At 70.1% G+C, this 57,671-nt stretch carries 42 protein-coding genes and 1 riboswitch (2 of these 43 only partly in view); of the genes, 17 read left to right on the top strand and 25 right to left on the bottom strand.

Annotation, left to right across the window (positions count from 1 at the left end; all coding sequences use genetic code 11):
• Positions 1-2,046, top strand: the 3' portion of a protein-coding gene (locus UAA55_RS13200; protein ID WP_322953285.1) for a TonB-dependent receptor. It extends 255 nt beyond the left edge of the window; only the last 2,046 of its 2,301 coding nucleotides appear in the window; the start codon falls outside the window, past its left edge; the stop codon is at positions 2,044-2,046.
• A gap of 76 nt (positions 2,047-2,122) precedes the next feature.
• A complete protein-coding gene (locus UAA55_RS13195; protein WP_322953283.1) occupies positions 2,123-3,250 on the top strand; it encodes a metallophosphoesterase family protein in 1,128 nt (375 codons plus the stop codon).
• Between the two features lie 7 nt (positions 3,251-3,257).
• Here UAA55_RS13195 and UAA55_RS13190 read toward each other — a convergent pair whose 3' ends face one another.
• On the bottom strand, positions 3,258-11,765 hold the full coding sequence (locus tag UAA55_RS13190; RefSeq protein WP_322953282.1) for a tetratricopeptide repeat protein: 8,508 nt from the start codon (positions 11,763-11,765) through the stop codon (positions 3,258-3,260).
• A gap of 246 nt (positions 11,766-12,011) precedes the next feature.
• Between UAA55_RS13190 and pseB the strand changes: the two genes are divergently transcribed.
• Positions 12,012-13,034, top strand: a complete 1,023-nt coding sequence (gene pseB, locus UAA55_RS13185; protein WP_322953281.1) for a UDP-N-acetylglucosamine 4,6-dehydratase (inverting) — start codon at positions 12,012-12,014, stop codon at positions 13,032-13,034.
• Complete coding sequence (gene pseC, locus UAA55_RS13180) at positions 13,034-14,293, top strand: UDP-4-amino-4,6-dideoxy-N-acetyl-beta-L-altrosamine transaminase (protein WP_322953280.1); 1,260 nt, start codon at positions 13,034-13,036, stop codon at positions 14,291-14,293. The genes pseB and pseC overlap by 1 nt, the downstream gene beginning before the upstream one ends.
• 34 nt (positions 14,294-14,327) lie before the next feature.
• On the opposite strand, the gene UAA55_RS13175 is transcribed toward pseC, so the two are convergent.
• The 7 genes from UAA55_RS13175 to UAA55_RS13145 all read right to left on the bottom strand — a co-directional run bounded on the left by UAA55_RS13175 (position 14,328) and on the right by UAA55_RS13145 (position 28,433).
• A complete protein-coding gene (locus UAA55_RS13175) occupies positions 14,328-15,560 on the bottom strand; it encodes a tetratricopeptide repeat protein (protein WP_322953278.1) in 1,233 nt (410 codons plus the stop codon).
• Positions 15,561-15,636: 76 nt separating this feature from the next.
• Complete coding sequence (locus tag UAA55_RS13170; RefSeq protein WP_322953276.1) at positions 15,637-16,023, bottom strand: response regulator; 387 nt, start codon at positions 16,021-16,023, stop codon at positions 15,637-15,639.
• Positions 16,024-16,049: 26 nt separating this feature from the next.
• The gene (locus tag UAA55_RS13165) at positions 16,050-20,315 is read right to left on the bottom strand and encodes a response regulator (protein WP_322953275.1); all 4,266 of its coding nucleotides are present in this window, start codon (positions 20,313-20,315) and stop codon (positions 16,050-16,052) included.
• Between the two features lie 136 nt (positions 20,316-20,451).
• Positions 20,452-22,617 carry a prolyl oligopeptidase family serine peptidase gene (locus UAA55_RS13160; protein ID WP_322953274.1) on the bottom strand — a complete coding sequence of 722 codons (2,166 nt, stop codon included), beginning with the start codon at positions 22,615-22,617 and terminating at the stop codon, positions 20,452-20,454.
• Between the two features lie 117 nt (positions 22,618-22,734).
• Positions 22,735-24,864, bottom strand: a complete 2,130-nt coding sequence (locus tag UAA55_RS13155; protein WP_322953273.1) for a prolyl oligopeptidase family serine peptidase — start codon at positions 24,862-24,864, stop codon at positions 22,735-22,737.
• A 149-nt stretch (positions 24,865-25,013) separates the two neighbouring features.
• Complete coding sequence (locus UAA55_RS13150; protein ID WP_322953271.1) at positions 25,014-25,628, bottom strand: helix-turn-helix domain-containing protein; 615 nt, start codon at positions 25,626-25,628, stop codon at positions 25,014-25,016.
• 276 nt (positions 25,629-25,904) lie between these two features.
• A complete protein-coding gene (locus UAA55_RS13145) occupies positions 25,905-28,433 on the bottom strand; it encodes a methyl-accepting chemotaxis protein (protein WP_322953269.1) in 2,529 nt (842 codons plus the stop codon).
• Positions 28,434-28,661: 228 nt separating this feature from the next.
• On the opposite strand from UAA55_RS13145, the gene UAA55_RS13140 reads away from it, so the two are divergent.
• The gene (locus UAA55_RS13140; protein ID WP_322953268.1) at positions 28,662-29,189 is read left to right on the top strand and encodes a hypothetical protein; all 528 of its coding nucleotides are present in this window, start codon (positions 28,662-28,664) and stop codon (positions 29,187-29,189) included.
• A 151-nt stretch (positions 29,190-29,340) separates the two neighbouring features.
• Positions 29,341-31,089, top strand: a complete 1,749-nt coding sequence (locus UAA55_RS13135) for a sensor histidine kinase (protein WP_322953266.1) — start codon at positions 29,341-29,343, stop codon at positions 31,087-31,089.
• Here UAA55_RS13135 and UAA55_RS13130 read toward each other — a convergent pair.
• From UAA55_RS13130 to UAA55_RS13120, 3 genes are all read right to left on the bottom strand, one after another.
• Complete coding sequence (locus UAA55_RS13130) at positions 31,073-32,275, bottom strand: GGDEF domain-containing protein (RefSeq protein ID WP_322953265.1); 1,203 nt, start codon at positions 32,273-32,275, stop codon at positions 31,073-31,075. The genes UAA55_RS13135 and UAA55_RS13130 overlap by 17 nt on opposite strands.
• Positions 32,276-32,370: 95 nt before the next feature.
• Complete coding sequence (locus UAA55_RS13125) at positions 32,371-32,568, bottom strand: hypothetical protein (protein ID WP_322953263.1); 198 nt, start codon at positions 32,566-32,568, stop codon at positions 32,371-32,373.
• Between the two features lie 48 nt (positions 32,569-32,616).
• A complete protein-coding gene (locus UAA55_RS13120; RefSeq protein ID WP_322953262.1) occupies positions 32,617-33,252 on the bottom strand; it encodes a PadR family transcriptional regulator in 636 nt (211 codons plus the stop codon).
• A 163-nt stretch (positions 33,253-33,415) separates the two neighbouring features.
• On the opposite strand from UAA55_RS13120, the gene UAA55_RS13115 reads away from it, so the two are divergent.
• The 5 genes from UAA55_RS13115 (at position 33,416) to UAA55_RS13095 (ending at position 37,148) form a co-directional block, all read left to right on the top strand.
• The gene (locus UAA55_RS13115; RefSeq protein WP_322953260.1) at positions 33,416-34,192 is read left to right on the top strand and encodes an SDR family NAD(P)-dependent oxidoreductase; all 777 of its coding nucleotides are present in this window, start codon (positions 33,416-33,418) and stop codon (positions 34,190-34,192) included.
• A complete protein-coding gene (locus tag UAA55_RS13110; protein ID WP_322953259.1) occupies positions 34,189-34,584 on the top strand; it encodes a Rieske 2Fe-2S domain-containing protein in 396 nt (131 codons plus the stop codon). The genes UAA55_RS13115 and UAA55_RS13110 overlap by 4 nt, the downstream gene beginning before the upstream one ends.
• Positions 34,584-35,540, top strand: coding sequence for an RHO alpha subunit C-terminal catalytic domain-containing protein (locus tag UAA55_RS13105; RefSeq protein ID WP_322953258.1), 957 nt, complete (start codon positions 34,584-34,586; stop codon positions 35,538-35,540). Before UAA55_RS13110 ends, UAA55_RS13105 begins: the two co-directional genes overlap by 1 nt.
• Positions 35,537-36,097, top strand: a complete 561-nt coding sequence (locus UAA55_RS13100; protein ID WP_322953257.1) for a GNAT family N-acetyltransferase — start codon at positions 35,537-35,539, stop codon at positions 36,095-36,097. Before UAA55_RS13105 ends, UAA55_RS13100 begins: the two co-directional genes overlap by 4 nt.
• Before the next feature lie 82 nt (positions 36,098-36,179).
• Complete coding sequence (locus tag UAA55_RS13095) at positions 36,180-37,148, top strand: rhamnan synthesis F family protein (RefSeq protein WP_322953256.1); 969 nt, start codon at positions 36,180-36,182, stop codon at positions 37,146-37,148.
• A 20-nt stretch (positions 37,149-37,168) separates the two neighbouring features.
• On the opposite strand, the gene UAA55_RS13090 is transcribed toward UAA55_RS13095, so the two are convergent.
• The 4 genes from UAA55_RS13090 to UAA55_RS13075 all read right to left on the bottom strand — a co-directional run bounded on the left by UAA55_RS13090 (position 37,169) and on the right by UAA55_RS13075 (position 40,643).
• A complete protein-coding gene (locus UAA55_RS13090) occupies positions 37,169-37,729 on the bottom strand; it encodes a TetR/AcrR family transcriptional regulator (RefSeq protein WP_322953254.1) in 561 nt (186 codons plus the stop codon).
• A gap of 2 nt (positions 37,730-37,731) precedes the next feature.
• Positions 37,732-38,196 (bottom strand): nuclear transport factor 2 family protein, encoded by a 465-nt coding sequence (locus tag UAA55_RS13085; RefSeq protein ID WP_322953253.1) that lies wholly within the window; start codon positions 38,194-38,196, stop codon positions 37,732-37,734.
• A 121-nt stretch (positions 38,197-38,317) separates the two neighbouring features.
• Positions 38,318-38,995: a 3,4-dihydroxy-2-butanone-4-phosphate synthase gene (ribB, locus tag UAA55_RS13080; protein ID WP_416235190.1), complete on the bottom strand. Its 678-nt coding sequence runs from the start codon at positions 38,993-38,995 to the stop codon at positions 38,318-38,320.
• Positions 38,996-39,150: 155 nt separating this feature from the next.
• A riboswitch (FMN riboswitch) is annotated at positions 39,151-39,307 on the bottom strand.
• Between the two features lie 253 nt (positions 39,308-39,560).
• A complete protein-coding gene (locus UAA55_RS13075) occupies positions 39,561-40,643 on the bottom strand; it encodes a 3-oxoacyl-ACP synthase III family protein (protein WP_322953252.1) in 1,083 nt (360 codons plus the stop codon).
• Between the two features lie 75 nt (positions 40,644-40,718).
• Here UAA55_RS13075 and pseG point away from each other — a divergent pair, with 75 nt between their 5' ends.
• Genes pseG through UAA55_RS13055 form a run of 4 tightly spaced genes read left to right on the top strand, consistent with a single transcriptional unit; the run spans position 40,719 to position 46,372 of the window.
• On the top strand, positions 40,719-41,780 hold the full coding sequence (pseG, locus tag UAA55_RS13070; protein ID WP_322953250.1) for a UDP-2,4-diacetamido-2,4,6-trideoxy-beta-L-altropyranose hydrolase: 1,062 nt from the start codon (positions 40,719-40,721) through the stop codon (positions 41,778-41,780).
• 19 nt (positions 41,781-41,799) lie between these two features.
• A complete protein-coding gene (locus UAA55_RS13065) occupies positions 41,800-45,891 on the top strand; it encodes a DEAD/DEAH box helicase (RefSeq protein WP_322953249.1) in 4,092 nt (1,363 codons plus the stop codon).
• A 27-nt stretch (positions 45,892-45,918) separates the two neighbouring features.
• Positions 45,919-46,122, top strand: coding sequence for a hypothetical protein (locus UAA55_RS13060; protein WP_322953248.1), 204 nt, complete (start codon positions 45,919-45,921; stop codon positions 46,120-46,122).
• Positions 46,097-46,372: a type II toxin-antitoxin system RelE/ParE family toxin gene (locus UAA55_RS13055; protein WP_277908193.1), complete on the top strand. Its 276-nt coding sequence runs from the start codon at positions 46,097-46,099 to the stop codon at positions 46,370-46,372. The genes UAA55_RS13060 and UAA55_RS13055 overlap by 26 nt, the downstream gene beginning before the upstream one ends.
• Positions 46,373-46,377: 5 nt before the next feature.
• Here the strand turns inward: UAA55_RS13055 and UAA55_RS13050 are convergent, their stop codons facing one another.
• From UAA55_RS13050 to pseI, 8 genes are all read right to left on the bottom strand, one after another.
• On the bottom strand, positions 46,378-46,611 hold the full coding sequence (locus UAA55_RS13050) for a hypothetical protein (RefSeq protein ID WP_322953247.1): 234 nt from the start codon (positions 46,609-46,611) through the stop codon (positions 46,378-46,380).
• A 71-nt stretch (positions 46,612-46,682) separates the two neighbouring features.
• Positions 46,683-48,002, bottom strand: a complete 1,320-nt coding sequence (locus tag UAA55_RS13045) for an amidohydrolase family protein (protein WP_322953246.1) — start codon at positions 48,000-48,002, stop codon at positions 46,683-46,685.
• A complete protein-coding gene (locus UAA55_RS13040; RefSeq protein ID WP_322953244.1) occupies positions 47,999-49,528 on the bottom strand; it encodes an amidohydrolase in 1,530 nt (509 codons plus the stop codon). Before UAA55_RS13040 ends, UAA55_RS13045 begins: the two co-directional genes overlap by 4 nt.
• Before the next feature lie 274 nt (positions 49,529-49,802).
• Entirely contained in the window at positions 49,803-50,069 is a 267-nt protein-coding gene (locus UAA55_RS13035; protein ID WP_322953243.1) for an acyl carrier protein, read from the bottom strand.
• A complete protein-coding gene (locus UAA55_RS13030) occupies positions 50,066-50,902 on the bottom strand; it encodes an alpha/beta fold hydrolase (protein WP_322953241.1) in 837 nt (278 codons plus the stop codon). The genes UAA55_RS13035 and UAA55_RS13030 overlap by 4 nt, the downstream gene beginning before the upstream one ends.
• A gap of 4 nt (positions 50,903-50,906) precedes the next feature.
• Positions 50,907-51,140 carry an acyl carrier protein gene (locus UAA55_RS13025; RefSeq protein ID WP_322953239.1) on the bottom strand — a complete coding sequence of 78 codons (234 nt, stop codon included), beginning with the start codon at positions 51,138-51,140 and terminating at the stop codon, positions 50,907-50,909.
• Positions 51,141-51,154: 14 nt separating this feature from the next.
• Positions 51,155-51,913: a glycosyltransferase family protein gene (locus UAA55_RS13020; RefSeq protein WP_322953237.1), complete on the bottom strand. Its 759-nt coding sequence runs from the start codon at positions 51,911-51,913 to the stop codon at positions 51,155-51,157.
• On the bottom strand, positions 51,910-52,962 hold the full coding sequence (pseI, locus tag UAA55_RS13015) for a pseudaminic acid synthase (protein WP_322953235.1): 1,053 nt from the start codon (positions 52,960-52,962) through the stop codon (positions 51,910-51,912). The genes UAA55_RS13020 and pseI overlap by 4 nt, the downstream gene beginning before the upstream one ends.
• Before the next feature lie 218 nt (positions 52,963-53,180).
• On the opposite strand from pseI, the gene UAA55_RS13010 reads away from it, so the two are divergent.
• Positions 53,181-53,810 (top strand): hypothetical protein, encoded by a 630-nt coding sequence (locus UAA55_RS13010; RefSeq protein ID WP_322953234.1) that lies wholly within the window; start codon positions 53,181-53,183, stop codon positions 53,808-53,810.
• Between the two features lie 101 nt (positions 53,811-53,911).
• Complete coding sequence (locus tag UAA55_RS13005) at positions 53,912-54,721, top strand: HEAT repeat domain-containing protein (RefSeq protein WP_322953232.1); 810 nt, start codon at positions 53,912-53,914, stop codon at positions 54,719-54,721.
• Here UAA55_RS13005 and UAA55_RS13000 read toward each other — a convergent pair.
• Positions 54,718-55,713, bottom strand: coding sequence for a KpsF/GutQ family sugar-phosphate isomerase (locus tag UAA55_RS13000; protein WP_088873952.1), 996 nt, complete (start codon positions 55,711-55,713; stop codon positions 54,718-54,720). The two genes, UAA55_RS13005 and UAA55_RS13000, sit on opposite strands and share 4 nt — an antisense overlap.
• A gap of 157 nt (positions 55,714-55,870) precedes the next feature.
• Positions 55,871-57,671, bottom strand: partial view of an O-linked N-acetylglucosamine transferase, SPINDLY family protein gene (locus UAA55_RS12995; RefSeq protein WP_322953229.1) — the 3' portion only. Its footprint extends 281 nt past the window's final position; 1,801 of the gene's 2,082 nt are visible here — the last part of the coding sequence; its start codon lies off the right edge, out of view; its stop codon occupies positions 55,871-55,873.

Genomic DNA, 57,671 nt, shown 5'->3' with positions numbered 1-57,671 from the left:
GATCAGAACCAGCCGAAATCCTTCATCAGCCGCCGCTATATCGAGCAGGCGACGCCCGAGACCGGCGATTTCACCACCACCGTCCTGATCGCCCCCAGCATCGGCGGCATCGCCGCGAACGGCGGCGGCGTGGGCGAGACCAACAAGGTCACCCTGCGCGGCTTCGCCGATGGCCAGTTCAACATCACCTATGACGGCATGGCCTTCGGCGACACCAACGACCCGACGCACCACCCGGCCTCGTACTTCCCCGCGTCCACCATCGGGTCGGCCGTGGTGGATCGCGGCCCGGGCGCCGCGGGCGACCTGGGCCAGGCCAACTTCGGCGGCGCCATCCACTATTTCTCGCCCACCGTGGACGACAAGTTCGGCCTGTCGCAGAAGATCACCTTCGGCTCGTTCAACACCCAGAACTTCGTTTCCACCATCCAGACCGGCAAGCTGGATGAGCTGGGCGGCGCCAAGATCCTGCTGAACTTCGATGAGCGGCAGTCGGACGGCGAACTGAGCTTTTCCGGCGGCGAGGCGCAAAACCAGCTGATCAAGATCCAGGTGCCGATCAGCGAGACGTGGCAAGCGACGCTGTTCGCCACCCACAACCGCACCCACTTCTACCAGTCCGACGCCGGCCCCGGCGAAACCTGGGCCCAGGTCGTGGCCTACGGCAAGGACTTCGCCCTGAACGACAACCCAAAGGACGAGCATTACTACAAATACAACCAGCAGCGTAAATCCAGCGACTTCGACTACATCAACGTCAAGGGCGACCTGGGCGACGGCTTCAGTGTCGACAATGACGCCTACACCAATTTCTATTCCAACCAGACGGAGTCGGTGAACGACGTCACGGGCCTGGTGGGCGCCGCCAACACCTCCACCCCCGGCAACAAGACCCTGCCCAAGACCGACATCGGCGGCTACAGCAAGGGCAATCGCTACCGCGTCTTCGGTGACATCCTGCGCGGCAACAAGGACTGGTCCTTCGGCACCCTGAAGGTGGGCGGCCTGGTGGAAACCTCCAGCACCGACCGGCATAACCTGCTGCAGGACCTAACCCGGGGCATCGACGACCTGAAGTATTCCAGCCTGACCAAGCCGGTGGTGTCCAACGTTTCCAACGTCAAGACGCTGGAGGACAGTTCCTGGTTCCAATACCAGCTGTTCGCCGATTTCGAGCTGCACCCCATCGACCGCCTGACCATCACGCCGGGCGTCAAGTACGTGAACTTCGACCGCACCGTGGACGCCGCCATGGAGAACAGCGGCGTCGCCAACTTCACCCGAGGGCCGCTGCACGGCGACAACGTCTATGACAAGACGCTGAAGTTCCTGACGGCCAACTACAAGATCACGCCCGAGGTGGCGGTGTACGCCCAGTACGCCACCGGCTTCCTGATCCCGTCCCTGTCCACGCTGTACGTCAACGACCTGGACCTGAACGCCCTGAAGCCGCAGGAGACCACCAACTACCAGCTGGGCGCGGTGTGGAGCCGCGACAACGTCACGGTCGACGCCGACATCTACCGCATCGATGTCAGCAACCTGTCGGTGGCCGACCCCACGGGCCAGTTCTACGTCAACGCCGGCAACGCCCGGTACAGCGGCGTCGAAGGCCAAGCGGCCTACAGCTTCGACAACGGCGTGACCTTCTTCGTCAACGGCTCGATCAACGCCGCCAAGGATCTGACGGCGCGCCAGGGTCTGACCAAGGTGCCGAAGTGGACGGACGCCATCGGCGTGCTGTTCAACCAAGGCCCCTGGCAGATGACGCTGAGCCGCAAGCAGGTGGGCCGCCAGGTGGTGGCCTATAACGGCAACACCGCCGCCACCACCGCCGACGGCACCTTCCTGGCGCCGGGCCAGGCGCGGGAGATTCCCGAGTACACCACCACCGATGCCTCGATCTCCTACGATTTCGGCATGGTGCGGCTGAAGCTGGCGGCCTTCAACCTGGCCAACGACCGGGCCATCACCACCTACGGCGGCGGCCTCTACACCTTCCAGGCCGGGCGCCAGATCCAGGGCACCATCCAGGTCAAGTACTGAGCCGGGCGCCGCCCAAGCCATCCCGTTCGGGGGCGGTCATCGACGCCGCCCCTTCCCCTTTCCAGGATATCCGCCCATGACCCGCCCCGTCCGCCTGCTGGCGTTCGCCGGTGCCTGCCTGTGCGCCACCCCCACCGTCGCGGCCCCGGCCGACGACCCGGTGGTCTTCCATTTCGCCACCGTGGGTGACAGCCGCCAGGACGCGGAGGACCCGCGCCTGACGGCGCACGACGCCCCCTTCCTGCAGGCGACGCGGCAGTTGGCCCGCATCAGCCGCGAGGTGCAGGCGGCCCACGCCCAGGCCCTCGTCTTCCTGGGCGACATGGTCATGGGCTATACCCCGGACCGGCCGCTGCTGGACCGCGAATACGCCTATTGGCGCGGCATGATGGCGCCCCTGATGGAAACCGGGACCTACGTCCTGCCCGTGGCCGGCAACCATGAGACGGAAAGCAAGGTCAAGCAGCCCAACGGCAAGACACTGAAGCTGGCCAATACCGCCAACGAGGACGCGTGGCGGGCCAACATGGGCGACCTGGTGCTGGACGCACCCCTGTGGCAGCGCCTGACGGGCATACCCGTCACCCACTGGTCGGTGGACAACACGCCGGCCATCGGCACCGACCGCATCACCAGCGACCAGCGCCAGCTGACCTACAGCTTCGACACCGGTTCGGTGCACATCGCCGTCATCAACACCGACCCCAGCGGCGCCGACGGCACGGCGCCCGTCGCTTGGCTGGAGGCCGACCTGACGGCGGCCGAGGCGCGCGGCACCACCCACATCTACGTCTTCGGCCACAAGATGGCCTACACTTACGACTTCCCCGTTCCGAAGGAAAAGGTGGGCAAGGTCGAGAAGGAAACCGGCCTGGAGACGGGCGGCGAGACCCTGCGCGACGCTTTCTGGCGGATCGTGGAGCGCCACCACGCCACGTATTTCTGCGGGCATGAGCACATCTTCCACGCCTGGCAGCCGACCAAGGACCAGGGCGGGCGGGCCTGGCAGGTCATCATAGGGTCCGGCGGGTCGCCCCTGGCGGCGGTCAAGGCCGGCGGCACGCAGGAGGTGGACCGCCTGTACGCCTGGGCGGAGGTCTGGGCCTATCGCAGCGGCCGCACCCATGTCGCCATCCACGGCTTCGACGACGGCGACGCCCCCAGCCGCACCCTGCAGGAATGGGACATTCCGGCCGGGCGCTGAACCCTTCCTACGCCAACAACCGCTGGAGCTGGATGGCCATGGCCTCCAGCGCCAGCTCGGGTTCCAACCGGTATTTTTCCAGCGCGAACAGCCGGTGCGACGGGAACCAGGGCCGCACGGGCGTGCCCAGCGTCGTCCAATCGCGTGACGCGAAGCGCCAGCACGGGGTGCCCACCGCCCCGGCCATCTCCCCCACCGCGGTGGCGGCGCCGATCACCAGGTCGCAGGCCGCCGTCATGGCCGCCGCCGTTTCCAGGTCGTCGCGCAGGTCGGCGTCGGCGAAGCGGTGAACCGCCAGGCCATGGTCGCGCTTCAGCGCCGCGATCTCCTCCACCGCCGGCTGGTAGTGCAGGCTGACCGCCGTCACGCCCGGCAGCGACAGGATGGGTCGCCACTGGGCCAGCGTGGAATAGGCCCGCGAGCGTTCGGTGCTGAGCTGGCCGGAGCGCCAGGCGATGCCCACCACCAAGGCCGGCCCCGGCGCCAGGGCGGTCAGCCGGCCCCGCCAGCGGGACACCCGCTCGGGATCGGGGACAAGATAGCCCGCCGCCCCATCCCGGGCGAAATCCGCCAGCGTCGGCGTCAGATGAGCCGCCAGGTCGCCCGCGGCCACCACGAAGTCAGCGCCCGCCGGCTCCAGCGCGTCCGCCTCCCGCCGGCGCGGCCGGGGCAGGAAACGCAGGGTGGGAAAGCTGCGGGCCAGCAGCCCGGCCAGCCGCGGGTCGCACTCCACCAACACGGCCGTAGCCCCTTGGATCCCCGCCCGGGCGGCCAAGGCGGGATAGAGGCTGGCGAACAGCAGCTCGTCCCCCAGACCCTGTTCATGCCACACCCGCAAGCTGCGGCCGACCAGGCTTTCGCCACGCCAGGCCGGGCGGTCGAAACGGGGCGCCGTGCCCTTGTCCTCGGCCGCGAAGCGCCAGGCATAGCCCTGCCAGCCCCGGTCCAAAGCGCCCAGTTGCAGGTCGACCAGACCCCGGTTGAAGCGCGCCGTGGCCAGGGTGGGGTCCAGTTCGATGGCGTGGGCGTAGCTGTCGCCGGCGGCGGCGTAACGGCCGGCGTCGTTCAGGCAGCGGCCCCGGTTGTTCCAGGCCGTCGCCTGGTTCGGCGCCAGGGCCACGGCACGCTCCAGCCAGGGCGGCCCGGCGAAGATGTTACCGTCGCGCCGCAGCGCCTCGCCCAGGCCACAGAGGGCATCGATGACCACGGGATCCTGGGTGTCCGGCACCTCCTGCGGCAACAAGGCCCCGCCCAGCGCCCGGCGGAAGGCGTCGATGGCCGCCGCCGGCCGGTCCAGGGCCAGCAGGGCCGTGCCCAGGTTGGACGCGGCCGCCGCCAGGTCCGGAGCCTGGACCAGGGCCCGTTCCTGGCAGGCCACCGCCTCCGCCGCGCGCCCCTGGGCTAGCAGGGCGTTGCCCAGGTTGGTCAGCACGTCCGGTCGATCCGGTTCGGCGACCAGCGCCTGGCGATAGTGGTCCTCGGCCTCCGCGGGACGCCCCAGGGACTGCAGCACGTTGCCCAGGTTGGACTGGGCGGCGGCGTAGCCGGGCGCCAGTTCCACCGCCCGGCGCAGGAAGGGCAGGCCCGCCTCCGCCCGGCCCAGTTGCGCCAGGGCCAGCCCCATGAGATGCAGGGCCACCGGCTGGTCCGGCTGACGGTCCAGCACCGCGCGATACAGGGGCAGGGCGCCGGCCGCGTCGCCCGCCTGGTGGAGTGCCGCCGCCTCAGCCAGGGGATCCCCGCCCGCCGGCGCGGGCGGCGGATCCAACAGGGGCGCTTGGCGCAGGCGGTCCACCGCGGCCACCACCGGCGCCACCACGTCGGCGGCGCGGCCATCGGCCGGGGCAGGCACCACCGTCATGGCGGCGAACCAGGGCCGCACGGCGGTGCCGAGCATGGACCAGTCCATGCGCGTCCCCACCCGCCACACCGGCACGCCCAGGGCGCCCGCCAGTTCCCCGACGGAGGTGGGGGCGGTGATCACCAGATCCAGGCAGGCGGTCAGGGCGCCCGCCGCCTCCAGATCCAGGCGCAGGTCGGTGTCGGCCCAGCGGTGCAGGGTGACACCCAGGGCGGCCTCAACCGCGCTCACCTCCTCCTCGACCTCACCATATTGCAGCATCACCGGGACGACGTCCGGCAGACGCAGCAGAGGGGCCCAGTCGGCCAGGCGGGTGTAGGCGCTGTCGCGGTCCAGGTCACGCACCATGCTTTGCCAGCACAGGCCCACGCGCAGGCCCGGCCCCAGGGCCGCCACCCGCGTCCGCCAGGCTGTCAGGAGCGCCGGATCGGGGGCCAGGTAGGCTTGGCCGGTGAAGGCGGCCAAGTCGCCACGCAGCAATTGCGGCAGACCGCCGGCGGGGATATGCAGGTCGGCGCCGGCGGCATCGGCGGTGATAAGGTCCGCCGCCACCGTGACCCTGTCCTGCCCCGGGGTCGCGAACGCGCGGGTGAAATAGCCGGCCAGCCGGGCATCGCATTCCACGACGAAGCTGGCCTCGGGATGGGCGGCGATGAGGTCGCGGTACAGGCTGGCGAACAGCAGCTCATCTCCCAGGCCCTGTTCCCGCCAGACCAGCAGGCGGCGGCGGCCCAGAGCGTCGCCCCGCCAGCGGGGCCGGGGAAAGCGGCGGTCCGGCAGGGCCTGGCCGGCGTCAAAGCGGGCCTGGTAGCCGGCCCAGCCGTCCGCCAGGCGCCCCTCCGCCAAGTCCAGGACAGCCAGGTTGTAGCGCGCGGGTGGGAAATCCGGCCGCAGGGCCAGCGCCCGCCGGAACCCCGCCCGGGCGTGGGCCTGGGTCTGGCGGACGGCGTCCCGCGTGGGCCCCCGCTCGCCCAGCCAGGTCAGGGCCAGGTTGTTGGCGGCCTCGACATAGGTGGGGTCCAGGGCCAGGGCCTGGTCATGGCAACCCCGCGCCAGGCCCCACATCTCCTCCGAGCCCAGGGCCAGGCCCAGATTGGTCAGGGTGTAGGGCGTCTCCTCCGCCGCCACGGCGGCCCGGGCGGCGGCCAGGCCCTGGGCGGTGCGCCGCAGGCCAGCCAGGGCGCGCGCCTGCTCCACCAGCGCCTTGGCATAGTCCGGGCGCAGCGCCAAGGCGCGGCCCGCGGCCGCCAGCGCCGCGTCCCAGGCGCGCAGCTCGACATGGACCCCGGCCAGGTTGCCCCAGGCCTCGGCATAGTCCGGCGCCAAGTCGGTGGCGCGGGTGAAGGCCGCCAGGGCGCCAGGCAGATCGCCGGTGGCGCGCAGGGCGCCGCCCAGACTGTTGTGCGCCTGGGCGAAGGCCGGGTCCGCAGCCACCGCGCGGCGCAGCAGGCCGGCACCCTCTTCCGCGCGGCCATCCTGCATCAGCACCACGCCCAGCAGGTGCAGCGCGTCGACATCCCCCGGTGATCGCGCCAGCACCGACCGGTAGGCCACCTCCGCCCCCGTGAGGTCGCCGGCGCGGTGGGCGGCCATGCCAGCCTCCACCGTGGCCACGGCCTGTGCGGAAGGAAGCGGCGCCTCGGCCCTCATGCGCAGCAGCGCTTCGCGCATGGCCGGCACCACCACGTCCGGCGCCCCCCAGCCGGAAAACCACTGACGCTGCGCCGGGAACCAGGGCCGCACGGCTGTGCCCAGGTCCGCCCAGGCCGGCATGTGCTGGAACCGCCAGGTGGGCACCCCCAGGGCCGCCGACAGCTCCCCCACCGCCGTGCCGGCGGACACCACCAGATCCAGTCCCGCCATCAGCGCCGCGACCCCTTCCTGGTCCTCGCGCAGGTCCAGGTCGTCCCATAGATGCAGGGTCACACCGGTGGCGGCGGCGACCTCGGCCATCTCCGCCCCGGCGTCGCCGGCGCGGGCGTCGTATTGCAGCACCACAAAATGGACGTCCGGCACGGTCAGCAGCGGCACCATCTGCATCAGGGTCAGGTACAGGTTTTGCCGCTCCAGGCTGCGCAGGCCGCTGCGCCAGCACAAGCCGACCTTGAGGCCGGGCCCCAGGGCGGCCAGGCGCCCGCGCCACAGGGCCGCCCGGGCCGGATCGGGCCGTACCCAGGGCGCAGGATCCGCCGGGAAATCCCCGTGTGAGCGGCGCAACAGGGCCGGCAACCCGCCCAGGGGCACATGCATGTCTGCATCGCGCGGCGTGTCGGTGCGGCCGCGCACCGACAGGTCCAAGCCCGGCGGCACCTGCGGATCCAACGCGCGGGACAACAAGCCGGCCAACCGGGCATCCACCTCCACCACCAGACGGCGGCAGCCCCGGGCGCCCAGCCAGCGCAGCAGATCGGGCAGGCAGCTGGCGAACAGGATTTCGTCGCCCAGGCCCTGTTCGCCCCATACCAGCAGGGCACGGCCCCGCACATCGCCCCCGGTCCAGGCCGGCAGCACCAGATCACCGCGGGCCGTGCTGTCCGGCACCGCGAAACGGGCGGGATAATCGCGCCAGCCGTCCTCCAGATCACCCAGCTCCAGCGCCAGCATGGACAGGTTCACCCGGGCCTTCGCCCAGCCGGGCCGCAGCGCCAGCGCGCGGCGGTAGTGATCGCGGGCCTCGTCCACCAGGCGGAGATCGAACAGGGCGCGGCCCAGGTTGAGATGGACGTCGGCATTGTCGGGCTGCTGCGCCAGCACGGCGCGCAGATGGGCGACGGCGGTCCCCGGATGGCCCAGCAGCAGGCGCAGGTTGGCCAGGCCGCTCAGCGCCGCCGCCGATTCCGGCTCGATCCCCAACGCCTGGTGGAAGGCCTCGAGCGCCGCGTCCGCCTGGTTCAGCTTGGTCAGGGCGACGCCGAGGTTGACCCAGCCGCCCACCCAGCCCGGGTCGGCCTCTGTCGCCCGGCGCTGGGCCTCGGCCGCCCCCTCGTCATCGCCCAGCGCGGTCAGCGTCAGGCCGCGGTTGGCGTGCAGGGCGGCCCGGTCCGGCGCCAGCTGCACGGCCCGGTCGTGGCAGCGCAGGGCGTCGGCCCCCCGGCCCAAGCCCTGCAGGGCCAGGCCCAGGCCGGACAGGGCCTCAGGATTGTCGGCGCGCAGGCCCAGCAGCTGGCGATAACGATCCGCCGCCGCCGCCCAGCGTTCCTCCCGTCGCAGCAGGCCGGCCAGCGCCGCCAGGGCGCCGGCGTGGCCCCCGTCCGCCGCCCGGCCCAGCCGGTCCACGGCCACGTCCACCTGGCCGGCGTCGCGCGCCGCCAAGCCGTCGGCATACAGCGTGTCCGGCGACGGCGCCGGGGGTACCGGCGCCGGAACATCGGCCGTGGCTGGCTGCGTCAGGCTGGCCAGCCGCCAGGCCAGGTGCGGCAGCACCACGCCGATGACCTCCCCTTCCGGCGGGAAGAAGGACTGTTGCGCCGGGAACCAGGGGCGCGCGCCAGTACCCAGCCGGGACCATTCAAAGGTGGCGCCCAAGCGCCAGCAAGGAACGCCCAAGGCACCGGCCAGTTCCGACACGGCGGTGCCGGCCGTCACCACCAGATCCAGGCCGCTGATCAGGGCCGCGACGCCATCCAGGTCATCGCGCAAATCCAGGTCGGGCCAGCGGTGGATGCGGATGCCCAAGCGCGCCTCCGCCGCCGCCATCTCAGGTTCGGCCGCCGTCCCGTCATACTGCAGGGTGACGAAGCGCACGCCCGGCAGCCGCAGCAGCGGATCCCACTCGTCCAGCTGCGGGTACAGCAGCCGGCCGCGTTCCTCCGTCCGCAGGCCGCTGCGCCAGCACAGGCCCACCTTGAGACCCGGGCCCAGCGCCGCCAGGCGGTCCGCCCATAAGGCCGCGAGGGCTGGATCGGCCGTCAGGTAGGCCGACGGGCCGGTGGCGAAACGGGCGAGGTCCGGCCGCAGCAGGGCCGGCAGATCACCCGCCGACAGGGCGGCGTCGACCGCCGGCGCCTCCTGGCCTTCCAGGGTGCGGCCAGCCGGTGCGATCACGGCGCTGGGGAAGGCGCGGGCGAACAGCGCGCCCAGCCGCGGATCGCAATCGATGACCAGCTGGCCCACCTTTTCCGCCAAGCCGGGGTAAAGGCTGGCGAACAGCAGCTCATCCCCCAGCCCCTGCTCGCGCCGCACCAACAGGGTGCGCCCCGCGAAATCCTGCCCCCGCCAGGGTGGGGCCGGCAGGGGGGCCGCCGTGGCCCCCCCCAGATCGCGGTGGGCATAGCCGCGCCAGCCCGCCGCCAGGTCCCCTTGGGCCAGGCGGGCCAGGCCCAGGTTGAACTGGATCAGCGGCTGGCCGGGGTCCAGCGCCTCGGCCGCGGCCAGATGGCGCGCCCCGTCCGCCAGGCGACCCTGCGCCACCAGGGCCGTGCCCAGGTTGCCGTGCGCGTGGGCCATCTCCGGCGCCAGGGCCACCGCCCGGCGGGCCAGGCTCTCCGCTTGCCAGGGGACGCCCAGGGCGGTCATCGTGCCCGCCAGGTTGACCAGCGTCTCCGCCCGGTCGGGCGCCAATCGCAGGGCGTGGAGCAACGCCGCCTCGGCCCCCGCCAGATCGCCCCGGTCACGCAGCAGCGCGCCCAGGTTGGAAGCCGCCGCCGCCAGGGCCGGATCCTGGGCCAGGGCGCGGCGGTAGGCGGCCTCCGCCTCCGCCAGACGGCCCAGCTGGCGCAGGATGTTGCCCAAATTGTTGGCCGGCATGGCCGTCTGGTCCGGCGGCAGCAGCGCCAGGGCCTGGTCGATGGCGGGGACCGCCCCGGCGGCGTCCCCCACCTGGAAGCGCGCCAGGCCCAGCAGGTGCAGCGCCTGCCCCCGGGCGGCCGGCGCCAGCTTGCCCCATTCTATCAGCGCGTCCAGGGCGGACACCGCCTCCACCGCGCGGCCGCCGGTCAGCAGGTCGTAAGCCTGGGCCAGGGTCGTCAAGGCGGGCGGGCGGGGCGCGCCCGGCACGTTCCTATTTATTTCGATGTCGAAACTAGATAGCGCGGTCAGGGCGTCGCACACTTGGTCCAAGGCGTCCGCCACGGTCGCGGCCGGAAAGACGCGCATGGCCGGATACCAGGGCCGCACCCTGGTCCCCAGCATGGACCAGTCGCCCGGCAGTTCCATGCGCCAGACGGGTGCGCCCAAGGCTCCCGCCAGTTCACCCACCGAGGTGGGGGCGGTGATGACCATGTCCAAGGCGGAGATGAGGGCGGCGACGCCCTCGATATCATTGCGCTGGTCCAGATCGGCGAAACGGTGCGGCAGGGGAAGCCCCTCCGCCGCCGCCGCCCGCCGTTCCGCCGTGACGTCGCTGTATTGCAGATCCACCCAGGTGATGCCGGGCAGTGTCAGCAGCGGCGCCCACCGCGTCAGTCCCAGATAGTTGGGGTCGCGATGCGGCGCCTTGATGCCGGAGGTCCAGCACATGCCGATCTTCAGCCCCGGCCCCAGGGCGGCCAGGCGCTGACGCCAGTGCGCCACGGCTTGCGGATCGGCCGCCAGCCAGCCGCCTTCCCGTCCGGCGTAGGCCCGCAGGCTGGCGCCGAACAGGGCCGGCAGGCTGCCGGCGGGCAGGTGCACGTCGAAATCGTCGCCCGCCAGCGGTTCGGGCCGCAGTTCCACCCGGCCGGCCAGGTCAGGCACCTCCCGGCGCAGATGGCGGGACATGAGGTCGACCAGCCGGGGCTCGGTCAGAATGACGACGCTGCCTCCCGAGGCGCCTGCGGAAGCCCCCAGGGCGGCGCGAAGGGCCGGGACGTAGAAGGGGGAGAACAAGAACTCGTCACCCAGCCCCTGTTCCCGCCACAGCATGAGGCGGCGCCCGCCCAACGGATCACCTGTCCAGAAGGGACGGTCAGGATAACGCCAAGGCTTGATATTTCCGACAGCGAAACGACTGGCGTAGTCAGCCCAGCCCTCCGGCAGGCGACCTAGGGCCAACCGCACGTAGGACCGGTTGTAGCGTGGCGCCGGATCGTCGGGATCGAAGGCCAGCGCCCGGGTGAAGGCGGCGTCCGCCCCAGGAAGGTCGCCCAGCACCTGAAGCGCGTTGGCCAAGGCCATGTGGCCCGCGGCGTTCGCCGGCTCCAGCGCCAGCAGGCGCCGGGCCATGATCTCCGCCCCCTCGCCATCATAGAGCTGGCGCATCAGGTCGCTCAGGTTCAGCAGGGCGGAGACATGGGTGGGGGCGACGTCCAGCAGGCTGTGGTAGGCGGCCATGGCGGCCGGATAATCCTTCTGCTGGACATAGGCCAGGCCCAGCGACATCCAGGCGGAGACGGAGCGGGGGAACAGCCGCAGGGTCCGCAGCAGCAGGGGCACGGCCGCCGCGTCCCCCTGTTCCACCATCATCAGCGCCAGGTTTTCCAGCGTGCCCTGGTCATCGGGCCGTACGGCCAGGGCGCGTTCCGCGAGGGCCCGCCCCTCGTCCGACCGCCCCTGTTGGTGGCAGGCCACGCCGCACAGGTTCAGCGCGTCGGGCTGCGCCGGATCCAGCGCCAGGACACGGCGGTACAGCGCCTCGGCCCCCACCAGGTCGCCCGCGCGGTGCCGGTCCATGGCCTGGGCCAGCAGGCCCGTGGCCTGACCGCCCTTCGCACCCCTGCCGGCGCCGCCATGGACCATTCATCACCTGTCTGGAACATTGTTCGGAGGTTGAACCACCGCCCCGCCGACACCAAAACGGGGCCCTGTGTGTAACCACCCCCTTAGGATAGCAGTTGTGTGGCGATTACATAAACCACACAGATTGTTGATACTTGCGACGGTGTTGGCGCTATACTCCCCGGACCATCCGGCGACCGTCCTCTCCGGGCGATCTCCGTGATCTTTGAGGCCGGGGGGACGGTTCCACCGGCGGCGGGGGCAGACATGACGTCGAAGTTCCTTAAATCGGCCCTGGCCGATTTCAACGGCGCATCCATCCTGATCACCGGCGGCACCGGGTCCTTCGGCCGCCAGTTCGTGCGCTATCTGCTGGAACACGCCAAGCCGCGCCGGATCATCATCTTCTCCCGCGATGAGTTCAAACAGTATGAGATGCAGCAGCAGCTGGGCGTGGCCCATGAGGGTGTGCTGCGATTCTTCATCGGCGACGTGCGCGACAGGTCCCGTCTGGAAATGGCCATGAGGGAGGTCGAGTACTGCATCCACGCCGCCGCCCTGAAGCACGTGCCGACGGCGGAATACAACCCCATCGAATGCATCCGCACCAACGTCTATGGGGCGGAGAACGTGGTGCACGCGGCCCTGGCCGCCGGGGTGCGCAAGGTCATCGCGCTGTCCACCGACAAGGCCGCCAGCCCCATCAACCTGTATGGCGCCAGCAAGCTGGCCTCCGACAAGATCTTCGTCGCGTCCAACAACCTGTCGGGGTCGGTGGGCACCCGCTTCGCCGTGGTGCGCTATGGCAACGTCGTCGGGTCGCGCGGCAGCGTCATCCCCCTGTTCCGCCGGCTGATCGCCGAGGGCGCCGCGGAACTGCCCATCACGGATGAGCGCATGACGCGCTTCTGGATCACCCTGCAGCATGGGGTGGAGTTCGTGGCGTCCTGCTTCGGCCTGATGCAGGGCGGTGAGATCTACGTGCCCAAAATCCCCAGCATGCGGGTGGGGGACCTGGCCCGCTGCATGGCGCCGGACCTGCCGCACAAGGTCATCGGCATCCGCCCTGGCGAGAAGCTGCACGAGGTGATGATCACCGAGGACGACAGCCGCCAGACCTTCGAGATGGAGGACCGCTACGTCATCGAGCCGGCCTTCAACTGGTGGACGCGGCAGGCCTATGTCAAGCTGGGGGCCAAGGCGGTGCCCGACGGCTTCAGCTACCGCAGCGACAGCAATACCGACTGGCTGACCCCTGAACGCCTGGCCGTGCTGCTGCAGAGGCCGTGATGGCTGGTGACCCTCCGCATTCCGCGCCCTATCTGCCTTACGGCCGGCAGGCCATCGATGAGGATGACATCGCCGCCGTCACGGCCGTGCTGCGTGGCGACTGGCTGACGCAGGGGCCCACCGTCACCCGTTTCGAGCGGGCCTTCGCCGAAACCGTCGGCGCCCGCCACGCCATCGCCTGCGCCAACGGCACCGCCGCGTTGCACCTGGCCTGCATGGCGCTGAACCTGGGACCCGGCGACGCCGTGGTGGTGCCCAGCGTCACCTTCCTGGCCACCGCCAACGCCGCCCGCTATTGCGGGGCGGAGGTGGCCTTCGCCGACGTCGATCCCGAAACCGGCCTGATGGGCCGGGCGGCGGCCGAGGCCGCCATCGCCCGGGCCGAGGCCGCCGGCTGGCGGGTACGCGCCCTGGCGCCGGTGCACTTCGCGGGCCAGGCGGCGGACATGGACGCCCTGGCCGACCTGGCCGAGGCGCGCGGCCTGGCGATCATCGAGGACGCCTGCCACGCCGTGGGCAGCCGCCGCGCCGGCCGGGCCAGGGTCAACGGGGGTGGGGCCAACGGGGATGGGGACACCGTGGCCATCGGCGCCTGCGACCGGTCGGCCATGGCCTGCTTCTCCTTCCATCCGGTGAAGACCATCGCCGCCGGCGAGGGCGGCATGATCACCACCAATGACGACGCCCTGGCGCGCAGCCTGCGACGCGACGTCAGCCACGGCATGGTGCGCGATGCGGCGGCCTTCCAGGACAAGGAGGCGGCCTTCGGCGCCGCCGGCGGCGCCAACCCGTGGTATTACGAGATGCCGGCCCCCGGGTATAACTACCGCCTGACCGACATCCACGCCGCCCTGGGCCTGAGCCAGTTGGGCAAACTGGACCGCTTCGCGCGCCGCCGGGCGGAGATGGTGGCGCGCTATGACGAGCGCCTGGCGGGCCTGGCCCCCCTCGTCCGGCATGCCGGACGTAGCGGAGGCGCGCCCGCCTGGCATCTTTACGTGGTGCTGATCGACTTCGCCACCCTGGGCAAGGACCGCGCCGCCGTCATGGCGGAACTGCGGGTCCAGGGGGTGGGCAGCCAGGTGCATTACATCCCGGTGCACCACCAGCCCTATTACCGCGCCCGCTATGGCCGTCTGGACCTGCCGGGTGCCGACGGCTGGTACGGGGCCTGCCTGTCCCTGCCCCTGTTCCCCGCCATGACGGACGGCGATGTCGACCGCGTGGTGGCCGCGCTGGAACGGGTGGCCGGGGCGTGAGCCCCACACCGCCTCCACCCACGGTCCCCGTTCTTCAGACCGCCTTTTGCGCCAGCTTGGCCAAGCGGTCCTGGTAGGCTGGCGGATAGAGGGCCAGCTGGCGGTACATCAGCGGCCCCCCTTCCGCGTCGGCCTCGCGGTAGGCGCCCAAAGCCTCGGTCCCCTGCCCCGCCCCATCCAGCACCATGGCCAGCAGCAGCTTGGCCAGCGGCTGGTTGGGCGCCTGGGCGCTGGCCTGCTTCAGGCTGGCGACGGCTTGGGTCAGAGCTCCCGTCTCGAACTCGACCAGGCCGCGGCACTGATTGGCGAAATAGTTGCGTGGTTCGCGCGCGCAGCCCGCCTGGGCGTGCGCCGCCGCCTGGGTCGTGTCGCCCCGGCGCAACGCCACCAGGGCGCGATGGCTTTCCGGCAAGGCCCAGCCGGTGTCGACCTGGGCGCAGCGGCTGAAATGCCCTTCCGCCGCCGCCAAGTCGCCGGCCTCCAGGTCGCGCATGCCCCACTGCAGCAGCAGGTTCTTGTCGTCCGCAGCCCCCGCGCCCACCAGGGCGACATAGCCCTCGATCTCGGGCGCCGCCTCCTGCGGACGCACCAGCCGCACCAGGCAGCGGATGATCTGGAAGCGCAAGTCCTGGCGGGTCGGCACCAGCCGGCTGGCGACGCGCGCCGCCGCCAGCGCCAGTTCCGTCCGCCGCACCTGATCGTCCTGCCACTGGGCGAAGAGGGTGTTGGATATGTCGGCCAGGGCGCTTGCCAGTTCGTCGGCCGAACTGGCCGGGATGTCGTTGGTCACCGTCAGGGTATGCGCCCAGGCGGCCAGCGCGTCGGCGACGCGCCCCTCGACATGGGCGGCCAGGCCGGCCAGGGCCGGCACGCGGATGTCGGTGGCCGGCGCCAGATCCACGAAGCGGCGGGCCCAGTCCACACCGTCCGCCTTGCCGTCCTTCAGCAGGCGGGCGGACAGGTTGGCGCAGCCGTCCAGCCATAGGGCCGGGGCGCGGGCTTGCAGATCGGCCTGCCGCTGCCGCGCGGCCTCGGCCTGGCCCAGGCGTTCCTCCGCCAGCACCAGCAAGGGGTAGAGGATGGCCAGATCCGGCTGGATTTCCGCGGCCCGCTGCAGGGCGCCGTGGGCCGCCTGGGCGTCGCCGCCCATCAGCAGGGCGATGCCCATCTCGAAATGATAGTTGGCGAAGGTGGTCTGGCGTATGCGGTCCCGCCAGCGGCCGATCGCCGCCTCATCCAACGCGGTTGTCGCCTGTGCCCCTGCCATCACGCTCATCTCCTGCCTTCATCCATCGCCGACGCATCGGCGACACTGTACCAATCCACGGCCCCCAAGCCACAGCCTATCGCCGCCCGCGCGCCTGGGCGATGCAGCGTTCCATGCGGGGGATGAATTCCTCGGCCTTGAAGGGTTTCAGGATGACGCCGGCGGCCCCGTTGCGCAGCGCCTCCTGCAGCACCTCGGCCTCGGCGTGGCTGGTGACCATGATGACGGGCACCATGGACAGGGCGTGGCTGCCCCGCACGGCTTTCAGCGTCTGCAAACCGTCCAGCGTGGGCATGGTGATGTCCAGCAGCAGGGCGCGCGGTTGCACCTGGCTCAACATCCGCAGGCATTGGGCCCCGTCGGACACGGGCACCGGCGTGTAGCCGCCGGCCTTCAGCAGGGCTCCGATCAGGGCCCGCAGCCCGGGTTCATCCTCCGCGAACACGATCGCGCCCTTGCTCATGCTTCTTCCGCCGACATCCTGCCGGGCTAGTCGCCGGCCGCCTCCACCGCCCTATCGATAAACCGTTCGCCCAGCGCCGTCCAGGCACCGGGGCCGACACGGCCGATACGGGCGGCCAGGGCGCGCACGGTGTCCATGTCCCCGTCGGCGCAGGCATCGTGCATCTGGCGTCCCAGCGCCTGCAAGCCCACCAGGCCGACATTGCCGGCGGTGGAGATCAGGTCGTGCGCCTCCGCCCGCAAGGGCGCCAGGTCCGACGCCTCCACCAAGGACTGGATGCGCCGCACCCGGGCCAGGCCGTGCTCAACGAAATTTCCCACCAGGACGTGGAAGTCGGCCGGCGGCACGATGGCCTGCAATCCGGCCAGCACGGCGGGGTCCAGCCGCCCCAGGCTGGCGTCGTCGTCCACCACCGGGTCCGCCGGCGACGTCCCTTCCGGATCGGTGACCGGATCCGCGGCATGGTCGGCGCCGCTGGCCACCCAGCGTGCCACCGTGTCCAGGAATTGCTGCTGGTCGAAGGGCTTGGAGACGTAGTCGTCCATGCCGGCGGCCAGGTACTCCTCACGCATGCCCACCATGGCGTTGGCGGTCATGGCCAGGATGGGCAGGTGGCGCAGGCCCAGCTCACGCCGCAAGACCTGCGTGGCGGCCACCCCGTCCATCACCGGCATCTGGACGTCCATCAGCACCAAGTCGTAGGCCGTGGCGCGGCAGGCGGCCACGGCCGCCTGCCCATCTTCCGCCATGTCGACGGTGTAGCCGTCGCGTTCCAGCATGATGCGCGCGACGGAGCGGTTGACCATGTTATCGTCCACCAGCAGCAGGCGGCGGCCCAGCCCGCGCGCGCCCAGGTCGCCGGTCAGCGGGCCATCAGCCTCCGATCCGCCCGCCTCCTCGCCGCCGAACAGGCGCAGCAGCAGGGTGCGCAGGGCGGGGGCCCGCACCGGCCGAACCAGCACGCCATCCACCGCCGCGTCGGCCTCCACCACCTGCGGCCGGTCGGTCGACACCACCATCTTGGCAGCCGCGGCGCGGGTCAGCGTCCGCAGCCGGGCGGCGAGGGCGGGCCCATCCGTGCCTGGCGGGGCGTCGGCGATGACCACGATGTCGAAGGCCCAGGCCTCGTCCGCCGCCACCTCGGCCACGGCGGCGTCCGCGTCCGGCACGACGGTCACCATGAGATCCAGACGCTCCAGCGCCTTGAGCGAGCCACCCGTCCCCACCGCCAGGACGCGCAGGCCGCTCAGCGCCGCAACGGCGGCGGCGCGGCGGGCCACACGGACGCTGGATGGCTTCATCGGGATGGTGAAGGTGAAGGTGGACCCGGCACCCGGCGTGCTGTCCAGCGTGATGCCGCCGCCCATCAGGCGCACCAGCTCACGCGAGATGACCAGGCCCAGGCCTGTGCCGCCGTAGCGCCGGTTGATGGAATTGTCGGCCTGTGTGAACTTCTGGAACAGGCGGCCCTGCTGGTCCGCGTCCATACCCACGCCCGTGTCGCTGACGACGAAGCGCAGACGGCGGCGGCCGTCGGCCGCGTCTTCGCCTTTCCCGGAAGCGGCCGTGACCGCCAGGTTGACGCGGCCCTCGGCCGTGAACTTCACGGCGTTGCCCATCAGGTTCAGCAGCACCTGGCGCAGGCGGGTGGGGTCGCCGCGATAGGCGCCGACCACCTCCGGCGCCACGGTGGCGGCCAAATCCAGGCCCTTTTCCCGCGCCTGCGGCGACAGCAGGGCCACCACGCCCTCCACCACCTCATCCAGGACGAAGTCCACCATCTCCAGTTCGACCTTGCCGGCCTCCAGCTTGGAGATGTCCAGGATGTTGTTGATGATGTTCAGCAAGGCCTGGGCGCTGTCGTGGATGGCCTCGGCGTAGGCGCGCTGCTCGGTCGCCAGCGTGGTGCCCAGCAGGATCTGGGTCATGCCCATGATGCCGTTCATGGGCGTGCGGATTTCGTGGCTCATATTGGCCAGGAAGTCGGATTTGGCGCGGTTGGCCGCCTCCGCCGCCTGCTTGGCGCCAGCCAGATCATCGGCCAGGGCCGCCAGGTCGCCCTCGCGCTTCTTTTCCCGCGTCACGTCCGACAGCGTGACCACCAGGCCGCGTCCCCACGGCACGGCGGTGATGCGGAACCAGCGGTCATCCGCGTCCCGATGATATTCGAAGGTGGCGGCGCGGCCGGTGTCCACCACCTCGACATAGCGGTCGAACAGCCCGTCGGCCGCGAGGTCAGGGAACAGCTCCCTCAGGCCGCGGCCCACCAGGTCGTGAGCGAAGCGGCCGGCCATCTTCTCGGCGGTGACGTTGACCAGCTCGAAGCGGAAGTCGCTGACGTCGAAGTTTTCGTCCCGGATGGTTTCATAGGCGAAGACGCCGTCCAGCGAGGCGTTCAGCACGTTGTCCAGCAGGGTGCGCTGCGCCTGCAGGGTGGCGCGCGCGGCCTCCAGCTCCGTCACCTGGGCGTTCAGGTGCAGGGTCGCCGCCACCTGGTCCGACACGTCCCGCAGCAGGGCGACATAATGGGTGACCCGGCTGCCCACGCGGGCCGGGAAGATGGCCAGATCCACCCAGAAGGGCCGGCGATCGCGGGTGTAGTTCAACAGGCGCTGGCGCACGGGTTCCCCCGCCGCCAGCGCCTGGCGGATACGATCCAGCGCCGTCCTGTCGGTCAGCGGCCCCTGCAGGAAACGGGGGGAACGGCCCACGGCCTCATCCCACGGATAACCGGTGACGGTGGTGAAGGCCTCGTTCACGAAGATGATACGGGGGCCGGGCTCGTCCAGGGCGTCGGCCTCGGTGATCAGGATGCCGTCGGTGGCATGCACCGCCACCGATTGCAGCAGGCGCAAGCGTTCCTCCGCCGCCACCTGGTGGGTGCGGTCGCGCCCCGAGCCACGGAAGCCCCGGAACACCCCGGCCTCATCGAAGATGGGCTTGCCGCTGACCACCACATGGCGCAGCACCCCATCCTCGCCATACAGGCTGTAGGTCATGTTGCGGAAGGGTTGCCGCGCCGCCAGCAGTTCCTCATAGGCCTGGAATTCCGGGCTGTCGGGGTTGACGGCGAAATCGCGGTGGGTGCGGCCCAGGAAATGACCCGCGGGAATGCCCAGGCTGCCCACGCCCTTGGACATCTGGGTGAAGCGCCCCTCCGGATCGGTTTCCCAGAACCAGTCGCTGGACACCTCCGTCAGGTCGCGGAACTGGGCCTCGCGCTGGGCGATCTCACGCTCGTGCCGGTCCAGCGCCGCCGCCATGTCGTTGAAGGAGCGGGCCAGTTCCGCGAACTCCGCCGTGCCGGGGGCGATGGCGGCGCGCACCCCCCGGTCGCCCGCCGCCAGGCGCGCGACGGCGTGGCGCAGGGACAACACACCACGCAGCACCGTCGCCTCCACCCCCACCCAGCCCAGAAGCAGGGCGCAAAGGGCCGCCACCCCGCCGAAGACCAGGGTGCGCCGCTGGTCGGCCAGGATGGGCGCCAGGACGATGGCGCGATCCACCCCCACCACCACGTGTGCGCCGCTGCCGGGCAGTGCCGCCATGCCCACCAGCCGGTCCACCCCGTCCAGGGTGATGAATTCGCCCCGATCCGCCGTCCCGTTCAGCACCGCCTGGATGAAGGGATGGTCCTTGAAATTGCGGCCCACCAGGTCCCGCTGTTCCGGCAGGCGGGCCAGTACCGTGCCGGTACGGTCCAGCAACAGGAACAGGGACCCGTCATGGCTGAACCGGGCGCCCGTCTTCTCGATCCAATCCATGCTGAGGCCGGCCAGCACCAAGGCGTCCGGTTTGCCCGCGCCCGCCGGCGCGCCCGGCCGGTACACCGGCTGGGCGGTGCCCAGGATCACACGGTTGCTGGGCCGCCCGAACACATAGTCGCTGATACTGGCCTGGCCTGTCTCGAACGCCTGTCGCACGTACTCGCGGTCACTGTAGTTGGACCAAGGCTGATCCGCCGACGAGCAGATGACCGAGCCGTCGGGCAGAACCACATGGATGTTGGAAACCCAGGGCTGGGACGCCTTCAGGATGCGGGCGTCATCGACGCATTGGTCCGTCGGCAACAGGGCGGAATGCTGGGCGAACCCCCGGCTGAGACGCCGCACCTGGTCCAACAGGCGTTCCTGGTCGTCCGCCGCCATGCGGGCCAGTTCCACGGCCTGGGCCTGGACGGCGGCGACGGCCTCGTTCCGCCGGGCCCGGCTTTCGCCCAGCAGCAACAGAAAGAAAGGCACGGTCGTGCCGATCAGCAGCAGCAACAGGCGCCGCCGCAAGCCCAAGGCCATCCCAAACCCCCCGCCGGGCCGGGGCATGGGGGCCCCGGCCGATGACATGCCAGGGCACCTTTGTCGCATCCGGATGGCGCGTCCGTCCAGGACGCGGACGGAGAAGCCACGCAGATGGCGTTATTGGATGTGATTCTTAATTGGCGGCCCCCGCCACCACCTGGCCGCCGACGGGACGATCGGCGCGCCGCGGCATGAGGCGCGAGGCGAAATAGGCCAATTCCAGGGCGGGACCCCGGGCGCGGGCGGCATCGTCCAGGCCGCGCGTGCCGTGCCCGCCCTCGTCACTCTCGTAGAACAGCACGGGCTTGCCCAACGCCTCCATCCGGGCGGCGAACTTGCGGGCGTGGCCGGGGCCCACGCGGTCGTCGTGGGTGGCCGTCATGATCAGGGTTTCCGGGTAGGTGCGCGTGGGGTCCAGCCGCTGGTAGGGGGAGATGCTGGCCAGGAACGCCCTTTCTTCCGGCACCGAGACGCTGCCGTATTCCGCCACCCAGGAGGATCCGGCGGCGATGGCCTCATAGCGCAGCATGTCCAGGAGCGGCACCTTGATGGCGACGGCCCCCCACAGGTCGGGATGCTGGGTCAGCGCCACACCCATCAGCAGGCCGCCGTTGGACCCGCCGCTGATGCCCAGCCGCGCCGGTCGGGTCACCTGGCGGTGGATCAGGTCCCGCGCCACGGCGGTGAAGTCGTCGAAGGACTTCTGCCGGTGGGTCTTCAACGCCGCCTCATGCCAAGCGGGACCGAACTCGCCGCCGCCCCGGATGTTGGCGACGACATAGACGCCGCCGCGATCCAGCCACAGCTTGCCGATGGTGGCGGAATATGTGGGCAGGCGGGACAGGTTGAAACCGCCGTAAGCCGTCAGCAGGGTGGGGTTGTCGCCGCTGAGAGCCATGTCCTTGCGGTGGACGATGAAGTAGGGGATGGCGGTGCCGTCGGTGGAGAGGGCCTCCCATTGGTCCACGGTGTAGGGGCTGGCGTCGAAACCAGGGGTGCCGGCCTTGACCAGGCTGGCGGCGCCACTGTCCAGGTCCACGCTCCATACCGCCTGCGGCGTCAGGAAACCGGCCACGGTCACGGTGACCTTGTCCTTGTCCTCGCTGCTGGACTTGATGCTGACGGCCGACATGTCGGGCAGGTCGACACGGGCCGTCTTCCAGGCGCCATCCGCCCGGGTCAGCACGGTCAGGCGGCCGCGCACGTTCTCGTCACTGGTGACCACCAGATGCGACTTGGCCTTCACCAGGTTGGTCACGGCCTCGCGCGGGCCGGGCAGGTAGACGGGGGACGCCTTCAGCTTGGCCGGATCATGGCGGGCGGCGTCCAGATCCACCGAGACGTAGGACCCGGCGGGGTAGGTGCGGCCGCTGACCGTCTGCCAATCCTGACCCAGCTTGACCACCAGCTGACCGTTGGCCAGCACGGCCAGTTCGGCCAGCGGCGGCAGGCCCAGCTTCAGGGTGTGGCGGCCTTCGACCAGATAGTGTTCGGTGGTGAAATAGCTGGGACGGCGCACCAGCACGATGGCGCGGTGGCCCTGGCGGTCGCGGAAAACGGCGGGACTGACGGACGTGTCGGTGACGCGGCCCCGGAAAATCTCATGCGCCTGGTCCAGTGGTTGGCCGCGCCGTACCACCTTGACCACGTAGGGGTAGCCGGACCGGGTCAGCGCCGTGTCCCCCAAGTCCCAGCCCCGGGCGACCAGCAGGGTGTCGTGGTCCAGCCAGACCACGGTCTGTTTGGCGTAAGGCAGGTGGAAGCCGCCGGGCACATAGGCCTTGGCCACGGGATCGTACTCGCGCACCTCCACCGCGTCCTCGCCCGTGCGCGACAACGACACCAGGCAGGTGCGGCCCAAGACCACTGGATCGGCGTCCGCGGCAGGGGGAGGCGCATCGGGGTCGACCGTGCCATAACAGTTGGAGCCGGCATAGACATGGCGCACGCCGTCGATGGTGGTGACGGCCGGATCCTTGCCGTCGACCGCACCGCCCGACGGCAGCGCGCCGCCGCCGCCCTCTTCCGACGCCTCATGCGCCAGCAGGGTGGCCGTGGTGATGAAGTCGGACAGGGGCGCGTCCCGCGTCAGTTCCGCCAGTGTGCGCTGGTCCTGCCGCGCCACCCAGGCCAACGCCTCGGGCGAGTCCGGGCTTTCCAGCCAGGCGTAGGGGTCGGTGTAGGTGGAGGACAGGCCCGACAGCGGGGGCGCCTGCTCGATAGAAGGGTTCTGGGCGCACGCCGCCAGCGACAGCGCCAAGAGCAGAGCCGGAAGGACACGGAAAGAAAGGGACGGCATGGGGACGCGACAGCCTCGGCGGATCGGGACCCATCCCCGGGCGGCGGCGGCGGCCGGCGTCGAGGAGGGCGGCGGAACGGAGGCAGGAAACATCCGCCCCCGTTCCAGGATTGACCCCTAATCCTTGAGTTTCCGTAAAAGGTAGGTGAACTCCAGCGCTTGCCGGCGGGCGGTTTCCTTCAGGTTGGCGCTGGCGGCGTGGCCGCCCTCGGTGTTCTCGTAATAGAGATAGGGGAGGCCCATCTCCTTCATTTTGGCCGCCATTTTGCGGGCGTGGCCGGGATTGACCCGGTCGTCCTTGGCCGAGGTGACGAACAAGGGTTCCGGATAGGTCACCCCTGCCTTGAGGTTATGGTAGGGCGAGATGCCGGCCAGGAAGGCCCGCTCCTCCGGCACCGCCGGGTCGCCATATTCCCCCATCCATGAGGCGCCGGCGCCAATCACGGGAAAGCGCAGCATGTCCAGCAGCGGCACCTGGATGACGACGGCGCGCCACAATTCCGGATGCTGGGTGAACTGCACGCCCATCAGCAGGCCGCCGTTGGACCCGCCCTCGATGCCCAGCCGGCGGGTGCTGGTCAGCTTGGTAGCGATCAGGTCGCGGGCCACGGCCACGAAGTCGTCATAGATGGCCTGGCGCTTGGTCTTCAGGCCAGCCTCATGCCAGGCGGGGCCGAATTCGCCGCCGCCCCGGATGTTGGCCAGCACATAGGCGCCGCCGCGTTCCAGCCACAGCTTGCCGGTGGCGCCCAGATAGCGGGGCAGCATCGGCACCTCGAACCCGCCATAGGCGTACAGCATGGTCGGGGTGGACCCGTCGAAGGGCACGTCGCGGGGCCGCACGACAAAGTAGGGCACGCGGGTGCCGTCGCTGGACACGGCCTCGCGTTGCTCCACCACCGCCTTGGACGCGTCGAACTGCGGCGGCGTGGACTTCAGCCTTTCCACCGCCCCGGTGTTGGTGTCGACCAGCGACAGGGTCAGCGGTTCCAGGAAGCCGGCCACGGTGACGAAGGCGCGGTCATGCTCGCGGTCCGCGCCCGTGACGGTGATGTTGGCGTTGTCCGGCAACTGCAACCGCGCGCGCCGCCAGCTGCCGTCCGCGTTGCGGTCGGCCACGTAGACGCGGCCCTTCACGTTGTCGGTCAGGCTGATCAACAGGTGGTGTCTGGTGAAGTCCAGGCCATTCAGGCCTTCGCGCGAGGTCGGCGTGTAGACCGGCACGGGATGCAAATGGTCCGGATCGGCCGTGGCCGCCGTCAGATCCAGCGCCACGACGGAGCCCTGGGAAACGGCGACGCCACCCGCGTTCCAGTCCTGTTTCACCTCCACGATCAGCTGGCCGTCGTGGATGCCATGCACACGGGCCTTCAGCGGCAGGGCCAGGCGCTTCGGCTGGCCACCCACCAGCAGGTAGGTCTCCACTTCGAAGAAGCTGAGGTTGCGGATGATGAGGGTGGCCTGGTGGCCCTGGGCATCCCGCATGGTTTCCGGCCCAACCGACATGTCGCCAGCCTGGCCCCGGAACACCTCCTGCGCCTGGTCCAGCGGCTGCCCGCGCTTCAGCGTCTTGACGACCAGGGGATAACCCGCGCCGCTCATGGTGCCGGCCCCCCAGTCGCGCGCCACCAGCAGGGTCCCGGTATCGGCCCAGGCGACATTCTGCTTACCACGCGGCAGGGCGAAGCCGTCGGGCACGAAGGCCCGCGTCTTCATGTCGAACTCCCGGATCGTGACCGCGTCCTCACCGCCGTTGGACAGGTGGACGACGCAGTGGTGGCGGGTTTCCTCGTCGCAGTCGGTGCCCTTGAACACCCACTTCACGCCCTCGGCCTTGGCCAGGGCGTCGACGTCCAGCACGGGCTGCCAGTCGGGCTTGGCCTTGGCGAAGCTGGCCAGGGTGGTGGTGCGCCACAGGCCCTGGACGTGGTCTGCGTCCTGCCAGAAATTATAGACGGCGTCGCCGCGGAAGCTGACGCCCGGCACGCGGTCCTTGCTTTCGGCGATCGCCGTCGCCTCCGCCAGCAGGGCGGGATAGCGCGGGTCGGCCTGCAGCACCGCCGTCGAGCGGTCCGTCTCCGCCTTGGCCCAGGCCAGGGCGTCGGCGTTGTTCATATCCTCCATCCACGCCCGGCTATCCTCCGGAATGCCGGTGGCCTGTGTCGCAGGCGTGGAATCGGCGAAGGCGGCCGTCGCGCCCAGCATCAGGCCGAGCGACAGCAGAAGCGTGCTGATCGTGTTTTTCATGAACCCCATCCATGAGGACGGTCGTCCGCTGCCACGGATCGCCCCCGCCCGTCTCTGTTGCCCTTAGTAGTGGGTCAGGACGGGGCCGGATGCAATATGCTGCTTAGGACAAATGGAGGCGGCCAGACGAGGTGATCCCGATGGGAACCTCAAACATCCGCCTCGCCGACCTCAATGACGCCTTCGGTCGATTTGCGAAAGATCGAGGGGGTGCCGACGTACAGCAGCACCACGTCCTGGTCGGAGGCGTTGCGGGCGCTGTGCGGCTGCAGGCTATCGAAATGCAGGCTGTCGCCGGCGCCCAGCTTGGCCTTGGTTTTGCCCACCGTGCCCGTCATCTCCCCCTCCACGACATAGAGGAAGTCCTCACCGTTGCGCTGGTCGGTGGGGAAGGCATGGCCCGGCGGCACCCGCATCAGGATGATGTCCAGCTTGCGGTCCGCCAGGTCGCTGGCCAAGTCGACGTAGTCCACCGGGCTGTCGACCTCGATGCGCCGGGGCTTGGCCGCGCGGTGGACGATGGCGCCGCCGTCCGGCACCTCCATGAAATAGCTCAAGTCCACCGTCAGGGCGTCGGCCAGGGCCAGCAGCGACACCAGCGAGGGCACGCTCAAATCCCGTTCCGCCTGGCTGATGAAGGGGGCGGACAGGCCGGAGCGCTCGGCCACCTGCTGCAGGGTCAGGCCCAGCGCCTTGCGCCGCGCGCGGATGCGGTCGCCCATGGGCATTTGCCGCCGGCGGTCGGTGGCGCTGACGATCTGCATGGCTGTACGCCCCCTCTAATCCTGGCCCATCCCGGCGCCCCCGGCACCGGCCCGTCTTCACCCCGGTTGGTTCCGGGATACGCGATGGCGGCTTAACGTTTGTCCCTCCCTGGTAATGCGCCCTCGCGCGCAGGTAAAGCCGGCAACCCCCGACGCCGCCGCATAGCGGCGACGCCCGGGGCGGGACGGTTCAAATTTGTGGAAGCGTCAAAATTTTTACCAAAATGTTTGCATAGCGCGACCGAATGACCGCGTTCGGCGGCGGTTGGGGGAACGCTATTCGTCCTTGAACGCCACGCGCACGTTCCCCCAGACGCGGCCGCGCACTTGTATGGGGGCGTCCACCTCCTTCAGGCGGACGATGACGCCGCCGCCCATGTCGCGCGAATAGGACTGCACCAGGAAATCGCCGGTGTTGCGGCCGGCGGCCAGGCCGGCGCGGTCATTGAACAGGCGGCGATTGCGGCTGTGGGCCATGTTCCAGGTATAATCGCCCGGCCGCTGCGGCTGCGACACCCGCTTCATGTGGGTGGGCAAGTAGCCTGATGGCACCACGGCGGCGCAGAACTGGATGCGCGGATCGCCCGCCGCCACCGGTTCCTGGATGTCGGGGAACAGGCGGTCGGTGATGGGGGTGTAGGCCGCCATATATTGTTGCGGATCGGTGCCGGGGATGGGATCGAGGTCATGCGAGAACAGCGCCGTCTCGGTGATCTCGCCCGCCCGCAGGGCGCCCTCCAGGGCCTGGCCCATGCGGCCGGCGGCGCCCAGCGCCAGGTCGATGAAGCCGCGATGCCGCTCCAGCGTCCGGTCCAGCACGCCCTTCAGCCGGCCCCGCGTCGCCGCGTCGACATGGATGAAGCACAGGTGCAGGCCCAGCTCGCTGGTGCCGGCCACCACGGCGGCCACCGTGCCCACGCCCTCCACGGCCAGCGCCACCTCCTGCTGGTCGGCCAGCGCCGGCAAGCCGTCCGCCACCACCAGGGCGCCGCGCGTCGACAGGTCCTGCAGCCGGCCGGGGTAAGGTCGGCCGTTCGCCTGTACCGTCGCCGGCATGTCGCAGGGCACCCGGTCGGCGGCGCGGCGGTCGCCGGCCAGCGACTGGCGCAACGCGATGGTCATGCGCCGCTTCAGATCCACCACGGCCGTCTGCGTCTCCCCCACCCGCAGATCCAAGTCGGCGGCGATGGTGGCGATTTCATCCGACTGGCCGCGGATACTGCCCACGCTGTGCGACACCTGCTGGGCCGCGCCGGCGGATTCCGATGCGCTGCGCCCGATCTCGGCGTTGGCGGCGGATTGCTGTTCCACAGCGGCAGCCGTCGCGGACGAGGCCTCGTTGATCTCGCTGATCACGGTGATGACGGCGCGGATGGCATCCACGCTGGCCGACACGGCGCCGCGCAGGCCCGCCACCTGTGACCCGATCTCATCCGTCGCCTTCTGCGTCTGGCCGGACAGCGACTTCACCTCGTGCGCCACCACGGCGAAGCCCTTGCCGGCGTCGCCGGCGCGCGCCGCCTCGATGGTGGCGTTCAGGGCCAGCAGGTTGGTCTGGCCGGCGATGTCGGCGATCAGGCCGGTGACGGTGCCGATCTGGCGTGTCGCCTCCTCCATCCGTTCGATGGCGCTGGCGGCCAGCCGGGCGCTGTCCACGGCGCGGCGGGCCACGTCGCTGGAGCGCGCGGCCTGGCGGGCGATCTCATCCCCGGCGGCGCTCAGCTCCTCCGTCGCGGCGGCGACGTTGCCGGCATTGCCGCTGGCCTGCTCCGCCGCGGCCGACACGGCGACCGTGTTCTCGCGCACCACCGTCACGGCCTGCTTCAACTGGGCCACGCCGTCCACCGCGCGGTGGCTGCCCCGCTCCACCCCCATCCAGGTGGCGGTCAGGTCGGCCTCGATGGCGCGGCAGGTTTCCAGCAGCGCCAGGCGCGCCTCCTCGCGCGTGCGTTCCATCAGCTCCACGCGCTCGTCCGTGTTGAAGGCCAATCGCGCGCGTAGCGCCCGCAAGGTGACGGTCATGGCCTGGAATTCCGCCACCGGGTCGGCCGGCATGGCGTGGTCGAATTCCCCCGCCGCCACGGCGGCGAAGTGCCCTTCCACCCGGCCCAGGGCTTGGCGCAGGGTGCGCAGGATCAGGCTGCCGCCCAGCACGGACACGGCCAGCGACACCAGGATGATGGCGGCGTTGGCGCCCAGCCACAGGGCGCTGTCCGCCCCCGCGTCCCCCATCTTTTCGCCAAGGGGTCCCAGGAACCGCAGGCCGCCCGCCACCAGGGTGCAGGCGATCATGGTGCCCATGGTCAGGATCATGCGGCCGCGCACGCTGCCCACGTAGTGGCGCAGGCGGGGCCCCGGGCCGCTGGCCACGGCCACGCCGTCCTTCAAGGCGCCCCGGCCGGCGCGAAGCTCGGCATACAGCGCCTCGGCCGCGCGCACCTCGTCCCGGCCGGGCTTGCTGCGGATGGAGATGAAGCCGGTAACCGTGCCGCCCTCCATCACCGGCGTGACGTTGGCGCGCACCCAGTAGTGATCGCCCGTCTTGGTGCGGTTCTTGACCAGGCCGTCCCAGGGACGGCCGGCGCGGATGGTGGCCCACAGGTCGGCGAAGGCGGCCTTGGGCATGTCGGGATGACGCACCAGGTTGTGGGGCGCGCCGATCAATTCCTCATGGCTGAAACCGCTGACGCGGACGAAGGCGCGGTTCGCGTAGGTGATGCGGCCCGACGGATCGGTGCGGGAGACCAGCAGCTCACCCTCGCGCAACTCCACCTCACGGTTGGTCACGGGCCCCGTGTCGCGCATCGCGTTCCTCCCCAGCACCTGTCCCAGGCCATTCCTGACACTCCCCCAACGCGGGCCCTGGCCTGATGTCCAGCCTTGCGCCGGAAAGGTTAACCCGGCGTAAAAGCTTTAACCGCCTGACCATAAGTAGTAAATCGTGACTCCAAAAAGTCATTTCCATTGTCGTTGAAATTGATAGTGACTCGCATTATCGTCGTGCGACCGGAGACGACAGCTGCTAGGCCCGAGATGCCCGACGATCTGATGATCACCCACCGCGACAGCCTGCCCCAGCCCGCCCCGCTGGAGGGGTTGAGCGCCGGGGAAAGGTTGCTGGTGTGGAGCCTGCGCCACATGGCCCAGCCCCATGCCGGCCAGGGCCCGGCCCGGCGCGGCTGTCCCCTGATCCGCCACGCCTTCCTGCAGGCCTGTGGCGAGGACGCGGACGAGGTGATGGCCACCTTCCGCGCCTTCCTGCTGCTGTACGGCCGGTCGGCCCGCCAGCGCCCGCTGGTGGGCTGCCCCGGCTGCCAGGATTTGACGCCGGATGAGCGCCAGCTGCTGCGCCTGCTGGCCCTGGCCCAGCCGTCAGCCGACCCCACCGCCCCCGCCCGGCTCTATGCCCTGGTGGAGCACCTGATGCGGCCCGGCGCCACCAACGGCGTGCTGGTGGCGTCGCGCGCCATGGCGGGCGCCCTGGGCGCGCACGGCCTGTCCCTGCCGGTGCGCCCCCTGGCGCTGGAGCGCATGCCCGCCCCCGGCCGCTACGACGCGTGAGCCCAAATTCCCCGCATGCCCGCAGCGATAATTACCCCGGATCGGAATAAGGGACCGATGGTGTATCGTTGTGCCAACGAACCCCATCCCCGGGCCCGCCTCCAAGCGGGCGCCGGCGGTGGGGATGGCGGCCATCCGGGGGTTGGGGCGCATGGCCCGCAAGGTACTGTTGATCTTGGTGGCGACGGTCCTGCTGCTGCTGGGGGGCGGGCTGGCCCTGTTCATCCGGCTGGACCACGACCAGCAGTACCGGCAACAGCGCGCCTTCGCCCGCGAAATGGCCCAGGCCATGACGCGCCACACCCGCGCCACCATCGCCGGCACCGACGCCGTGCTGGCCCAGGTGGCCAACCTGGTGACCGAGTTGGGTGGTCTGGACGGGTTGCGGACGGAGGAGACGTGGCGACGGCTGAAGCTGCTGTCGGCCAGTCTGCCGGGCGGCGTCTACGGGCCGCAATCGCTGTGGATCGTGGATGCGACCGGCCACCCCGTGCTGAGCACCACCGCCTTTCCCGCCCCCGCCATCGACGTCACCGATCGCGATTATTTCCGGGTCCATAAGGCAGGACGCGACGGCGTCTATGTCGGCCCCGCCATCCTGACCCGCCTCACACAGCAAGTGGCCTTCACCGTCAGCCGACCGCTGAAGCGACCCGACGGCGCCTTCGCCGGCGTGCTGATGGCCTCTCTGTCGACGTCGGAGCTGATGGACTTCGCCGAGTTGATCGCCTTCGACCGCAATCCCCTGCTGGGTATTTACCAAAGCGATGGCCGGGTGGTGGGTCGGCGGCCCGACATGATCAAGCACGTGGGACAGACCATCGCCGACGGCCCGCTCATCAAGCGCGAGCTGTCCAAGGCGCCCAGCGGCCTGTTCGAGTCCATGTCGCCCCTGGACAGGCGCGTGCGCATCGCCGCCTACGACTCCCTGCCCGATTTCGGCCTGGTCATCCTGGCCGGCGTGGACCGGCAGGTGGTGATGCAGGGCTGGCGCGACCGGTCGATGATCACCGCCGGCTTCGCCGCCGTCGCGGCCCTGGCCATCCTGGTGCTGACTTGGGGTGCCTTGGCCCTGCTGGGCCGGCACGAGGCCCAGCGGCGGCAGCTGGCGCAAGCCTTGAACGACCGGGCGCGGGAGGAAGCGCAGCGCCGCGCGGCGGAGGCCGCCGCCAACGACCGCGCCGCCTTCCTGGCGAACCTGAGCCACGAGTTGCGCACGCCGCTGACCGCCGTCATCGGCTATTCCAGCCTGATGGCGGCGGAGACGCTGGGCCCCTTGGGGTCGGGCCAGTACCGCGACCATGCGACGGCCATCCGCGACAGTGGGCGCCACCTGCTGACCCTGATCAACGACATCCTGGACCACGCCAAGGCCGAGGCTGGGCAGGTCGCGCTGAAGGAGGCGCCGGTGGACCTGGCCGCCACCGCCCGCTTCGCGCTGGAGGTGCTGGCGCCCAAGGCGCGGGAGGGTGGCGTGCTGCTTTCAGCCGACATCGACGCGCCGGCGCGGTGGCTGACGGCGGATGAGACGCGGCTGAAACAGATCCTGATCAACGTCCTGACCAACGCCGTGAAGTTCACGCCGGCCGGCGGCAGCGTGGCTGTCCGCGCCAGCCTGGGCGGCGGCGGGGACGTGGTGCTGCGCGTCGAGGACACCGGCATCGGCATCGCGCCGGAGGACCAGGCGCGCGTGCTGGAGCCATTCCAGCAGGTGGCGGGCCAGAACGCGGCGCAGGGGACCGGCCTGGGCCTGCCCTTGACCAAACGGCTGGTGGAGCTGCACGGCGGCACGCTGCGCCTGTTCAGCGCGCCGGGCGTGGGCACGGTGGTGGAAATCCGCCTGCCCGGCGGCCGGGTGATGCCGGCGACGCACGAAGAGGCGATCACCGGTCCGCGCTGAGCTGCACGCGGTTGCGGCCGGCGTCTTTGGCGGCGTAGAGGGCGAGGTCGGCGCGGCGCATGGCATCGGCCAGCGCCTCGCCCATATGCGCGTCCTCCACCCCCCGAACCTGGGCGACGCCGATGCTGACCGTCCAGGCCAGGGTGGCCTGGCCGTTGAGGGGCGCCGCCTCCACCGCGCGGCGCAGGGTTTCGGCCCGGGCGACGGCGTCCATGGCATCGGCGTCGGGCAGCAGCACGGCGAATTCCTCGCCCCCGATGCGGCCGGCGACCTCGCCCTCCCGCAGCCAGCCCTGCAGCAGGCGGCCGAACTGGGACAGCACGCGGTCGCCCGCCGCGTGGCCGAAGGTGTCGTTGATGGCCTTGAAATGGTCGACGTCGATCATCAGCAGGGCCAGGGGCTGGCCCGCCTCGCCCCGCCGCCTCACCTCGCGCTCCCCCACCTCCAGGAAATGGCGCCGGTTGGGCAGGCCGGTCAGGACGTCGCGCGTGGCCATGTCGTAAAGCCGCCCGGCATAGGCCTTCACCCGGCCGACCAGGGGGCGGAAGATGAACATGGCCTCGGCCAGCAGGGTGGTCAGCAGGATGGCCAGCACGCCTTGTTGCGCCCGCCGCAGCCCCTCGATCCGCTCCGTCGCCTCGGCTTCGAACTGGCGGACCGCCTGGTCCAGCAGCGGCATGATGATGTCGCGCGTCTGGGTGCGGATGTCGGCGAAGGCGCGGGCGCGCACGTCGGCCGCGCCCGCGTCCAGCGGCTGCGGCCCTTCCGACCCCGCCAGGACGCGGGCGGCCAGGATCAGGTCGCGGGTGCGGCGGTCCAGGTCCGTGGGCGGGGAGAAATAAAGGGCGCGGGCGGCGTCCGACAGGCCATGGGTGATGCCCATGTCGCCGGTGCCGCCCAGCAGGGCGCGATGCGCCCGTTCCATGGCCGCGGCCGCCTGCAGCAGGGGAAGGCGCGCCGCGTCGTCATGGCCCTCGTGGAAGTCGCGGGCCAGCAGTCCGATGCGTTGCGACAGCATGCGCTGGCGGCCGGCGACATTGATGATGGTGCCGCTGTCGCGTTGCTGGGAAATGACGTGATCCAGCAGCAGGTGCACCGCCCCCGACAGCAGGGCGATCAGGGACAAGGCCGCGACATAGGCCACCGTCAGGCGGCGCGTCGGAAGGCGGTCGTCGGCACGCGTCATGTCACCGGGAATCCCGCCGCAGTCGTCATGTGAAACGGGCCTGATCATCAACCGGGCCGTTTCGCATGACAAGTGCCGGCGCCCTGACCTGAGGGCTAGTGCCGGTCCCCGAACCCGGAGACATCCTTCTCTTGTCCAGCGTCTTCCCCGGCGGGAACCGCGTCGCGATCCTCGCCCAGGTGTACGACCCGCCGGCCGAGCGCGCGCGAGCGGGACAGGGCCAACAGGCGGCCCCGGATGTCGGCGCCGTTCACATCACGGGTGCGGGGCAACTCAGGGGTACGGGTGGGCATGGGCGTCCTCTCCGTTCACGTTCCTCGCAATTCACTTGGGGACCACCGTCAGGCCTGCTCGATCGCCTGCGCGGCCTGGTCCAGGGCCTGGGCGATGGCACGCGCCTGCTCTTCCGTCAGGGTCCCGCCCCGCAGGCGCAGGCGCAAGGCCATTTTCAGGTTTTCCATGGCACGAACGACGGAGGCGGGGGGCATCCAGCCGCGCACCGCGCTGATCTTGTCCAGCCGTTCCTTGATGGCGGCCAGAACCAGGCGGTTCTCGTTCAGGAAGGCCGCACCGCTTTCGGTCAGGGTGTAGAGCTTCTTGCCGCCCTCGCCCACCGACACCTCGGTATGGCCCATCTCCTCCAGCAGGGTCAGCGTCGGGTAGACGACGCCGGGGCTGGGGCTGTAGCCACCGCCGACCTTCTCCTCGATGGCCTTGATGATCTCATAGCCGTAGCGGGGCTTTTCCTGGATCAGATCCAGGAACAGGAAGCGCAGGTCGCCATTCTCGAAGACGCGCGCGGCACCGCCGCGGCCACCCCGGCCGCCGAAACCGTCGCCGCGGTCGCCCCGGCCCCAGCGGTCGCCTTGGCCGCCCCAGGCGCCCCAGGCGCCCCAGAAGCCCTCGCCATCGCGGCCCCGGGCATGGCGGCGTTCACCCCCAGGGTGCTTGCCGCCGTGATGTCTGAAGAAATGCATGATGTCTCTCGATCCTATCTCGTCTGTTATTCGATATATCGTAATTCAAGATATATCTCGACCCTTTCTTGAGTCAAGAGGCCCACCGCGGATTTTATCGCAGGTCATTGACGGGCCAGGGCCGCGCCCCGGATAGTCGGCAATGAGATAGAGGAAACGCGCCATGTCCCCGCCCCCCGACACCCCGCACAACCCCATGAGCCTGGTCGGCCGGTCCCTGCTGGTCACCGGCGCCTCGGCCGGCATCGGCCAGGCCACCGCCGTGCTGCTGTCGCGCCTGGGCGCCCGTGTCACCCTGAACGGCCGGGACGAGGGGCGGCTGGCCGACACGCTGTCGCGCCTCACGGGCGAGGGACATCGCGTGGCGCCCTTCGACATGGGCGACCTGGACGCCATCCCGGCCTGGATGAAGGAGCAGGCGGCCCTGTCCGGGCCCTTCGACGGCGTGGCGCATTGCGCCGGCATTCAGACGCTGCGCCCCATCCGCATCTTCTCCCAGGATTTCTTCGACCAGGTGATGCGGGTCAACCTGGGGTCCTGCCTGGCCCTGGCCAAGGGCCTGCGGCAGAAGGGCGTGCGGGCCGAACGCTCGGCCATGGTCTTCATCTCCTCCACCGCCGCCACCGCCGCCTCGCCCGCCAACATCGTCTACGCCGCGGCCAAGGGCGGCATCATCGCCGCCACCAAGGGCCTGTCGGCGGAGCTGCTGCCCGACGGCATCCGCGTCAACTGCGTGGTGCCCAGCATCGTCATGACCGACCTGATAGAACGCGGGTTCGAGAAACTGAGCCAGGAGCAGATCGACCACCTGCAGCGGCTGCAGCCCCTGGGCTTTGGCCATGTTGACGACGTGGCCCATGCCATCGCCTATCTGCTGGCCGACACCGGCCGCTGGATCACCGGCACAGCCCTGACCGTCGACGGGGGGCGCACGGCGTGACGGCCCCCTGGGTCAAGCTGGGCGACGCCGCCGGCGTGGCCGCCCACGGCGACTACCTGACCGGCCGGGTGCCGGACGCCGCCGGGGCCGCCATTCCCGTGGTGGTGCAGAACTTCCAGGGCGCGCTGAAGGCCTTCCGCAACGTCTGTTCCCACCGCTTCGCCCTGATCCACGACCAGCCCTGCGGGCGCGGCCTGCTGCGCTGCCCCTATCACGGCTGGGTCTATGATGCCGACGGCGTGCCCATCGGCATCCCCTTCGACGACAGCGACTTCCACCTGGACGCGGAGGCCCGCCGCCGCCTGGCCCTGACGCCGGTGGGCCTGGCCGTGGCGGGGGGCCAGGTGTGGGTGAACGTGGACGCCGCCGCGACCTTCACGGGAGGGGTGTGATGGGGGAGATGCTGCCCGCCCGCTGGTTCGATGATCCCGATTGCCACGCCCGGGAACTGGCGGCGCTACGCCGGCAGTGGCTGTACGTCGGCACCCGGTTCGAAGCACCCCTGACACGTACGGTGCTGGGCACGCCGGTCACCTTGGCGGCCGACCTGACGGCCACGGATGACCAGGGCCGGGCGCTGCGGACCGATACCTGCGGCGCCTTCGTCTTCGTGCGGCTGGACGGCGGTGGGCTCGGCTTGGCGGATCATCTGGGGCCGGTGGCCGGGCACCTGGCCCGCCTGTCGGGCCAAGGCGATCAGCCCATCGCCGACGACCATGTGGATTTCGCCGCCAACTGGAAGGCCTTGGTGGAGAACACCATGGACGACTTCCACGGCTCCACCGTCCACCCCACCACTATCCATCCCGCCGTGCACGCCGACTGGCAGACCCACCTGGAAACCACCCGCCATGGCCGGCACAGCACGTCCAGCTGGCTGCTGTCCCAGGGAACGGAAACCTGGTGGCGGCGCATCGACGGCAAGATGGGCCTGCGCCGCGTCGTGGACCACGCGCGCTATGACCATTGCTTCGTCTTCCCCAACCTGTACGTGGCCAGCTTTTACGGCGCCATGGTCATCACCCACATGGTGACGCCCCTGGCGCCGAACCTGAGCCGCCTGGATTGGCGCCTGTTCCTGCCGGTGACGGCGCCGGAAAAGCCGGCCGTGGCCGCCTTCCGCCGGTCGCTGGCCACCATGCTGGCGGAATCCGCGCGCGCCGTGATCCTGGAAGACCAGCCCCTGTGCGAACGGGTGCAGCGGGGGCGGGCCGCCGCCCTGGGCCCCGGCATCCTGGGCCGGCGCGAGCGCCGCATCGCCGATTTCCACCACGCCTGGGCCCGCACCCTGGGACTGGACCAGCCGCCCCTGCCGGCGGACGCGCCGTATGAGGAGAGCGCCGTATGACCCTCAGCTATCGCCGGCCGACCGAGGACGACGCCCGCCTGCTGCTGGACTGGCGCCTGCGCCCCGACATCTCGCGCCACCTGTTCACCCAGGTGGAGGACGACATCGACAAGCAGCGGGCCTGGCTGGCGCGCTGCAACGCCCGTGACGACTACCATCACCGCATCATGATGGTGGACGGGGTGCCGGTGGGCTACGCCTCCATCACCATCACCCATCCGGCCTGGGGCATCGCCACCCTGGGCGCCTACATGGCCGACCGGCGGGGCCGCACCGGTTCCGCGCCGCTGAATTTCGCCCACGCCCTGAACCACGTCTTCCACGCCCTGGGCTTGCGCAAGGTGGTCAACCAGGTCATGGCCGACAACGACCGCGTCCTGCGCGGCCAGACCATGCTGGGCTATCGCCATGTGGGCGTGCTGAAGGACCATGCCGTGAAGGAAGGTCAGGCATACGATGTCCACCTGTTCGAGATGGCGGCGGCGGAATGGGCGGAAAAGCGCCTGAAATTCAGGGAATATGCCGATTGGGATGGCCATATCTGGCCCCCTGGCTAAAAGGCGGATAGGCCGCAAGGTCTCTTGGTTAATGGTCGTGGAAGGGACAAGCAGTCAAATTCCCCGGGCAGAGGCCCCAACCATGACCCCGACCGATCGTTCCCCCGCCGCCCGGCGCCGCGTGGCGCTGTTCGCCCATTTCGACCGCGACGGCCAGATCGACGACCACGTCCTCTATTACCTGCGCGGCCTGCGCGAGGTGGCGGAGCGCATCCTGTTCGTTTCCGATGGCGCCCTGATGGAAGGCCAGGCGGAGCGGCTGGCCGGACTGGCGGAACTGGTCCATGCCGGCCGCCACGGCGCCTACGACTTCGGCAGCTGGAAGCTGGGCTTCCAGGCCCTGGGCGCCGACCTCGCCCACTATGACGAGGTCATCGCCGCCAACGACAGCTGTTATGGCGGCGTGTTTCCCTTCGCCCCCGTGTTCGACAAGATGGCGGAGGAGGACTGCGACTTCTGGGGACTGACCGACGGGTTGGTGGATGGCGACATCCGCTACCTGACCAGCAATTTCCTGGTCTTCCGGCCGGCGGTGACGGGGCACCCGGAATTCACCCGATTCTGGCAGGGTGTGACGCGGCAGCCCGACAAGGCGGCGGTCTGCCGCGCCTACGAATTCGGCCTCAGCCAGCGGCTGATGGCCCTGGGCTTCCGCCCCGGCCGCTATCTCCCCCAGCCCTTCGTCGCCAAGGAGCTTTATTCCGACGTCTATTTCGACGCCTGCCTGGAGACCCACCGCATGCCGCTGGTGAAGGTGGCGGTGTTCAGCCACAACCAGCAGCGCGTGGCCCGCCTGCGCGAGCGGCTGGAGCGGATGGCCCATTATTACCCTGTGAACCTGATCGAGGCGCATGTGGCCCGCCTGTGCGGCACGGCCCATCCCCCCATCCATGACCTGCCCTGGCGGCAGGAGCGTAAGCGCTTGGCCCCCCTGCCCGGCACGTACAGGCGCAGCAAGTATAGCCGCGACCTGCGCTGGTGGCTGTGCTACGTCCGCGTTCTGGGCGTGCCGGTGTTCGCCACCGCCCGGCGGGTACGGGCGGTGGCATAGCGCCGGTCAGGCGCGCCATTTTAATCCCCTGCCAAGATCCGCCGCAGCCGGACCAGCGTGCGGGTGAAGACGCCGGTGTCGTTCAGCGCCCGGGACAGCACCAGGGCGCCCTGAATGCCGGCCACTACCTCCTCCGCGTCGGCTCGGGCCCGGTCCGGGTCACGGCCCGCCCGTACCAGAGCGCCGGCCAAGGCCCGCACCCAGGCGGCGAAATAGCCGTGCACCTGCTCGGTGAACAGATCGCGGGCGTCGCCCAGGGCGAAGACGCCCACGACACACACCCGCTGGCCGGAGCGGAAATAGGCGTCGGTGGCCTGGAACATGGCCTCCACCGCCTTCAAGCCATCCTCCGTCTGCTCGAGCGGCTCAAAGACGTGGGCACGGAACCAGCCGTCGATATGGGCCAGCACCATCTCCGCCATCTCGGCCTTGCCGCCGGGGAAGAAGTTGTAAAGGCTGCCCTTGCCCAGGCCCGTGCGGGCGGTGATGGCCGACAGGCTGGCGCCTTCGAAGCCATGGTCGCGGAAGACTTCCGCCAGGACGGGGATGACGTCCTGGCGGTCGGCGAGGGTGCGCGCCATGCCTACAGGCCCAGGTCGCTGAGGCTGGGGTGGTCGTCCGGGCGGCGGCCCAGCGGCCAGTGGAACTTGCGCTCGGACTCCTTGATGGGGTGTTCGTTGATGCTGGCGTGGCGCGCCCGCATCAGGCCGTCGGCGTCGAACTCCCAATTCTCGTTGCCATAGGCGCGGAACCAGTTGCCGCTGTCGTCGTGATATTCATACGCAAAGCGTACGGCGATGCGGTTCCCGGTGTACGCCCAGATTTCCTTGATCAGGCGGTAGTCCAGCTCCTTGGCCCATTTGCGGGCCAGGAAGGCCTCGATGGCCGGGCGGCCGGTGACGAACTCCGCCCGGTTCCGCCAGCGGCTGTCGACCGTATAGGCCTGCGCCACCTTGGCGGGATCACGGCTGTTCCAGCCATCCTCGGCGGCGCGCACCTTCTGGATGGCGGTCTCCAACGTGAAAGGCGGCAGGGGCGGACGGGACATTGGGACCTCCATGGGATAAAAGTTTGTACCGATCGGTACGTTCTTGACCGATTGGTACAACGGAATCACAGCCCTTGGCAAGAGGTCTTTTCGCCCCGTCCGCCTTGTCAGCGCAACGCCGTCAGGCGACGGCGCGCCGCGGGGCCGCCACCGCCACCAGGTCCTCGATGCTGACCAGGGGCATGCCGTGGGTTTCGGCATAGGCCACCAGCTCGGGAAGGCGGGCCATGCTGCCGTCGGGCTTCATCACCTCGCACAGCACGCCGGCGGGGGTGCGGCCGGCACGGCACACCAGGTCGATGGTGGCCTCGGTATGGCCGCGGCGGGCCCCCAGCCCGCCCGGATGAGCGCGCAGGGGGAAGACGTGGCCGGGGCGGGCCAGGTCTTCCGGCTTGGCGCTGGCGGCGATGGCCGTGCGGATGGTGGTGACGCGGTCGGCGGCCGAGACGCCGGTGGTGACGCCGACCTTGGCCTCGATGCTGACGGTGAAGGCGGTGCCGTAGCGGGAGGAGTTGCTGCCCACCATGGGCGGCAGGTCCAGGGCGCGGGCGCGCTCGTCCGTCAGCACCAGGCAGACGATGCCGCTGCAGTCGCGGATCAGCAGGGCCATTTGCTCCACCGTCAGGCTGTCGGCGGCGTAGATGACGTCGCCCTCATTCTCACGGTCGGCATCGTCGACGACGATAACGCCCTGGCCCGCCTGGATGGCGGCCACGGCCCGGGCCACCCGGGTTCCAGCATCGCCGAACCGGGACAGCAGATCGTCGTCATGGGCGAGGGTTTGGGAAATCTGACTCAAGGGTCTCACTCCGTTGAACAATCGGGCGAGCCTGAATCAGGGCAAAGAGAGACTATGGCGGACGGGTGTCCTCCGAGGCAGGCTGCATACGCGAACGCGCCCAGACTTGAAGCCCCGCAGGGCTCTCAAGGGGTGCGCCCGCGCGTCGCGGGCCGGCTCATCCTCTTTCATCCGGACTGTAACCGTCGGCCCCGGCGTTTCACCGGGTCTGCTGACCCCACGGGCGTTACCGCCCCCGGGCGCTCGCGGGCTCCCCCTCCCTCAAGAGGGGATACCGCCGGTCGGGATTTTCACCCTGCCCTGAGAACAAGCGTGTCGCCACCCGGTGGGACCGGATGACCGCTTGATAGGACAAGCCGACGCCCACCCTGTCAACAAGGGGATGCTTTGAATTTCCTCATGCGCCTTATGATGGCCCGGCCCCTTGCGCCATCCGGTCCAGGAAACCATGGGCGGGCACCCCCGGTGCGCAGCAGGCCCTTCGTAGCGGGCCACCGGTTCGGCCTATCGTCGCCATCGAACGGCCGGCACGGCTGTTCCGGCGGCAGCGCCCAGGCGACACGCCTCAGACTTCCAAGGGCGCGAAATCCTCGGGCATCTCGGCCAGCGTGGGCTCGGCGATGGGCCCGACCTCCGCCACCAGGGTGCCCCAGGACCATCCGACGCCGAAGCCAGCCATCAGCAGCTTCTTCGGGCCTTCCGCCAGCATGGGGCCTATGCGATGGCAGATGGCCAGTGGGACGGAGGCGGAGCTGGTGTTGCCGAACTTCTCCATATCGATCAGGAAGCGCTCGGGCGCCGCGCCGATCTTCTTGCGGATGTGGTCCAGCATCATGCGGTTGGCCTGGTGCGGGACGATCATATCCAGATCGTCCAGCGTCACGCCGGCATGCTCCATCGCCTCGCGCAGCAACGGCGGGACGGAACGCAAGGTGAAGGTGAAGACTTCCGCCCCGTTCAGGTGCAGGCGGGCGTCGCGGTAGAGGCGCTTGTGCTCCTCTTCCGACCAGGGCTCCTCGCCCGGGATCAGGCAGTCGCGCTTGCCGCCGGCCTTCACGAAGATGTGCTTGGCCCCGCTGCCGTCGGTACCCAGGATGGCGTGGATGGGGGGCGCGTCGGCATCCACCTCCAGCGCCGTGGCGCTGCCGGCGTCGCCGAACAGCGGAAGGGTGGCGCGGTCATCCGGGCGCAGCCAGCGGGCGGAATTGTCACCGGCCAACACCAGCGCGCGCCGGGCGGTGCTGCCGCCCAAGAGGCGCGCCGCCATCCAGGTGCCATAGGCGAAGCCGGAACAGCCCAGCGGCACGTCGAAGGCCGCCGTGCTGGTGGGCAGCCCCAGGCGCCGCTGTATGACGGCGGCGGTGACGGGCAGCACGTAATCGGCATCCTGGCTGACGAAGATCAGAAGGTCGACCGAGGCCGGGTCCCAGCCCAGCTGTCGCATCAGCCCCTCGGCCGCCGCCACGCACATGTCGGACGCCATGTAGGGCCGGGGCAGCAGGCGCCGCTCCGCCACGCCGATGGTGGCGTAGAGCTTCTTCGCCTCATCTTCCGTGAACAGGGTGTGGTCTTCCAGATAGGAGTGCCGTTCCTTCGGCACCACGGCCCGGAAGCCCTTGATCCGCACGCCTTCGACGATGGCCTTCACCGCAACCCGCCCTGAGAGAAGTGACCTTAGCTGCTATACTATGGCCATTCCCGCCCCGATGCCAAAGGCCCTCTGTTGAGCACCATCCTGATCCGCGCCGACGCCACCGCCTCCATGGGCACCGGCCACGTCATGCGCTGCCTGTCGGTGGCGGAGGCCCTGAAGGAACGGGGGGTGTCACCCCTGTTCGCCGCCGTGGACCTGCCGCCGGCCCTGGCGCATCGGCTGGACGCCGCCGGCTTCGGCGTCAGCCAGCTGGCGGGCCCGGCGGCAAGTGGGGCGGACCTGGCCAGCCTGGCCGGGCAGATACGCCGGCACGATGCCCGCGCCGTGATCCTGGACGGTTATCACTTCAACGATGCCTATCGTGCCGGACTGGCGGCGCTGGGCAAACCGGTCATGGCGTTCGATGACGGGCCGGGCACGCAGCCCCTGCACGCCCGGCTGATCGTGAACGCAGGCGCCGCGGTGGATGAGGCCGCCTATCGTGCCGCCAACCCGGACGCCGTGCTGGCGCTGGGGCCCGCCTATGCCCCCCTGCGGGCGGAGTTCCGCCGGGCGCGCGGCCAGGCCCTGCCCCCCCTGAACCGCCGCCGTCGGCTATTGCTGACCTTCGGCGGCACCGACCCGGCGGGCCTGACCCTGCCCTGTCTGAAGCGCCTGGCCCCAGCCCTGCCCGCCGGCGTCGGCCTGGACGTGGTGGTGGGCGGCAGCAACCCCAACACCGACTGCATCCGCACCGCCGGGGACCGCTACCCCAACACGGTCGTCCATGTGGAAACACCGCGCATGGCCGATCTGATGCGCGAGGCCGGCCTGGCCTTGTCCGCCGCCGGCGGCACCTTGGGGGAGCTGGCTTGCCTGGCGGTGCCCACGCTGCTGGTGGTGGTGGCGGACAATCAGGCCAGCAGTGCCGGCGCGGTGGCGGCATCGGGCAAGGCCCGGGTCATCGACGCGCGCGACATGGACAAGGCCGAGGCGGCGGAGCGCATCACGGCCGACGCCCTGGCGCTATGGGCCGATACCGACGCACGCGCGGCCCTGAGCCACCGCATCGGCGAAGGCGATGGCGGCCAAGTGGTGGACGGGCTGGGCGCGGTGCGCATCGCCGACGCGTTGCTGGCCCTGCCAGCCTGATCGCCGTTATGGTCGCCGCATGACCCCGCCCGACCTCGACGCGCTTTCGCCGCCCGACCGCATCCTGCTGCGCCTCATCGCCCTGATCGGACCGCTGCCGCCGGCCCGGGCGCTGCTGGATTGCCTGAACCAGGCGCGCGTCAGCCCCACCCTTTGGACCCATGAGGCGCTGGTCGAGGCGCAGAACAGCCTGCGCCGCCACGGCCTGTTGAACAACAAGATGGCCTGCCCGCCCGCGCTGGCGCACGCCGTGGCCATCGCGGCGCTGGAAACGGCGGAGGGCAAGGCCCTGGCCATCGCCATCCGCACCCAGCTGCCCGCTGAATCGAAAAGCTATTGGGACCCCAAGCTGGTGGAGGTCGATTTCGCGCGTGGCCTGAGGTTGGCCGCGTTGCAGAACGATGGGGCGGAGGTCCAGCGCCTGCTGGGCCTGGTCAGGCGTCCCGCCCATGCGCTGCCGGAGCTGTTCAATCGCCATTTCACGCCAGTGCCGCTGGGGATCGACTGGCTGGCCGGACGCGCGCCGGTGATCCAGGCGACGCTGCTGGCGGCGAAGCTCGGCCATTGGATGGCCACGGCGGAAATGTCGTCGGATCTGCCGGCCCTGGTCGACCACGCCCAGGCGCACCAGATCCTGCGCCGCGATTGCTTCAGCCTGATCGCCGACTTCCGGCTGTTGAGTGGGCAGCTGCCAGCGTTGCAAGCGTTGCTGGCGGATGCGCCGACGCCGGAGGCGGCCCTGCCCTATGCCGCCGCCCACGCCCTGCTGTCGGAGGACGCGCCACGCGCCCGCGCCCTGTTCGGCGAGGCCGTGACGCAGCACCGCCGGGCCCTGCGCAAGCGCAAGGGCGGCCTGCCTGGACACCTTGGCGTGCTGCACCTGTGCGCCCAGCTGGCCGGGGGCGACCCGGGCCAGCATGCCGCCATTCCCGCCCTGGCGCAGGACATGGTCCAGGCGGGGCAGATTCCCCTCGGCTCCATGGCCATCGAGGCCCTGGCCAGCCTGGCCGCCAACAAGCCGGAAGCGGCGCTGAACAGCGTGAAGTGGCTGCTGACCGCCACCGACACCATGGCACGGCCCTCCCCCCTGGGCCTGGGGCTGGTGGCCGTGGCGGCGGCCGTGGTGGACGCGGCGCTGGCCCGCCAGCATGCCGATGCCTGGGACCAGTGGTTCCGCCATCTGGCCCCCACCATGCCCTTGGCCGCCGACCTGATGGCGGAAGTGCTGGACCGGGTGGCCAACGACCCGACCCCCTATCAGACCCATCTGGCGCGGCCCGACAGGCGCGTGACACTGCGCTTCCTCACCCTGCTGCCCGTGAAGGAACCGTGGGAGCGGGCGCTGGAGAGCCTGGAGGTGTTGCTGGAGCCGCCAGCGCCGGTGGAGAGGAAGACGACGGGCAAGCGCTTGGCCTGGCTGGTCGATCCCAGCAGCGGGGCGGTGGAACCGGTGGAACAGGTGCAGCAGCGGGGCCCCACCAAAAGCCCGACTCAGGGCTGGAGCGTGGGACGGCCCATCCCGCTGAAGCGCCTGTACCAGGGTGACGCCCAGCTGACCTATCTGGATGAGTTCGACCGGCGGGTCATCGCCACCATCGCCCGCGATTACGACGGCTGGGGCCACGGCCGCTCCCGCTACGACTATTTCCTGCCACCACGCGACACGCTGCCGGCCCTGGTGGGCCATCCCCGCGTGTTCTATCGCCGCGAGCCGGGACCGCCGGTGGAACTGGTGCTGGCGCGGCCGGAGCTGGTGCTGGCCGGCACCCGAGGCGGCTACCGCCTGGCCCTGTCGCATCCGGCCGAAGAGGTGGACGCCATCATCGACGTGGAGGGGCCCACCCGCTGGCGCGTGGTGGTGATCGACGACAAGGCCGTGGCGGCGGGCAAGCTGCTGGGCGCGGACGGCATCACCGTGCCGGCCATGGCGCGCGACCGCTTAGCCGCCATCGCGCGCTCCCGCATGCCCGATCTGCCGGTGCGGGTGGAGGCCGCCGATCTGGACGAGGGCCGGACGGAGGCGGGCGACCCCGCCCCGGTGGTGCGGCTGCGCCTGCTGGACCCAGGTCTGAAGGTTTCGCTGGGCGTGCGGCCGCTGGGCCCCGACGGCCCCCATTTCGCGCCCGGCCAAGGCAGCCGGCGCGTCACCGGCAACGGCAGGCGCGCCCTGCGCGACCTGGCGGCGGAGGAACGCCTGGCCCAGGCCCTGGCCGATGCCTGCCCCAGCCTGGGCGGCGAAGGCCTGGAATGGGATCTGGAAGGCCTGAGCGCCGCGCTGGAATTCCTGAGCGAGCTGAAGGCCCTGCCCGAACCACCCACCCTGGAATGGCCGGAGGGACAGAAGCTGACCCTGCGCGGCGAGGAAGCCGGGGCCAGCCATTTCAGCACCACGGTCAAAAGCACCGAAAGCTGGTTCGCCGTGGCCGGGGCCCTGAAGCTGGACGAAGGGCTGGTACTGGACCTGAAGGACTTGCTGATCCGGCTGGAGGACGCGCCCGGCCGTTTCGTGCCCCTGGGCGATGGCCAGTTCGTGGCCCTGGACCGCCATTTCCGCCAGCAGCTGGACCGGTTGATGCGCCTGGGCGGCCAGAAGGTGCCGCGCGCCGCCGGTGCCGCCCTGCGCGGCCTGGTCGAGGAAGCGGCCTCGGCCCAGGTGGACCAGGCCTGGCACGCCTTCATCCAGAACCTGGACGACGCGGCAGCCTGGCAGCCGCGCCTGCCCAACGGCCTGACCGCCGAACTGCGCGAGTACCAGGCGGAAGGTTATTTCTGGATGAGCCGCCTGGCGCGCCTGGGCGCCGGCGCCCTGCTGGCCGATGACATGGGCCTGGGCAAGACGGTGCAGGCGATAGCCCTGATGGCAGCCAAGGCCGGCGACGGCCCCATGCTGGTGGTGGCCCCCACCTCCGTCGCCGGCAACTGGCAATCGGAACTGGCCCGCTTCGCCCCCGGCCTGACCGTCCACCGCCTGGCCGAGACAGGCGGGCGGCAGGAGGTGCTGCGCGCCCTGGGGCCCGGCGACGTGCTGGTGACCACCTACGGCCTGCTGGTACGGGAGGAGGTGCTGCTGGCGGCCGTGCCCTGGGCCGTGGCCGTGCTGGACGAGGCGCAGGCCATCAAGAACCCGGACACCCACCGCGCCCAGGCCGCCCGCGCGCTAACCGCCGGTTTCCGTCTGGCCCTGACCGGCACACCGGTGGAAAACGACCTGGAAGAGCTGTGGAGCCTGTTCCAGTTCACCAACCCCGGCCTGTTGGGCAGCCGCAAGGCCTTCGCCCAACGCTTTGGCACCCCCATCCAGGCGGCGCGCAGCCCCGGCGCCCGCGCGGCCCTGCGCGCGGTGGTACAACCCTTCCTGCTGCGCCGGACCAAGGGCGCCGTGCTGGCCGAACTGCCACCGCGCACGGAGCAGACCCTGCTGGTGGAGCGCGGGGCGGACGAGATCGCCTTTTACGAAGCGTTGCGCCGCCGCGCCCTTGAAAAACTGGAGGAGATGTCGGGCGAGCGGTCCCGCATCCACATCCTGGCGGAGATCACCCGCCTGCGGCAGGCCTGCTGCCACCCCGACCTGGTGGCGGCCGACGCGCACCTGCCCTCGGCCAAGCTGGACGCCTTCCTGGAGCTGGTGGATGAGCTGCGTGAGGGCGGCCACCGCGTCCTGGTGTTCAGCCAGTTCATCGGCCACCTGGCCCGCGTGCGCACCGCCCTGGACCGCATGGGTGTCACCTACCAACTGCTGGACGGTAGCCTGACGGCGGCGGAACGGCAGCGGCGGGTGGCGGCCTTCCAGGCCGGCGAGGGCGACCTGTTCCTGATCAGCCTGAAGGCCGGCGGCGTGGGCCTGAACCTGACGGCAGCCGACTATGTCATCCACCTGGACCCATGGTGGAATCCCGCTGTGGAGGACCAGGCCTCCGATCGCGCCCACCGCATCGGCCAGCGCCGGCCGGTGACCATCTACCGCCTGATCCTGAAGGGCAGCATTGAGGAGGGCATCGTGGCCCTGCACGGCCGCAAGCGCGACCTGGCCGACGCGCTGCTGCAGGACGCCGACACCGCCGGGTACTTGTCCGACGAGGATCTGCTGGCCTTGATCCGGGGGGTGGGCTGAGCGGTGGGCCTGTGGTAGGCTACCGCCATGACCGAGCCCGCTTCCATTTTCGACATCGTGGACGAGGACGCCAAGCGTCGCGCCATCGAGGAGGCGCACGCGTCGGTTGCCGCTGGCAACGTCGTGGATCACGATGTTGTCGTGGAATGGCTTGAGCAGTTGCTGGCGGGAAAAAAGCTCCCCCGCCCTCCTCCTCTGGGTCAACTTGAAGCGAATTCGCTGGTCTATTGATGCGCTCGGCGACATCGATCAGCATGTCGCCTACATCGCTGCTTTCAATCTTGTCGCCGCCGAACGGGTTTTGCGAGCGCTGCTGACCACGGCGAACAGCCTGCTCACCTTCCCAAATCGGGGCCGTCGGGGTAGCGTGCCGGGAACGCGGGAGTTGCTGGTCTTTCCGCCCTACGTGATCATCTACGAAATCATGGACGATGAGATCATCATCCTGCGCGTCTGGCATGGGGCGCAGGATAGGGGCTGATCCGCCTACCAGTGCCGGTCCACCCAGATCCATGCCTCGATGAAGCCGCCGAGGACGGCCAGCAGGGCCACGGCCAGGCCCAGGCTGCGGGCGAATTCGCCGAACTCGCCCTGCTTATGGGCGCTGCGGGCGGTCAGCAGCAGGTAGGCCGCCACCATGACACCGATGATCACCCAGACGGAGACGCCGTGGATCCAGCCGCTGACGGTGTCGCTGAGGTCGTAGTACCAGTCGGGCATGGGGCCGGGTCCAAGAGAAAAGGGCGGGGCGCCCCGCCGGAACGCCCCGCCCCCCCTTTAGACGATAATACTCAGTTGCGATAGGCCGGCGGCAGGGCCGCGTCGGGCGTCTGGTAGCGATGGGCCAGATCCTGCGCCCGGCTGGTCAGGGGCGCCTCGATCCCGCGGACGAAGACATGCTCCGCCACCGATAGGATTTCCAAGGGGTCGCCGGACCACACCACCAAGTCGGCGTCACGGCCGGGCTCAATCGTGCCCGCCCGGTCATTGAAGCCGAAGACCTTGGCCGGGGTGGCGGTGATGGCCGCCAGCGCCGCCGGCCACGGCATGCCGTGGGCGACGGCGTTGCCGGCGTTGTAGCGCACCTGGCGGGCGTAGTGGCCGACGTAGGGGCCCTTGATCACCACGGTGGCGCCGGCCGCCTGCAGGATGGCGGCGTTTTCCAGCCGCGCGTTCAAGCTTTCGAAGTCACGCGGCAAGTTGGCCAGGGGATCGACCACCACGGGCACGCCCGAGGCCGCGATCTCCGGCGCCATCATCCAGCCTTCCTCCACCCCGTCCAGGATGAGCCTCAGCTTCAGCCGCTTGCCCAGTTCAAGGGTGCGGCGGATGTCGGCGACCCGATGCACGCCCACCAACAGGGGCATCTTGCCCTGGATGACCGGCAGCAGGGCCTCAAGGTCCTCCTTACTTTGGCGATAGGGGCGGTGGGTGCCGTGCTCATACCCGCCCTTGTTGGCGGCGTAGCTGGCCGCCTCCTCCAGGCTGGATTCCAACAGTTGCAGCACGCCGCCATGGCTGCCGCCCAGATGTTCCATGGCCTCGGTGCCCACGTCGACCACCAGCACGGCACGACGCTTGGTGATGCTGTCGGTGCCGCCGGACATGTCGACCACGGCCGCCTGGCCGGCGAACAGCTTTTCCCCCTTCTTCTCGCCCCGTCCGGACAGCTCCGGCGTGACCAGCGCCCGGGTGACGCCGCCGACGCGGGCCACCGGCACCAGCATGGAGGCGGGGTTGATACCCAGCGACACGTCGAAGGACGCCGACATCTCGGCCGTCGCCCCGGCGAAATCGTTGCTGGAGGCCTCGCCCTCCACCTCGCCGGCGCCCAGGCTGGTGTCGCTGGCCACCAGGCCCGGCGTCACGATGTGGCCCTTGGCGTCCACCCGGCGGGCGTCGGCCGGAATGGATACCGAGGCGCCCACCGCCTGGATACGGCCATCACGGATGAGGATGGTGCCGGACGGAATCTCCCCCGCCGGACCCATGGTCTCGATACGCGCGTTGGTGATAGCCACCGTCTCGGCGCCGGCGGCACCGGCCAGCAGGACCAGGGATGAGGCCGCAGCCATCAGGGTATGGCCCATTAAGGTGTGACGGCGGCTCATTGCGGCTGCTCCGTGCTGGTGGTCAAGACGGGGCGGCCGGGTCCGACACCCTGGGGCCCGGGATGGGCGGGGCCGGTCTGGCCCAGTTCGAAGTCGGACTTGGGCTGCGCCGCCGGATCGTGGCGATCGTAGACCAGGGCGCCGTCGATGAAGACCTGATCGGCCGTGGCGTAGACGCTGAAGGGATCGGCGCTCCACAGCACCACGTCCCCCATCTTGCCGGCCTCCAGCGTGCCGGTCTTGTCCAGCACGCCGATGGATTTGGCGGGGTTGGCCGTCACCCACTTGATGGCCTCGGCCTCGTCGATCTGGATACCCATGCGCCGGCCGGCGGCCAGGGCGATGGTGGCCTCCTGCACCAGGTGCTGGGTCAGGATGTCATCGTCGGAGTGGATAACGGTGCAGACGCCGGCCTTCTGCAGCAGGGCGGCATTCTCCTCGATGCCGTCGTAGGCCTCCATCTTGAAGCCCCACCATTCGCCCCAGGTGGCGACGCAGATGTCCTCCTTCTTCAGGATGTCGGCGATCTTGTAGGCCTCCGACCCATGGTGGAACATGGCGATGTGGAAGCCGAACTCGTGCGAGATGTCGATCATCTGCGCCATCTCGTCGGCGCGGTAGCAGTGGTTCTGCACCAGGATGCTGCCGTCCAGCACGCCGGCCAGCGTGTCCATCTGCAGGTCGCGCTTGGGCGCGTCGGGCGCCTTGTCACCCTTGCCGGCCTTGTAATCGGCCAGCTTGCGGCGGTAGTCGTCCCACTTGCGGCGGTATTCCTGGGCGTCGATCCAGGCCTTGCGATAGCCAAAGACGTTGCCCATGCGGGTGGCGGGGGTGCGGCCCTTGCTGCCGTACACGCGCTTGGGGTTCTCACCGCAGGCCATCTTCAGGCCGTAGGGCGCGCCCGGAAACTTCTTGTCCTGCACCGTGCGGCCGGGGACGTTCTTCAGAATGACGGCGCGGCCGCCGAACAGGTTGGCGGAGCCGGGCAGGATTTCCAGCGTGGTGATGCCGCCTTCCAGCGCGCGGATGAAACCGGGGTCCTGCGGCCACACGGAATGCTCGGCCCACACCTGCGCGGTGTTGGGGTCCGTCATCTCGTTGCCGTCGGAATTGGCCCAGACGCTGGGCGAGGCGTAGACACCCAGGTGGCTGTGGGCATCGATGATGCCGGGGGTCACGTACTTGCCATGGGCGTCGATGACCTTGGCGCCGGCCGGCACCGCGATGTCCTTGCCCACCGCCGCGATCTTGCCGTCCACCAGCACCACGGTGCCGCCGTCGATGCGGGCCCCCGTGCCGGTGAAGATGGTCGCGCCCACCAGGGCCGTCGTCACCGACGGCAGCGGATGATAGGTGCTGGGAAAGGGGTTCTTGTCATCAACCGGATCCAGGCCGGCATAGACCGGCTTGTCCTTGCCCTTGTCAGCCGGGGATGCGGCCGGGCTGTCCTGGTGCGCGTTGGAGGCGCAGGCGCCGAGCAGCGCCAGTGCGGCCACCAGCGGGACCACGCGATGGTGTCGTTTCATGGAAGTATCGTCTTCCCGTTCTGCCGGGTGCCCAGAAAGGCGCCGGCCCCCGGGATGGGAACGCCGCCTTCGCCCCTGTTGATTGTTGTAACGCCCCAAGGGGTTAAGGCAGGCCGCCTCAAAAAAGCGCGCTGCTTCAACCTTGTTGACGAGGCTAACAGAGGCCAGGACGCCTGGAAACGGCGCGATACAGTTCCGTTACAAATCGGATGCATTATCCGATGTGCCTTCGATCACCAGCCGCCCAACGTCGCGACTTATCTGGGCGTGCGGCTCAGGCTTCCAGATACAGCATGGCCAGCTCACCGGCGGTGGTGAACTGGCGAAAGCCGGCGCGGAAGGGGTCCGTGCCCGTCACCTGCTCCAGCGCCACCAGCAGGGTGGCGAGGTCCAGGCTGTCGAAGGGCAGCCCGCCGTCCAGGAACCGTGTCTCCGGCCCGAAGGATCCGGTCCAGGCCTCGCCCTTGTCGGCCAGGATCTTCAGGACCTCATTATGGATCAGCGCGAGCATGGCGCCCTCGTTCAGTCCGATCGTGCTCATGCGTGGAACTCCGTCAGCAAGGCGTTGACCCGCGTGGCCGCCTGGGCCTGGGGCATGTGGCCGACGCCAGGCAATCGATGCAGGATGATATGGGATGGGATGGCGCCTGCCTCCGGCGGCGGCACGATATCGTCGGCCTCGCCCCAGATCAGCTGCAGCGGCGGCAGCGGCTGGGTCCAGTCGAACTGCCGCGGGGCGGCGTCGATGTCGGCCACCAGCCGGTCCAGCAGCCGGGTCAGCGGCCCGCGCGTCAGGGGATCGGCCAGGCGGGACAGGAAGGCGCGAGCCAGCACGTCGCGGTTGGGCGGGGCCCCCGCGAACAGCCGGTCGATCAAGGCGCGGGCCTGGTCCAGGGTCTGCAGTGTGCACAGCGCGTGCAGGAAGGCCGCATCCACCCGGCTGCCCAACCCGGCGCAGGCGATCAGGCTCATGCGGCGCAGCCGGTCCGGATGGCGTTCGGCCAGCAGCAGGCTGACCCTGCCGCCCATGGAATGGCCGATGATGTCAGCCTTGTCCACGCCGGCGGCGTCCATCAGCCGCACCACCCAGTCGGCGACACCCCCCAGGCCAGACGGCACGTCCAGGGTGGAGGCGCCATGGCCCGGTAGATCCACGGCCAGCACCCGGCGGCCGGGCGAACCCGGCGTACCCTTCACCAAGGCCTGGATGTTGAACTGCCAGGACAGCGCGTCGCCGCCGAAGCCGTGGATCAGCACCAGCGGCGCGGCGCCTGTGTCCGTCGGCCCCCGGTCGACGGCGGCGCCGGGGCCGCCGGCGAAGCGCAGCACCCGGCGGCCGGCCAGCAGCCGTTCCGGCTCAGTCCCCGAACTCACCGGGTCAGGCCGTGACGTGGTCCGACACCAGGGTCAGCAGGTCGTCCACCGTCTTGGCCTTGGCCAGATCCTCACCCGCCACCACGGTGTTGAACTTCTCGTCCACCAGGGCGATGAAGCTGATGACCGCCAGGCTGTCCCAGCTGTCGATCCCGTCCAGCGTTTCGCCGCCCTTAAGGGTGCCGGGGTCCAACTCCAGCATCTCGTCCAGCGCCGCCAGGAATTCGTTCCGGTTCATCTCTTCTTTTCCTTTCAAGCCAGGGGCTTCTGCACCACGTCGCGGTTCAGCAGCACCCAATCGGGGTGTCGGCGCAGCACATCCAGACAATCGGTCCAGGTGAAGTGCGGCTTGGCCGGCAGCAATTCCTCAAGCAAACGGCGGACCAGTTGGAAATCCTCCACCGTGTCCACGCACCAGCGTTGCGGCCCCATCTCCACCGGCGCGGGGCCGGACGGCGGCAGGGAGCCCAACCGGAACCGCCCCGGCCGGCGATAGATGAAGGGCGTCACATGCTCACGCTCGAACGGTTCCCTCGCCTCTTGCCACGCCGCCTGCAAGGCCGTCATTGACATGGCTTCAGCATCCAGGCCGCGCGGATAATGGCCGATGTCGACCGAGGCGTGGTCCAGGGGTGGGTCGGCCGCCAGGAACAAGGTCAGCAACTGGTCGATCAGGCCGGGGTCGATCAGCGGGCAGTCGCCCGTCACCCGCACCGCCACATCGGCCCGGTGGGCAAGGGCGGCCCGGCAAAAACGATCCAGCACGTCATGCTCGCTGCCCCGGAAGACAGCCACGCCCAACGCGCGGCATTCATCGGCGATGGCGTCATCGGCCGGGCCGTCGCTGGTGGCCACCACCACCTCATCCAAAAGGGTGGCGCGGCGCAACCGTTCCACCTGGTGCGCCAGCAGCGTCTTGCCCGCCACGGTCAGCAGCACCTTGCCCGGCAGGCGGGTGGAGCCCATGCGCGCCTGGGTGACGCAGACGACCCGGGGCTTTTCCGTCGTCACGGCTGGACCATGCCCCAATCGAGCGGCTGGCCGGCCTCGATGTCGCGGGTGGCGCGGGCGCCCAGCACCTGGTCCAGGTGCTTGGGCGCCAGCCCCAGGCCGGGGCGGACGGAGCGGACATTGGCCGGCGTGAACGCCTCCCCCGCCTTCACGGGGGATGAGACGTAGAGGGAGCGGCGGAAGGACCGGCCGCCGGCCTCCGACGGCTTCACGGCATAACCGATCTGGCCCAGGGCGGCATGGGCCACACGGCAAGCGTCGGCCATGGCCTTGAATTCCCCCGGTTCCAGGGAGAAGGAGGCGTCGACCCCGCCCTCGGCCCGCGACAGGGTCAGGTGCTTTTCAATGACCACCGCGCCCAGCGCCACCGCCGCCACCGGCACGGCGATGCCATGGGTGTGGTCGGACAGGCCGGTGGGCACGCCGAAGGCCTGGGCCAGGTGGGGGATGGTGCGCAGGTCGCACTCCTCCGGCGGGGTGGGATAGCCGCTGGTGCAGTGGAGCAGCACGGGATCGGGCGTGCCCGCCGGCGCCGCCTCGCGCGCGGCCGTCACGGCGTCATCGATCTCACCCAGGGTGGCCATCCCGGTGGAGATGATCAACGGCTTGCCCTTCGCGGCCGTGTAGCGGATCAGCGGCAGGTCCACGATCTCATAGGAGGCGATCTTGAACGCCGGCGCGCCCAGCCTGTCCAGCAGATCCACCGCCGTGGGATCGAAGGGGGAGCTGAAAAGGGTGATGCCGACCGAGGCGGCATGGGCGAACAACTGGGGATGCCAGGCCCAGGGGGTGTGCGCCTCCTCGTACAGCTCATGCAGGCTGCGGCCGTCCCAGGGGCCGCCGTGGATTTGGAATTCCGGCCGGTCGGATTTCAGCGTGATGGTGTCGGCCGTATAGGTCTGCAGCTTCACCGCGTCCGCCCCCGCCGCCTTGGCGGCGTCGATCAGACGGATGGCGCGCTCGATCTCCCCTTTATGATTGCCGGACATCTCGGCGATCAGATAGGGCGCCTGGCCGGCGCGGAAGGTGAGGCGGGCGGGATCGGACATGGGCGCGGACCCTCAGGCGGAGGCGGATTGCTTACAATGCTGTGACCCTTGATAGCACCGAGCGGGGGGCGGCTGGAATGGGCGCTGCGCGGAATGGCGGCCGGCCCGCCCCCGAATTCCACCACTGGATTCGCCATCGCCCAAAGAAGTTGCTTAATACGCAACAGTTGTCGTGCTAAGTTGTGAATCGTATCACCACTCGCCTTAAGGGTCGTATCATGACAGCGGACCATTCGGGCTTTGAAAGCGAAAGCGCCGGCGCGCGGAACCTGATCAGCCGGAAGCCGCGCCATTGGCCGTATCGGCTGGCTGGCGAGTTGCTGCGCCTGCGGGCCGAGGGGTTGCGGCAGCGGTGGGCCAGGGGTGCTCATGGGCGGGTGGTTGAAGGGACGTCGTCGGTCAATGAGCTCTTGCTAGCGGAATTCGCGACGGCGATCACGAACGTGACAAACGCGCTCAACACCCAGCTGGTGGCGAGTTGGCAGCCGCCCACCAATGCCGGCACGCCCCGGGCCATTCAGGCGGCCTGTGACGCCGTGGCCGCCGCTGCCCTGACGGCCGTCGCCTGGGGCGAGAAAGTGCGGGCCCTGCCCGCGTCGCCACTGACGGACGCCGTTCGCCCGCTGCTGCTGGAGCAGGTGGAGCACTTTCTGGATGAGTTGGAGGCCATTCCCAAGAGATTCTCGGGCTTGGCCCTGGCGCTGACCTTCGGTGGCCCGTCCCGCCTGCGCATCACCTTCGCTTCGCCCCGAGGGTGGAAGCGACGGTTTCACGCCGCGATGCGGCGCGCGAAATCCCAGATCGTGCGGGAGGCCCTGGCCGCGATGCGCGCCCGGTCGACCGCCTGAGCCACCGAATTTCCGGACGTACAGGGTTGACCGTACGGGCTTGCCTGCGCGCGGCCTTGATAGCACCCTGATGGGGATGGGTTGGAACGGTCGAGGCCACCATGCCGTCAACGTCCCTGGAAATCAATCAAGGCGATCTTTCCGCCATCGACAGCCTGATCGAGGCGGCACTGGAGGAGATGCGGCGCGACGATGACCGCACGCCGGCCCTGCTGGCCTTGCAAGGCATGGGCACGCCACAGGGACTGGCCCGCATCCTGGACCTCAGCCGATCACCCGAGCCGATGCGGCGGCGTCTGGCAGCCGTCGTCCTGGGGCAAATACATGCCCCCGGCCAGCGCGGCGACGGGCGCGCCTTTCCCGAACCGGCGTGCGACGCCCTGCTGCATCTGCTGGAGGATGGTGACCCGAGCGTCATGGTCGAGGCCATCTTCGCCTTGGGCCATCTGGGCAACCGGCGCTGCGACCCGGCCCTGGCCGCCCGCCACCATCACGAAGATCCACATGTCCGCTACGCCATCGCCTTCGCGCTGTGCGGCAGCACCACCGCCGCGGCGGTCGAGACCCTGCTGGCGCTGATGGAGGATCCGTACGACCAGGTACGGGATTGGGCGACCACGGGCATCGGCCAATGCGTGGAACTGGACGGCCCCGACATCCGCGCCGCCTTGCTGCGCCGCATTGGGGATGAGGACGTGTTCACCCGGGCGGAGGCGATGCATGGCCTGGCGCGGCGGCGGGACGCGCGCGGGTTGTCGCCCCTGATCACCGCGCTGGGCCATGAACACCTGATGCCCCACCTGTTCGTCGACGCCGCCCTCGCCTACCTGGGTCTGGCGGAGGAGGCGGACATCCCGGAAGGGGAACTGCTGGCCCGATTGCGGGCGCTGCTGGAGGGCGAGGCCCCTTAACCGGCGGTGCGGGCCACGTCCAGGCCGGCCAGGTCGTGCATGCGCAAGAGGCCCAGCACCTTGTTGTCCGCGTCCACCACCGGCAGGACATAGACCTGGGAGGGGCTTTCCATCTGGGCCAGCGCCGCCATGGCGGTGGTGCCGGTGCGGCAGGTGCGGGGCTTGGGCGTCATCAGGGCGCGGGTGTCACGATCCAGCAGATCCTTGCCGACACGGGCCAGGCCGCGGCGGATGTCACCATCGGTGATGAGGCCCAGCAGGCGATCGTCGGCGTCCACCACCAGGGCGGCGCCGGCGGGGTGGCGGGTCATTTCCAGCAGGGTTTCCAGGATGGGCCGGTCGGGGCCCACCAGGGCCACATGATCCGGAGCCCGGGCCATCAGGTCATCGACATAGGCGCCCAGCACCACGCCCAGGGTGCCGCCGGGATGGTTGCGGCCGAAATCCTTGGCGGTGAAACCCTTTTCCGTCGCCACCGCCACCACCAGGGCGTCGGCGAAGGCCAGCATGGCGGTGGTGCTGGCGGTGGGCAGCTTGGTGTCCGTCGCCTCGGACTCCACATGCACCTTCAGCGTCCAGTCGGCCATGCGCGACAGGGTGGAGGGCACGCGCCCCACCATGGCCGCCACTTTCACGCCGCGCGGCTGCGCCGCCTTGGCCACGTCAACCAGTTCCTGGGTCTGGCCGCTGTTGGACAGCAGGATCAGCAGGTCGCCCTCGCGCAGCAAGCCCAGTTCGCCATGCAGGCTGTCGATGGCGCTGTAATAGAAGGCGCGGGCGCCGATGCTGGCCAGCTTGCTGGCGAACTGCCGCGCCACCAGCCCGGACTTGCCGATGCCGGCCACCAGGGTGTTGCCGTGTTCGCCGCAGATGTGCTCGACCACGTTCAGGAAGTCGCCGTCCAGCGCCTCCACCTGATGCAGGACGGCGTTGGCCTCGATGCGCAACAGATCGGAAGCGGCGGCGAGGACGGCGGCGCGGTCTATGGTCATGGGAATGGTATCCATTACCTTGGGATGGCCGGCAGGCGCCGGCGAAATTTGGGCACGGGTGTAACGCAAAGCGCAAGAACCCACCACGCGCCAGATCACACCGGCTGCCGTGTGTCACGGGTATGGTGGGCATTTACGGCGGCGGACCGCCATGCCGCTATTCCACGTCGAACCCGATAGGCGGCAGTCGGGTCCGCGCCCGTGCCGCCATGCGGGCGTACGCGCTTTCCAGCCGACGGCAGAAAGCGGCGGTGTCGAAGGGGCCGCCGGGCAGCGTCCTGGCTGCGGACAGGCGGGCGCGTACGTCCGCAAGGCGCGCAGAATCCCTCGCCAAATCCAGCGCCGTGGCCTCGTACGCTTCCAGGCTGTACGTCACCAGATCCGGTAATCCCAGGGCCGTCAGCAGGCTGGCGGCCACCCGGGAAATGAAGGGTTCACCTGTCCGGGTCAACACCGGCAGGCCGGCATAAAGCGCGTCGGCCGCCGTGGTGTGGGCGTTCACCGGATGGGTATCAAGGAACAGGTCGGCGCAGGCGTGACGGGCGAGATGATCGGCCATGCGCCCCTTGGGCAGGGCCGGCGCCACCACCAGCCGGGTGGGATCGATGCCCTGTTTTGCCAGCATCGCCAGCAACGCAGGCAGCGCGGGGCCTGGGTCCAGCAGCCATAGCACCGCCCCGGGCACGGTCGCCAACAGCCGCGCCCAGCAGGCGACGACATCGGGTGTCAGCTTATAGGCGGCGTTGAAACACGCGAAGACCAGGCCGTCGGCCGGCAAGCCCCAGTCCGCCCGCGACGGTGGCGGACCGAGGGGCCGGTCGGCGTCGTTGGCCTGATAGCAACCCGCCAGACGCACCACCGCCTCGTCCCAATAGGCCGCGCGGTCGGGCGGCAGCACCACGGCGTCGGCCAGCACATAATCGATCCCCGCCCCCCGACCCAAGGTGCCCGGATAGCCCAGGTACTGGACCTGCACCGGGGCGGGGCGCAGCAGGGTGATGCCGGGACGGCCGCCTTCGGTATAGCCCTTGAGGTCCACCAGGATGTCCACGCCAGCGGCCCGGATGGCGTGGGCGGCGGCGCGGTCGTCCAGGCGGGCCAGATCGATGAAGCGGTCGGCCCCGGCGCGCAAGCGCGCCCGCATGGAACTGCCGTCGTCGGGCCCATAGGAAAAGGCGGTGACCGCCACCGCCGCGCGGTCGTGCCGTTCCAACACGCCGGCCATCAGATAGGCGGTGGGGTGCTGGTGCCAGTCGGCGGAGAGATAGCCAACGCGCAACGGCTGGCCGGCGGGCCCCGGGCTGGCCGGCGGCAGGGGCGGCCCGGCGGCGCGTGCCACGGCCGCGGCGTGCAGGCGGGCCGCCCGCTGATGCCAGGCCTCGTCCACATCCAGGCACAACACGGCGAAGGGCGGGGCGCTGTCGTCACCAGCCTCCAGCGCCGCCAGGAGGTCCGGTGTCCGCGCCGCGACCTCGTCCCAGCGACAGAGGCGGGCATCCAGATGGAGCAGGTGGGCCAGCGCCCCCGCCCGCCGGCTGGTGCCATGTGTCAACGCCGCTTCGAGACAGGGCCGCGCCTCCACGTCGCGATGCCGGCGCTGCAGCAGCGTGCCCAGGTTCAGCCAGGCGTCGGCCAGGTCCGGCCGCTGGGCCGTCAGCGCCTGGTACTCCGTCTCCGCCGCGTCCAGCCGGCCCTGGTCCTCCAGGACGGAAGCGAGGTTGAAGCGGGCGATAGCCTGTGACGGATCGGCATCGACAGCGGCGCGCAGCACGCCTTCGGCTTCCGCAAGACGGCCCAGGCGATGCAGGGCCACGCCCAGGTTGGCGGCGGCCGCGCCATGAGCCGGCTCCAGCGTCACCGCCCGTTCCAGGGGCGTCAGCGCCTCCGCCGGGCGGTTGAGGTTCAGCAGCAGGGTGCCAAGCGCGAAGGTGGCGCCAACATGGGATCCGTCACGCGCC

This window comes from Nitrospirillum guanabarense (assembly GCF_034653355.1).
Lineage (GTDB): Bacteria > Pseudomonadota > Alphaproteobacteria > Azospirillales > Azospirillaceae > Nitrospirillum.
This window is presented reverse-complemented; position numbering and strand designations above follow the sequence as displayed.

What these genes read in the sequence shown, in the direction of transcription:
- UAA55_RS13195 (WP_322953283.1), top strand. Translation starts at nt 2,123, where the DNA reads ATGACCCGCCCCGTCCGCCTGCTGGCGTTCGCCGGTGCCTGCCTGTGC.
- UAA55_RS13190 (WP_322953282.1), bottom strand. Translation starts at nt 11,765, where the DNA reads ATGGTCCATGGCGGCGCCGGCAGGGGTGCGAAGGGCGGTCAGGCCACG.
- pseB (WP_322953281.1), top strand. Translation starts at nt 12,012, where the DNA reads ATGACGTCGAAGTTCCTTAAATCGGCCCTGGCCGATTTCAACGGCGCA.
- pseC (WP_322953280.1), top strand. Translation starts at nt 13,034, where the DNA reads ATGGCTGGTGACCCTCCGCATTCCGCGCCCTATCTGCCTTACGGCCGG.
- UAA55_RS13175 (WP_322953278.1), bottom strand. Translation starts at nt 15,560, where the DNA reads ATGGCAGGGGCACAGGCGACAACCGCGTTGGATGAGGCGGCGATCGGC.
- UAA55_RS13170 (WP_322953276.1), bottom strand. Translation starts at nt 16,023, where the DNA reads ATGAGCAAGGGCGCGATCGTGTTCGCGGAGGATGAACCCGGGCTGCGG.
- UAA55_RS13165 (WP_322953275.1), bottom strand. Translation starts at nt 20,315, where the DNA reads ATGGCCTTGGGCTTGCGGCGGCGCCTGTTGCTGCTGCTGATCGGCACG.
- UAA55_RS13160 (WP_322953274.1), bottom strand. Translation starts at nt 22,617, where the DNA reads ATGCCGTCCCTTTCTTTCCGTGTCCTTCCGGCTCTGCTCTTGGCGCTG.
- UAA55_RS13155 (WP_322953273.1), bottom strand. Translation starts at nt 24,864, where the DNA reads ATGAAAAACACGATCAGCACGCTTCTGCTGTCGCTCGGCCTGATGCTG.
- UAA55_RS13150 (WP_322953271.1), bottom strand. Translation starts at nt 25,628, where the DNA reads ATGCAGATCGTCAGCGCCACCGACCGCCGGCGGCAAATGCCCATGGGC.
- UAA55_RS13145 (WP_322953269.1), bottom strand. Translation starts at nt 28,433, where the DNA reads ATGCGCGACACGGGGCCCGTGACCAACCGTGAGGTGGAGTTGCGCGAG.
- UAA55_RS13140 (WP_322953268.1), top strand. Translation starts at nt 28,662, where the DNA reads ATGCCCGACGATCTGATGATCACCCACCGCGACAGCCTGCCCCAGCCC.
- UAA55_RS13135 (WP_322953266.1), top strand. Translation starts at nt 29,341, where the DNA reads ATGGCCCGCAAGGTACTGTTGATCTTGGTGGCGACGGTCCTGCTGCTG.
- UAA55_RS13130 (WP_322953265.1), bottom strand. Translation starts at nt 32,275, where the DNA reads ATGACGCGTGCCGACGACCGCCTTCCGACGCGCCGCCTGACGGTGGCC.
- UAA55_RS13125 (WP_322953263.1), bottom strand. Translation starts at nt 32,568, where the DNA reads ATGCCCACCCGTACCCCTGAGTTGCCCCGCACCCGTGATGTGAACGGC.
- UAA55_RS13120 (WP_322953262.1), bottom strand. Translation starts at nt 33,252, where the DNA reads ATGCATTTCTTCAGACATCACGGCGGCAAGCACCCTGGGGGTGAACGC.
- UAA55_RS13115 (WP_322953260.1), top strand. Translation starts at nt 33,416, where the DNA reads ATGTCCCCGCCCCCCGACACCCCGCACAACCCCATGAGCCTGGTCGGC.
- UAA55_RS13105 (WP_322953258.1), top strand. Translation starts at nt 34,584, where the DNA reads ATGGGGGAGATGCTGCCCGCCCGCTGGTTCGATGATCCCGATTGCCAC.
- UAA55_RS13100 (WP_322953257.1), top strand. Translation starts at nt 35,537, where the DNA reads ATGACCCTCAGCTATCGCCGGCCGACCGAGGACGACGCCCGCCTGCTG.
- UAA55_RS13095 (WP_322953256.1), top strand. Translation starts at nt 36,180, where the DNA reads ATGACCCCGACCGATCGTTCCCCCGCCGCCCGGCGCCGCGTGGCGCTG.
- UAA55_RS13090 (WP_322953254.1), bottom strand. Translation starts at nt 37,729, where the DNA reads ATGGCGCGCACCCTCGCCGACCGCCAGGACGTCATCCCCGTCCTGGCG.
- UAA55_RS13085 (WP_322953253.1), bottom strand. Translation starts at nt 38,196, where the DNA reads ATGTCCCGTCCGCCCCTGCCGCCTTTCACGTTGGAGACCGCCATCCAG.
- UAA55_RS13065 (WP_322953249.1), top strand. Translation starts at nt 41,800, where the DNA reads ATGACCCCGCCCGACCTCGACGCGCTTTCGCCGCCCGACCGCATCCTG.
- UAA55_RS13060 (WP_322953248.1), top strand. Translation starts at nt 45,919, where the DNA reads ATGACCGAGCCCGCTTCCATTTTCGACATCGTGGACGAGGACGCCAAG.
- UAA55_RS13050 (WP_322953247.1), bottom strand. Translation starts at nt 46,611, where the DNA reads ATGCCCGACTGGTACTACGACCTCAGCGACACCGTCAGCGGCTGGATC.
- UAA55_RS13045 (WP_322953246.1), bottom strand. Translation starts at nt 48,002, where the DNA reads ATGAGCCGCCGTCACACCTTAATGGGCCATACCCTGATGGCTGCGGCC.
- UAA55_RS13040 (WP_322953244.1), bottom strand. Translation starts at nt 49,528, where the DNA reads ATGAAACGACACCATCGCGTGGTCCCGCTGGTGGCCGCACTGGCGCTG.
- UAA55_RS13035 (WP_322953243.1), bottom strand. Translation starts at nt 50,069, where the DNA reads ATGAGCACGATCGGACTGAACGAGGGCGCCATGCTCGCGCTGATCCAT.
- UAA55_RS13025 (WP_322953239.1), bottom strand. Translation starts at nt 51,140, where the DNA reads ATGAACCGGAACGAATTCCTGGCGGCGCTGGACGAGATGCTGGAGTTG.
- pseI (WP_322953235.1), bottom strand. Translation starts at nt 52,962, where the DNA reads ATGTCCGATCCCGCCCGCCTCACCTTCCGCGCCGGCCAGGCGCCCTAT.
- UAA55_RS13010 (WP_322953234.1), top strand. Translation starts at nt 53,181, where the DNA reads ATGACAGCGGACCATTCGGGCTTTGAAAGCGAAAGCGCCGGCGCGCGG.
- UAA55_RS13005 (WP_322953232.1), top strand. Translation starts at nt 53,912, where the DNA reads ATGCCGTCAACGTCCCTGGAAATCAATCAAGGCGATCTTTCCGCCATC.
- UAA55_RS13000 (WP_088873952.1), bottom strand. Translation starts at nt 55,713, where the DNA reads ATGACCATAGACCGCGCCGCCGTCCTCGCCGCCGCTTCCGATCTGTTG.